The organism is Planctopirus hydrillae (genome assembly GCF_001707835.1).
In the GTDB taxonomy this organism is placed as follows: domain Bacteria; phylum Planctomycetota; class Planctomycetia; order Planctomycetales; family Planctomycetaceae; genus Planctopirus; species Planctopirus hydrillae.
On record NZ_LYDR01000072.1, the window covers coordinates 1 to 57671 of the forward strand.

Sequence of the window (57671 nt, forward strand, 5' to 3'; positions counted from 1 at the left end):
CTACCCGAGACTCGATCTTCTTGAGAACACGAAACTTACGTCACGTCATCAGACTTGTAAAATCGTGGACGGCGTTGCATGGCACTTTAGCGAAGAGCATTGCACATCAGGTGATCGTCATCCTGAGATCGTTAAGCGTTGCCGAGTGGTGCGCTTTTGACCAACGAAACAGCCCTGTGGAGATCGGGGGGATTTCCACAGGGCTGCCAGGTGCGACAGGAACGTTATCAAGCTTGTTCAACAGGGATCGGAGGCCAGGTCGAACAAAGCCAGGTGATATCCCGCCTTATGGGAAGATTTGAACTCCGTTGACACGGAGTGAGCCAGTCGATGTTCCCGAGAGGAACTGGAAGGCGGTCCCAGCACCGGTGGTTCCGGTGAAGTTGACCAGGTTATTGGTTGTGATATCGTCACCGCCCACAAAGTTGACAGTTCCGGTGACTGTTTCGAAGACAATCCCCTCTTCAAAGAAGAAGAGAAGGTTGTTGGTAAAGGTCAAGTCGTTGCGGGCAATGAAGAAGGTGCTGCCACTGCCCACAGATTCAAACAGGAAGCCTTGCGATCCATCATCGGCATCGAGGGTTACGTTGTCAGTGAGATCAACCACCGAGTTGTTACCAATGTTGAAACGCATCGCCCGGTTGAAATCGACAAAGACATCCGGCGTATTAAAGTTCACGTTATTACGGGCGATGATCGCGTTGAGAACACCGGCTTGAGAGAATTCAAAACCCGTGGAGTTCTCACGTGTCGAATTGATGGTGTTGTCGAGAACATTGATCACGTGTGGCTGAAGGGTGTTGGTGGTGGCAAACCGCATCCCGATGCGTTCCGCACCGTTATTGGCACCTGTGATCGTGATCAGGTTCCACTGAGCCGCAGCCGAGAGAGCGTTGTTCCACTGGACGTTGACACCAGCTGCACCCGGGGTGATGGAATTGAGTGTGATTGTATTGCCATCGCTCGTGGCTGCTCCGGGCAGGAAAGTCACCAGATCGGTATTGTTCGGGCCACCCACTGTCAGGAACAGAGTGCCGACGTTGGTGTTTTCCGACTGAATGCGGACTGCGTCAACACCGTTCTCGGTAATCACGTTGCGTTGAATCAGCCATTGGTAACCAGTGCTGGTCTGTCCGGTGGGAGTGGTTTGTGAGAGTGCATTCGCACGGAGCAGAATTTCCGGATTGTTCGTATTGACGGCACCATTGTTGGTGAAGGTCATGTCGGCAATCTGGACAACATCCACATTGAGAGTTTCGACGCCGGATAAGCCGTTTGCAAAAATGTCCCCCGCTGTGGTGCTGCCAAAGACATTGAGCTGTCGCAGATTGCTGGCGAACACACCACGGCCGAGGTTGTCGTTGATGGTCATCCCGGTGAGGCTGACTCCACCAGAGTTTGTAGCGAGGACACCATCGGAATCACCATTCTGAATGGTACCACCGTCGCGGGCGACATCGGTGCCGGTGATCACGAACTGAGCATTGCCAGTCCCGCTGATCCCTGTGTTGTTAACCAGCCGGATACCGGCCCCGGTGGGTGTATCAGCCGAAGCTCCATCGAGAGTGATGACGTAACCAGAGTCTTCAATATCGATGGCCGAACGACCTGTTGTGACGAAAGTCGAGTCAATAAAGCCGTCGGCAATCGTCAGGCTCTGTGAGTCGCGAACGAAGAGGCCGATACCGTCGATGGTGGTAACATCGAGAGAGTTGAAGGAGATGTTCGAAGCGTTACCAATGATGTTGACACCGGCACCCTGGCCAGCCGGCCCGGTTGCATCAGTGACGATCACACTGCCGAAGACGACATTCGCGTTGTCGTTATCCTGCAGATCGATAGCCGGGCTGGTGCTGCCACCAGGGTTACCAATGCTGGTTGTTCCCAGGAAATTGACATTCGCGTTGTTGTCAATGACGCTGATGCCTGCCAGCCCGCGACCATTGATCCCGGTCGTTGTGGCGGCATTACCGAACGTGACAACAGCACTGTCATCGGTAATGGCAATACCGTTTTGTGCGATGTTCCCAGTGATACTGGTGATCCCACTGACAGTGAAGGCTCCTGTGTTGTTACTTCCCAGTGCGGTTTCACCGATGCGGATACCGTCGCCCGCACTGTCTTGAATCGTAATGTTCTGGAACAATGCACTCCCGGAGTTATTCTGGAAGTCGATGGCGGCATCACCCACTCCACCGAGGCCGGCAATGCTCAGTGGGCTGAAGAAGTTGACGTTGCCCGCATTGTTGTTGATGTTCACACCCTGTCCGCCGCGACCGCTGATCGTGACGCCGGTTGTACCTGACAGATCAGAGAAGGAAACCGTTGAGCCTGCGGCTGTATTCTGAATAAGAATCGAGTCGTCGCCGGCATTCGAAATATTGAGCGGGCCACGGAACGTCACGTTCCGGGAGGTATTGTTAACTAGGACGGCATTGCCAGTGGCATTGGAAATTGTGGCCGAATCGACGGTCACAATACTGGCGTTATTCTGAATCTGGACACCCAGGCCAGCATCGTTCGAGATCTGTGAGCCAGTCAGGTTGACAGATCCGCCCGTCATGCCTTGAACGAGCAGAGCGGCGCCACCTGTACTGGTAATGTCGAAAGCGGTTGAGCTGGAGTTCCCGGTGAAGGTGATGGTCGAGTTTCCGCCGATCACTTCCAGGGCGTTGGCATTACCATCCGGATCGGAAATGGTTGAGTTCTGGATACTCAATGCACCTTGAGTATTGTTAAGAGAAATTCCGGCTGAACCACTGCTGGAAACCGAGGTGTTGCGGATAAAGGACTGGCCGAGGTCGCCTGTCCCTACGATGCCGAAAGCACTTGGGTTATCGACGACAAAGCCGCTGAATTCTGTATTCGCAGCCAGTACGACACCATCACCAACCGTGTTCTGGATGAGTGGGCGATTGGTACCGGCGGTGGCCCGTGGCAAAAGGATGTTCCCCAACCCCTGAACATTCACGAGGTGGTTAACGCCATTTCCTTCACCCAGAACGCGAACACCCGATTCGAGATTAATCGTCCCTGGGTTGTTAAACACACTGTCGGCATGGACGAAGATGATATCTTCACCCACAATTCCTTGAGCTTCCTGGATGGTGTTCCAGGGATTCTCGACAGTCCCGTCTTCGAGGCCTGTGGCGTAGCTCGCCACATGTTGTACGTTGTAAGGGTTACCAGTGGCGGGGTTGATCGCGACGACATCTTCATCGACTACGCGATTTTGCGCGACAACCACGTTGTAGCTGCGACGGACGGGTGTGGTCATGCGATTGATCTGAGTGATCCGTTCGCTTTCACCCTGGCGGAAGCCACCAAATGTCCATTGCACGTTAAATGCCACGTTGGTCTTGAAGACCTGGTCATGCGCGACTTCAAGGCCGACGTTAATGCTGGGGATGACATCGGCAGAGAGTCGTCCCTTCCAACCCCAGAGAGTGGGCAGATTTTCTGACTGATAATGGTAGAAACCGCCAAAAGCGCGGAGATCGTGCCGCTCGAAGAAGCTGTTGAAGAATAGCGGCATGCCGACTTCGGCATCGAAACCTTTGGGAGCGAGACCGACAATGCGCTCGCGGTCGAAGAGAATTCGAGTATCCTGGAATCGCTGACTGCCAGTGACGACGCTCTGGCTGAGGAGCTGTTCAGTCGGCCCTACGGGGAAGTAGGCATTGACTCGTGCATCCCAATAGCGGCCTAAAGTTTCAAAACCAAAGCCGACATCACGGAAGGGAGCACCACTGGTTTCGTCGTAATCAAAATAGGCGTTCGCACCGATGATTCGGTCGTAGTTTTCCAGGTAGTAGCGGGCACCGCCACCGACGTTGGCTCCATAGCGATCCGAATTCGAGCGGAAGCCACGAAGATCACCGAAGAGCATGAAGTTTTCGATAAAGCCGTAGGGCATCAATTCGACAGGAGTGATGGAATCTTCACGTCCGATCCACGGACCAGTGAAGTGCCCGACGCGGAAGGCTGTCCCTAAGGCCTGGCCCTGCTGCGTTGAGGTTCCGCCTTCATACAGTGACGATCCGACATTCATGGTCGAATCGGCCAGCCAGTCCTGCGCCTGCACTGTGTTTTCGTATTCCACAGGGAGTGAGGAAACGGCCGTCAGGCATAATCCAGCCGAAAGCCAGCGAGTACGATGCTGGATCGCATGGGCGAACAATCGGCGCGCAAAATGAGACATCGAGACACCTCAGATGGTGGCGAAGGGCAGGCGCGAACAGGTGAGATCGGAAAGACTCATCCAGTTGAAGAAGAGGAACTCGACTATCCACTGGAAGGGTCGTGATCAGGACGGGAGTGAAAACTGAAAGATCGGAAAAGCATTCGAAAGGCAGGAACCTGAAGGCCGGGTTCCATGGATCAGAGATCCAGGCGGGCAAGAGATGGCAGAAGGCAAGTTGTCGAGAGTCGCTGCCATCGGTTCATCGCTGGGGGCGAATCGCCATGGCAAGAACAATCAACATTTGCGTTTTAGCGAGATCGAAAAGAAACGGGCAACGGCAATCAGGCCGGATCAAGCCCAAAATTCAGGAATCTTTGAATCCGAAATTTCAGGACTGAATCGTTTTCGGCGTTTTCAGCCGATGACCTGCCCAGAGAAGTACTTAAGGGCTGTTTTGAGGCAGAAATGACCACTCGGGAAAAGACGGCAGCATGCGGTCAAAGAAGATCTTGCTCAAGTCAACCAAAGCCCGGCATAAACTCTGGTTGTTGTGCCGGGCTCTGTGTTGAAGCGATATAAAGATTTAATGCAATTGGATTTGCGTCTACTTCCAATCGCTTTCCAGGACAATCCGGTAGCGGGCCTGCCCCGATTTCAGATGATCAAACGCTTTGTTGATCTCGCTGAGAGGGAATGCTTCCGTGACGGGAGCGATCTGGTGCCGCTCGCAGAAACTCAACATTTTGGCCATGGAAACCGGGCTGCCAGTGGGGGAGCCTGAGAAGGATTTCTGGCCCATAATCATCGGAAATGCAATCAGGCCAACAGGTTCCGCTATTGCACCCACAGTGTGCAACCGGCCGCGAGGGGCGAGCAAATTGATATAGAGTGGCCAGTTCAAAGAAACGTTGACCGTCGAAATGATCAGATCAAATGTTCCGAAATGCGGAGCCAGAGCCGCATCGTCGCGAGAATTCAGTACGCGGTGAGCACCCAGTTCGATAGCCTCATCACGCTTGGAATCGCTGGAGGTGAACGCGACCACTTCGCAGCCCCAGGCACGGGCAAATTTGAGTGCCATGTGCCCCAGGCCACCAATTCCCACCACTCCCACGCGGGCTGTGGGTTGAATGCCAAACTGCATCAGAGGATTGAAAACGGTGATCCCCCCGCAAAAGAGCGGCCCGGAGGTCAGCGGATCCAGCGCGTCTGGCAGCGGAAGAGCCCATTGGGCCTGGCAGCGCATTCTTTCGGCAAATCCGCCGTGTCGGCCCACAATGGTCCCTTCGGCTGCGGCACACATATTGTGATCGCCACTCATGCAGGTGGAGCAGGTCATACAACTTTGAGATGTCCAGCCCACCCCGACACGCTGCCCGATTCTCGTGGTATCGACACCTTCACCGACAGAGACGATTTTTCCAATGGCTTCGTGGCCGCCGACAAACGGAAACTGTGTCATCCCCCAGTCATTGTGGAGCATTGAAAGATCCGAGTGGCAGATTCCACAAGACTCGACCTGAACTTCAACTTGTCCACGGGGTAATTCTCCCCATTGGAATTCCATGACTTCAAGAGGAGCATTCAGACTTTTGGCAGCATAGGCTCGTACAGATTTTGTCATGAGGATTCCCAGCAATCACAACCATTCGACCGGGGCAACTTACCCACGCTTATTGTTTTGCACTTGAATAATCATTCAAGTGAAAATCTGGTGAGTTGATTCCTGAATGTCTTTCAATATGGCGTCATGACAAGGCCATAAGCTTTCAAAGGAACCATGCCGTCGGGAGAGAATTGAACCTGTGATCTGCAAACCTTATTTCTTCGAGGCTGGCAGGTCTTTGGTGAGTTCGAAGGTGTCGAACAATCGTCCTTCGGTGTCGTAGGCTTTGAATTGAATGGTGTTCTCAAACGCCGTGACATAGCAGTAATGGTAAGCCCGTTTGAAGTGGAGGCTGAACCAGGCACGCTGTGCAGCCGCTTGTTCGAGGTGTCCACCACCGCCACCACTGGTGATGTAGCGAACCCCTTTTTTCTGATTGATGGTCATCTGGTAGATGGGCCAGGTGCGTTCGTAAACGTGAATGTGGCCATTCCACGCGATATCCACGCCATACTTCTCATAGAGCGGAATGAGTTTCTGGGCATTGCGGTCGCCGTAAGTGGGCTGCCTTTCGCCTGCACCAGTTGTCAGGTTTCCATAATCGTCTGAATCGCTGGTGAAGCAGGGGTGATGGTGGCAGGTGAACTTCCAGGTGGCTGTGGATTTCGCCAGTTCTTTTTCCAGCCAGAGATACTGTTCCGACCCAGGATCGAGAGGCTTGTTGGAATCGATCATGAAGAACTGGGCATTCCCGTAGGTGAAGGTGTAATAGTATTCGGGCTTGGGAAGGCTGAAGTAGTCGTAGTACCAGTGGGCATTCTGTTCGTGATTGCCAATCGTAGGGAAGACGACCGTGTGTGCCATCAGATTGTGGGCAGGTTCGAACAGATCTTTGATCCACTGGTTTTTGGCAAAGCCATTATCGACGACATCGCCGCAGTGAATGACGAAGTTGGGCCGGAGTGCATAGAGTCCGTCGGCACAGGCTGCTGTAATGACCGGGTTGCGCTGGGTATCACCCACAATCCCGAAGGCCCACGGGCGGTCAACTCCAAAGGCCGTTTGAAAACTGTAGATTTCACTTTTGATCGATTGACCATCGGGAGATTCGCACTGCACCTGATAGTAGTAGATCGACCCGGGTGATAGATCTTTGAGAGGGACTTCCTGAATCAGCGATAACGTTTCGCTGGCGGCCTTCAAAGTGAATGGCTGGCGTAAGGCAAAGTTGACCTTGGTGACGGCCGGCCGTGATGTTTCGCACATGACGACAATCGATGTCGAAGTCACATGCTGCAGGTAAGGCTTCACGAGGAATTCGAGCTTGGTGTTATTGGGAGGGTTCCAGTTGATCAGGTTCTCGTTCTTTTTGGCGACGGCTGCAAAGTCGCTGGCAGGTAGCACCCGGCTGTAGACTTTCACTTCCTGAAAAGCGCCCTCCCAGCCGTGAAACTCATTGGAATCTTTGTAAGCCCCGATCACATAAGGTGACTTGGGTTCATAAAGAATCTCGCCCGATTGTGCCCTGGATTCATTCGCCAGCTTGCCATTGACGTAGAGCTTCATGGTCTGGCCGTCGTAGGTGCCGGCAATGTGATACCAGCGGCCCAGTTCGATGGGTTCTTTGGCTGTCAGATAGGTCATCAGGCCATTGCCGTCATCACTCCCTTTGCTGGCAAGGGCGAAGGAGAATTTTCCATTTTCATAGCCCAGAAGCCAGCCTTTCTCGTAATTGCCGGTATCTTCGAGGCAGCCGGCAATGGCTCCCCACTGGCCTGTCGATTTGAGATTCACCCACGCCGAGACAGTCATTTCTTTTTTGGGGAGCAGTTGACCAGCCGCCGCCACATTCTCGGCGATCAGCAGGTACTCATCTTTTCCATTGAAGACTAACCCCTCGGCTGGCCCGATGGTGACCGGCTGGGGTTTACCGACAAGCGTGGCTTTGGCCGAATGAGTTTGGTCTTCGACGCGGCCATTTTCAATACGATGACCACCGACAACAAAATGTGTCAGCAGGCCATCTTCTTCGAGATCCGGATGGGCCAGTAAAGAGTTGCCCATCACGACAACCGATAGACAAAGTGTGAAGCTCAGCAGTGTGGCCAGTTGCCGTTGGAACCAGGAAAATTGTGTGGAAGCCATCATCATTCTCTCGGGCATGGGTTCGTGCAAATAATCATTTTGCATGATCTTTAACGAAGATGTTCATTTCTGATGCTGCTGTCAATTGGTGGATCCAGCCATCGCGAAAATTTCACAGAAATGGCAAATGGCAGTTCTGCTCTGGCGATCAGCTTTCTGAATGGCTAAGACGGAAGGGAATGACGTTTGCCATGGTGCAAGGGATTGAAGTGCAGGGGATCGAGGTGCAGAGGATCGATTCGAAGAGGAGTCAGCAGACGAGATGACGATATTCAAAAAGATTATTGATAAAGAGATCCCGGCTGACATTGTTTATGAAGATGATCAATGCCTCGCCTTTCGGGATATCAATCCCCAGGCTCCCGTGCATGTGCTGATTATCCCGAAGCGGGAAATCCGTTCGCTCGCTGATATTGTGGAAACGGATCGGGAACTTTTGGGGCATTTACTGGTCGTTGCCAGCCGGATTGCCGCGAAGCTGCATCTGCATGATGGATATCGCACGGTGATCAATTGTGGTGCCCACGGGGGACAGACAGTGCATCATCTGCACATTCACCTGCTGGGGGGCAGAAATCTCGACTGGCCGCCGGGCTGATGAGCACTCTGTTGGAACAGGCCAGATGATTGCTGCAGGTTCAGAAGATCGTCTCGATGATCGCGACCCGGCCGGAGCGGAAGTGATCTCGCAGGTATTCATCTATCGAAAGGCACTCAGGAATACTCTCTGGATCGGCCCCATTGCAGGAGTGATTCACCTGTTACCATCGTTATATATACTGACGTTTGTCGCTTTGCATTTGATCAATTGGGGCGTGGCAAGATTCTCAATGACTCTCCTCAGGAGACCCGAAGACGGAATTCTCCTCGGGTATGTCTCCATCATGTTTACCTGTGGTGCTGCTCTCGTCGTTTGCCGACTCAGCTTTAAAGGCCAACCGTGGAACTCACTGCAGGTCAGTTACTGGAGTATGGCTATTCTGCTGAGCATTATGGTTCTATCGCCCTGTTGTATCATGGCTCCATTCTTTCTGTTTATGTTTCTGGAAGTGCGTGAATGCTACCTGGCTGGACGATTTTTAGTTAACAAAGGTTTTGATCTGAGGAATCTACCTGATTACTAAAGGGCCTGATCAGCAACGTAGAAGGACTGCAGGAGTGGGTCAGGACGATGTCGAAAAATTTCTTGATTATCAAGACCCCGAGGATGCGCAGATCGTTTCGGAGTTGTATGTTTACCGTAAAGCACTCTGGGGAAAACAGGCGATTTGTGTTTTCGTGGGGTTATCTCACATCGGATTGTTTTCGCTCCTTTTTCTGTGTGTGCTGAGTTTGAGTGGCCTCAGCATATCCTCTCTGCTGATGAACGTCTGGTTTCATACCGAAACGGTGGGGATATTGGCCTGTCTATTCGGGCAGATTATGCTGGGGGTAGGGCTGCTGATCAGTCGAATGGGTTTTGAAGTCAACCCTTGGGCTTCCATACAAGGCGGGTATTGGATCATGCTGCTGGTGTTGATTTCTTTGTTTCTCTCACCTTGCTGCCTCGTTGCACCGGTATATCTGTTTATGTTTCTGGAAGTGCGTGAATGCTACGTTGCTGCACGATTCCTGAAGAATAAAGGCTTCGATCTGATAAATCTGCCTGATTACTGACCGGGTCTCTCTTTACGAGGTCTTTATCTCTCTTGAATTTCGTCATGAAGTGCTGCGTCGGGTTTCGCAAAACATGGCTGCCCAGAACTGCTGGTTGAATGGCACACAGCAGAAGCGGAAGAGATGTTTAAGATATTGTTCTATCAGGAAGCACTCAGGAATACACTCTGGATCGGCCCTGTCGTCGGTACGATTCACCTATTGCCATCCTCTGGGTTTCTGCTGTTCACCGCGTGGCAGGTGAAAGATATGGGGGCGTCACAGTTTTTAACGTTTCTTCGCACGAGTCCGAGCTTTGGGCTTACTCTAGGATATATGTCCCTGGTATTTGCCTGTGCCGCCGCTCTTGTGATCTGTCGATTTTGTTTCAAAAATCATCCGTGGAGCTCATTGCTGGTTACTTACTGGAGTATGGCGATTCTGATGGTTTTGATGATCCAGGCACCGTGTTGTATTATTTTTCCATTGGATGTGTTTTTGTTTCTTCGAGTGCGGGAGTGCTATCTGGCAGCCCGGGAGTTAATTGACCTGGGTTTTGATTTGAGGAATCTGCCTGATTACTAACCAGTGTGATGATGCAAGGTCAAAGCCTATTCGGCTTTGATGCGATCCAGATCGACTCGATACATGAGCTGGTTGTATTCGTAGAGTGGTACGCTTTGGGTCAATCCGGAAAATGATCTGGTAAATGTCCCTTCAAAATAGATCATGCGGCCTTCCTGCTCGGAAAACTCCGGGTGTTGCAAGGGGTTATAGAAGGAATAATGGCCGTGAGTGGCCAGAAGGGTGGCTTTGCTCCAGGGGCCGGTGAGTGAAGGGGCTGCGGTCAACCAGACATTCCCCAGCATGGAGGCGGTTCGATCTTTTGATTTCTCACCATGAAGCTGTGAAAAAATTGTGATGTACTGTTTGCAATAGGGGTTCCAAGTGGTGGAGCCGTAATGAACTTCGATGGGCTTGCCAGTGGAGCGATCTGTCAGTGCGATGAGGCTTTCCTGTTCTTTGAGCAAACCCAGTTTGATCCATTGTTGAAGTCGAGCCGATGTGAGTGGTTTGAAACCGCGTTTCCACTCGTACTTCAAATGCCCCTTGGCATCGCGATCCAGAGCGGGCGCTTCTTCTGTCGAGTGGGCCGCTTCGCAGCTATAGCTTTCGTAGCGATCAATGGCTTGAATGGCTTCCCAGCTTTTCAGAACCCTTACCAGTGGGAAGGGTTGGCAGAAGTAAAGATAGCGATCGTTTCCGGGTTCGGTCGTCGTTTGCAGCACATGATTCTGTGAGATCGGGTAGAACGATTTTCCTGCGGGGAATTCGCAGAGTGGTTCAAACTGATTCTGCGTATCGTTCCAGACGGCTAACCCCCAGCGGTACGATTCGAGGCCGTTTTTAATCTTGGAGTAGCCGGCCACCATGCGCTCCTGGCTGGTCGTATCGCGGATGGTCAATAAGCCTCCCATCCAGGTGGGGCCATCTCCGGGCATGGGCATCATGGGTTTGACGGCACCATCCGGTTTGACGAAGTAGTGATAAAATGGCGGCTGTTGATCGAGAGGCGGGATTTCCGCAGGTAAAGGTGTGGTGGCACCTGTCATATGAAAGTTGCCGAGCGGATATTCGAGAGAAGGGGTATCTCCCCAGAACCAGTGAAGCTGATTCCGATATCTGGTAACGAGCACACTGTCGCAACCGGCAATGCTGGCTGCTGCGGCTGGTTCTTGAGGAAGATCAGGGATTTCCAGCCTGCGAGCGGCTCGAAAAATGCCGTGGCCCGTGGTGCGATAGAGTCTTTCGGCCAATTGCTGGCGCTCGAGTGATATCGTCACTTGTTTGCCAGATTCAACTTTGACTCGCTGGCCCGTGATGCCAAATCCATCTTTGGGAGCGAGATAACCAGGTGACTCGATGGTGAGATGAAGTTCCCGCCCCATGAGATCGGGTTGATCGATCACCACCCAGCCAGCACTGTCGGTGAACCACTTCTCGTGAGTGGTGGAAGTCAGTTCCACCAGAGGAATTCCGCGACCTGTCGCACGGTCGGTCATGCGAATACCGAAGGGTGCGTGGGCCGCTTGACAAGGATCGGCGAGGGACATGCCTGCCATCAGACAGAAGATCAGGCTCCAGGCGAAGTGTGCCAGTGGCCGCTCCATAATCAGAACCTTTGAAGTGCCGTGAAACCCGTTCGATAGTGAGTGGCTCACGGGCATGTTAAATTCAATGTGTGGTTGCGAAGTTTCTCAGGGTCGTCAGTTTCCGTTTGAGTTGTTGGTTGGCATGTCAGTTTACACGAATATTTCGACTTATCGTTTTGCCCCGCTGGCGGATTTGAAGCCCATGCGGGAAAAGCTGCTTTCGTTTTGCCATGCCCGGGAGCTGAAAGGGACAATTCTCCTCAGTACTGAGGGGATCAATATGTTCATTGCCGGCTTCCCGGAAAAGGTGGAAGAACTCCTTGAAGAGGTGAGGAAGATCCCGGGGTTGGAAGGTTTGCCAGCCAAGTACAGCCCGAGTGATCATCAGCCCTTCACGCGGATGCTCGTGCGGATCAAGCGGGAGATTATCGCCTTTGGGCTTCCGGAAATTGACCCCAGTCGGCAACCCGCACCAAAGCTTTCACCCAAAGAACTTAAGGCCTGGCTGGATGAAGGCCGCCCGGTCACGTTGCTCGATACTCGCAATGATTACGAAGTGAAACTCGGGACCTTCGAAAACGCGATTGATCTCAATCTGGCGACGTTCCGCGATTTTCCTGAGGTATCGCGCCAGAAGCTGCCACCGGAACTGAAGAAGCAGCCAGTCGTCATGTTCTGCACGGGAGGGATTCGCTGCGAAAAGGCTGGCCCGTTCTTTGTCAAAGAAGGTTACGAGCAGGTCTATCAGCTCGATGGCGGCATTCTGAAATACTTTGAAGAGTGTGGCAGTGCTCACTATCAGGGGGAGTGTTTTGTTTTTGATCAGCGGGTGGGAGTGGATCCCAATCTGGAGGAATCATCGACGACACAGTGTCTCAGGTGTCAGACGCCACTGGTGCCGGAGGAACAGGCCGATCCACGTTATGTGATCGGTCAGTCGTGCCCCTACTGTTTCAAAACGTCAGCCGAGGAAATGGAAGACCGGCTGCGGGAACGTGAACGAAAGCTGCAGGGATTGATCCATCCGTTGCCCGGGTGTGTGCCTTATGTGAATGATCGACCTTTGCAGGTGTCTCTCAAGCATGCCGGGCTGACTGTGCGGGAATTCCTGCAGCAGGTGTTGCCTCATCTGGAAGCGGGCGTGTGGGAAAGTGCCGAGTTGGAAGGTCGGCTGCTGAGCGAGACATTCGCGCCCATGCGGCTCGATGAGACAGTGCAACCTGGCCAGCGGATCATTCATCGTTTGCCGGGCACGCTAGAGCCTGCGGTGAATGCCGATATTCGCTGGCTGTATGAAGACGAGTCGATCGTGGTGATCCACAAGCCGGCACCACTCCCTGTGCATGCCAGTGGCCGGTTTCATCGCAACACGCTGCAATATCTGCTGGCACAGATCTACGATCCGCAAAGTCCCCGGGCAGCCCATCGGCTGGATGCAATGACGACGGGAGTGCTGGTGTTATCGCGAACGCGGCACATGGCGGGGCGATTGCAGCCACAGTTCTCTCGGCGGGAAGTCGAAAAGGTCTATCTGGCCCGAGTTCAGGGCGAGCCTGCCGAGGAGAGCTTCGAATGCCATGCACCCATGACAGATGTGGCCGGGGTGATGGGTTCACGCGAGATTGACGAATCGGGAGGAGTCGAAGCGAGTACTCTCTTCCGGCTGGTCCAGCGACTGGGGGATGGAACGAGCCTGTTGGAAGTGCGGCCCATTACTGGCCGGACCAATCAGATCCGAGTCCATTTGTGGCATTTGGGACTGCCGATTCTGGGAGATCCTCTCTATCTGCCCGGCGGTGAACTGGCGACAGAACCTAAGGATTCTGAGCAGGTCATGTGTCTGCATGCCTCGCGAATTCGTTTCCAGCATCCGGTGGATCGATCAACACGGGAGTTTACGGCTCCACCGCCGGCATGGGCCGGTGAGGTTTTGTCAGTGTTGTGATTGACCTCTCTCCAGGTGAGTTCGCTGGGAGATATCGTACTCAGGTGGAGTACCATGCATCGCCATGAAGTGCCATGCTTCGCGGCTTTGAGCGAGCATGCCTTAATGGCTTTCAACACCTCTTGTAGGAATCGCAATCTGAAATCGCGTGTTGAGGTTCTCAATCACATGCTTGCCCCAAGCTGCAAGCATCGCACTATTTCCAATTGGAATCCCCGTTGCATGACATGACCGCTCGTCAATGACATCATGCTGATGTATGACGATTGATCGTTACTTGGCGGGCCATTCGTTGTCGCAGGCATCGCAGCGGAAGCCAATGAGTGTGGCTGTGCCGGGGATGGGCTGGCCATTGCGATTGACCATGGCGTCGTCGAGTTCCACGGGCTCGACAATGGGATGGGAGCAATCGGGGCAGCAACGGTTCAGGTAGAGCGTGCGGGCACGGTCGAGCACCGAGCTGTTGACGGCATCGTGCGTTGGGTACGAATCGCTCGCAGCGAGAAAATGAGGGGCGCGGATCGTGGTCTGAGGAAATCGACTGGAACGGGATGGCAACTGAGGACGCCGCATGGTTCGCTCGGGGGCGATATCCATCTGCAGCGGAGTGAAGGGGACAATCAACTCTTCTGCATCGCTGACAGCATCAGGCCAGTAAACACGCAATCGGCTCATGGTCGGGCATCCTTGCCAAAAGTGACTTTGAAAGCACCGGGATCATCTTGACCTTGGTACACGCCGCTAATGCGACGAGTCTTTCTTCACTTATGAAGGAAATATCGCCCAGCGAGCGTGCCCGCAAGAGCGTCAATGGCAGTTTTTTTGGTAAAAGTTGCAAAAATCGCCGAGTCATATTTATCCAGTTGCGCTAAATCACCTGGGTTTACAAAAAATGCGTTTTCTTGACTGCTGGTGGGGAGAGTTTGCTGCCGTATGGCGTGACGCTCATGGATCGTGAACCGACGACTTTGAGGAAGGCTCGCATTGGAGGAATGGCCGAAATCGTTCGATCATTTTTTCGCCCAGACCACGGACTCGAACAAGATCGTCGACGCTCTGGAAGGGGCCTCGTTCGTCGCGGTCGGCCACAATCCGGCGAGCCAGTGTTTCACCGATTCCATCTAACTGCAAAAACTCGATCCAGTTTGCCGAGTTAATGTCGATCTTCAGCGGGATTGGTTCTCCCTGAAGGGTTTCGACATGCACCAGTGGATTTCCCACGACGTAATGCCAGACAAAACGTCCGCCCGCGAGGCCAACCAGCAGGAGAGCCAATCCCAAAACCACCAGCGCATCGCCATGCGTCATACCGCAGAAGCGAACGGGAGTTTCGCTATCGCCTGGTTGCGGTGCCAGATTCGTGCTGTTTTGTTGATGGGGTGGAGTTTCAGAACCCATGACAGTTTTCCTGTTACAGGATTGCCAATGGGTTGCGACGTTCTTCGAGCGTGCCGCGAGTGACACCGACACGATTCATCGCGCTCAGCGATTGCCAGACTTCGCGGCCTTTTCTTTGACCATCGAGCAGTGCCTGATATTCACAGATCGTTCTGCGGATGGTCTGACGATCCTGATTGAGAAACTCCAGGCGGAAGTTTCTCACCCCATGCTCCAGCAAATCTGGAACGACCTCGGCAGCACTTTGAGGCTGGGCATTGAACAGCGTATTCCGGCAACCGACATCGGCTGTGAGGGGATGCTGCATACCCACACGGTCACGCAGCTCGACAAAGTGGTTGTCACAAGGGCGGCCGCAGTTTGTTTTATTGGTTCCCGGCGAAAGGACTGCACAGAAAACACAATGCTCCATATGGAACATGGGCATCTGCTGGTGAATGACGACTTCGAGTCGTTGCGGACGGGCGGCACGCACGAGATCGAGGAGTTGTTCACGGTTCAGATCGTAGGAAAGGGTCAGCCGTTCAGGACCAAAGCCTTCGAGGTACTCGGCTGTCAGTTCATTCGCGCAATTGAGCGAGAAATCGATCACGAAGGGGATGTTTTTACGAGTACAGAAATCAATCCCTGCGAGATTTCGTACCAGAAAACCAGCGGGGGCATGCTTGGCCATCGCGGTAAAAATGGGGTATTCGCCCGGCTTCTGAATGCGTGGCGTGGCCAGCCAGACTTTCACTCCCTGCGAGCGTCCCCAGTCGGCGGCGTGGCGGTATTCGCGAATATCAGCGAAGTCGACATACACGCCACCAAGTTGTGCCTGGCCGGGCAGCTCAAGCTCAGCGGGGACAAGATGCTCCAGTTGTGCAGGCTGCCGCACCATGACGAAAAGTTGCGGGAGAAGAGCCTGAACTGCTGCGGTCGAATTCTCTTCGGGAAGTAGGCTTTCGAGGCGCGATTGCTGCAGACGCCGGCGCCAGGTGTTGAGAATAGGCTGCGTGGCTGTGGGATGACTCTCCGGAATCGCCAGAGCTTCGAGAAGTTGGCGGATGAGTTCCTGCCTGACTTTGGAAAGGAGGCTCATGGGAACCATCGGGCCACCCACAATCTCGGCGGAGAGAGTGCGTATCGCAAAAGGGGTATGACCCAGACGCCCTAACTGCTCGAGCAGATAGGATTCAGTGACTGCATGTTTTGTGGCTACAGGAAGTGGTTCGGTCGAGGTGACGACGATCGTCGGCAGACTCGTGCCATCCTGACGATAGAGACAAGCAGAGACTTGCAGGACTTCACCCGCTCGAGCTACCACCTGCAGATCGAGTGGCATGCGGGCCATCGCTTCCGGCCCGGTGAATGTGCGGCGAAGCTTTTGAATCAGTTGCGGGTCATCGGTTTTCCAAAGTTTCTGCTCGGGCAGGATCTTTGAGAAATCAATGGCACCAGTGGCGAACTCCACTTCGACCAGTCCAGCTTCGGCAGTCCCTTCAAATCGTAATGACTGGCCATTCTGCCGAGGTGTCAAGAGTTCGTAGACGCGGCCACCTTGCTCTTCACCCGTGGTGCGGTCGCCATCGAAGACGACGCCATCGCCACGACTGAGCGGGCTTTCGAGTCTGAGCAGAATGCGCGGTGGGGTCACGCGCAACACTTTTCCCAGCAGCACACCTCGCTTACTCGAAGAAAGGCCCGGGACAAGTTCTTTGTGATCACACCCTTTCAACCAGCCTGTCGAAAAGCCTCGTGAGAAGCTCAATTCCATTTCGCGGCGAACTTCAGGTGTCCATTGAGGAAGCTCGCCCATCGTGCTGCGATCAATCGCATCACGATAATGCCTGGTGATGTTCGCCACATATTCAGGAGTTTTTAAGCGGCCTTCGATCTTGAAGGAGATCACTCCCGCTTCGATGAGTTCGGGAGTCAGTTCGTAAGCAGCCAGATCCTGCGGACTGAGCAGATAGCGGACACTGCCGAGATCAACATCCTGCCCATCGCAGATCAGTTCGTAGGGTAAGCGGCAAGCCTGAGCGCATTGGCCCCGATTGGCACTGCGGCCACCCAACGACTCGCTTGTCAGGCACTGTCCGGAATAGGCGACGCATAACGCTCCATGCACAAACGCTTCCAGTGGCATACTGGTCGCGGAATGCAGTTTGCGGATCTCATCGATAGAGAGTTCCCGGGGGAGTACAACCCGGCTGATCCCCAACTCCTTTGCAACTTCGATGCACTCTGCGCTGGTGAGCGTCATCTGGGTCGAAGCGTGGATGGGGAGAGCAGGGCAGATGGCCTGGCATAAGCGGGCTGCACCTAAATCCTGCAGAAGAACAGCGTCGACTCCTGATTCGGCACATAGCCTGACAATGGACTCAAACTCTTCAAGCTCTTCGGAAAAGATCAGCGTGTTGAGTGTGACATAGCCGCGAACACCGCGACTGTGCAGTTCCTGCATGACTTCGGGGAGATCGGTCGTGGCAATGTTGGTGGCTCTGGCCCGGGCGTTGAAGCCGCACTGCAGGCCGAAGTAGACAGCCGTAGCGCCATTTTCGATGGCGGCTCGAATGGCTTCGCGGCTGCCTGCCGGTGCGAGCAACTCGGGACGTAAGCCGAGACTTTTGCCAGTTTCATGTCCTGGGGCGGAGAGCAGAGTCACTATCGGAAAACTTTCTTGTCACAGAACGTCGAATTCGCACGGGAGGATAGTTGCGGCTGGAAAATCGATGTTTCCGTCAATTCCACATGGAAATGCCAGAGGATTGTCAAAGTCTCCGGCATCTGGCGAAAAGAGAACCCAGCCAGGAACCAGACTGCTCCGGCAATATGCATTGTAACGAATTCCCGACCATGCGGGTGGTGATTCTGACGTACTCCGGGAGTGTCAATTGTGGAATTCAATCGGTCGAGTCGTCAAACTCCCCACTTGTGGCCAGAGGGCCTGTCGTGGAATGGATTGTGGGAGAATTGGATTATGCATAAGTATGTCATCATGGGTGTTCAGGGTTGCGGGAAAGGTACGCAGGCCAAACTCCTCAAGGATGATCTCGATCTTGTGCATATCAGCGTGGGAGATATTTTTCGCTGGCATATTCAGACCCACACCAAGCTGGGTGCTCGAATCAAGCGGCAGATTGCGGAAGGCCAACTGGTTCCTGACGACACGGTCGAAGACATCATCCGGGCGCGACTGGGCGAACACGACTGGAACTACGGCTTTATTCTCGATGGTTTCCCGAGAAATCTCGTGCAGGCGAGGTTCTTTCTTGAGAGCTACGACATTGACGCCGTCATTCATATTGATGTGCCGGATCAGGTGGTGTTTGAGCGAGTGCTGGCCCGGAGGCTCTGCAGCAACTGCGGGCTGGACTACAATCTGATCTTCCATCGGCCCGCAGAGGACGATGTGTGCGATGTCTGCAATGGCAAGCTTGTTCAGCGGGATGATGACAATCACGATGCGATTCGATCGAGGCTGAACGACTATCGCACGAAAACTGAGCCGGCGCTGGAGCTCTTCCGCAAAAAGGAACTCGTCATTGATGTCGATGGGCGTCTGACACGCGATGAAATCCAGGCCAACATCCGCGCAGGCCTGGGAATTGCGCCAAAGAATGACTGAGGAAAAATGGCTGAGTCAGACAAGCGAGCGCGATAGGCCGCTGTCCCGTTCCCAAGAAACAATTGCGCGTTGTTAGTCGCGAAGACGGCTTGCCCAGAGCTGCAAGCATGGCACACAGATCGCTATTTCTTTACGGAAAGCGTATTAGTGCGAGGTGGCCTGCACGAGTTGAGAGAAGAGCAGACGCAATTCGGGTTGATGTCTGAGTGCGCCGATCAAGGTGTGCTGATCAATACGCGTCTGCCGGAGTTGGCGGGCCAGCGATTCATGATGAATCTTGCGGAAAAGCTTCCACTGGCGGTACTGGATCCACGAACTGATGGCGACACCAATCAGTAACGCGAAGCCCACATCCAAAAACCAACCCGAGACGCCGACATCCATCCCTTGATGGTGGGCGACACACAGCCAGAACCAGGCCAGGACACCAATGACAATGGGTCGCACGGAAAGACGTTGCAGACGCTCGTTGATCTGCACGAGTCGACCGTAGAGAGCCGGGTCGTCGAGAGGATCGGATTTCTGCGGATGCTTGACCGCTTCACAGACAAGTTCGCCATCGCGGCGGGAAACCACAATGGATTCTCCGTTTGAAGGGAGAAAATCCGCCAGATACTCAAGTTCTTCGAATGGTGATTGAGGCATGGCTGACATGTCCGGGGGAGGGACGAAGTCTCATGCAACTGGCTCTGCCATTTGCCTCTGCCAGTCCAACATATGAAGTCGCGTCCTCTGGCTGATCCTCACCAGAATCCTGGAAGCTAATTTCATCAAAAAGGCAGGTGACGAAAGTCTAATCGAGCCGGGCGAGGAGTTCCAGAATCTTCCCCAGATCATTCTCGACACCCTGTGGCATATTGCGGAAGGGTGTTTCGGTCACACCGCGGCGTGCCAGCTTCGATTCAAACATGTCGCGATTCCCGGAGTGATACGCGACGGTGGCATCGGGATCTTTGAGTTGATGGCCAGTGAGAATGCACACCACCCGGTCGGAAGGAGCGATCACACCCTGTGCCCGCAGGAGACGGGCACCGGCCACACTGGCAGCACTGGCCGGCTCGCAGCCAAAACCGCCGGCTCCCACCTGCGCCTTGGCGTCGAGAATTTCCTGATCATGAACATCGCGAACGACGCCGTCACAGGTTTCGAGAGCTCGCAGGCACTTCATCAGATTGACGGGGCGGTTGATCTCAATCGCACTGGCAATGGTATCCGCACGGCGAGAATTGAGATCCATTTCGGCATAAAACCGGTTGATGGTCTCCAAAGGAACATTCCCATTATTCCAGCGGACATGATGGTCATTGTAGAGCTGCTGCAGCGTATTCGCTCCATGGGCATTGATGACAGCCAGGCGTGGGATGCGATCGATCAGGCCCAGTTGTTTCAGTTCTGCCAAGGCCTTGCCAAACGAACTGCTGTTTCCGAGATTTCCGCCGGGAACCACAATCCAGTCAGGAACTTCCCAGCCGAGACCTTCGAGAACTCGATACATGATCGACTTCTGACCTTCAAGGCGGAACGGGTTGACACTGTTGCACAAGTAGATGCCCCGTTCAGAAGAAACTTCGCGAACGCGAGCCAGAGCGTCGTCGAAGTCACCCATGATCTGGACTGTGCAGGCATCGTAATCAAGAGCCTGTGAGAGCTTGCCGAAGGCAATCTTGCCACTCCCGATGAAGACGACCGTTCGAAAGGCTTTGGTCGAGCTGGCATAGATGGCCAATGATGCGCTCGTATTGCCTGTCGAGGCGCAGGCCGCCACATGGGCACCCACCATGCGGGCATGTGTGGCGGCGGCAGTCATACCGTTATCTTTGAAGCTGCCGGAGGGGTTGAGCCCTTCGTACTGCAAAAACAGATTTCCCTGCTGTACACCGACGTAACTCGCCACTGCCGCTGAGTTCTGGAGGATCGTCTGACCTTCTCCAATGGTGACAATCGACTCTTCGGGAGCAAAGGGGAACAACTCGCGAAAACGCCAGACGCCGCTGAAATCGAGAGGCTGATTGCGGCGGCTCCAGCGCTGTTCGAACCAGCGCATCGAGCCCGGCACACGAATTCGATTCCAGTCGTAGCCAATATCGAGCAGACTTCCGCACGCTGTGCATGAAGTCAGTGTCTGATCGACTGCATAGGTTGCCCGGCAAGTCGGTTCAATACAGACCTGGAAAGCCGCATCGGTCGGTGAAGAGCGGAAAAGTTTGGCGACGGGGGGAGTGATGGCGGCAGTGGGTGGGGTCATACAATCAACCTTTGCAGAGCGGGGATGATCAATGGCCTGCGGGACAATGATCTGCTCCGAATGTGGGCTTTCTTCGTGGAGACTCTTGGAAGGAAATCGTGACGTAATGGTTGTGAAGGCTGGGGAGTTCGTTTTCGTATTCAATCGAGCGATGAAGGAACCATTCCATTACTCTTTAGGAGCATGAAATCGGGGAAAATCTTTTCTGAAAATTTGTGTTCCCATCATCTGGCTCTACTGTTGTCAGGCACTGTGGTGATTAGTTACGGCGGTGATCAATTACTGCGGTCATCAACGGGGAGGAACTGCAAGTCGGTCGGCCCGATGTAGGCTCCCAGGGGTCTCAGCTTCCAGGTGGTGCGGATCTGTTCCATATAATGAGCCATCCAACCGGCGACGCGTCCGGTGGAAATCACGACGGGAGCAGCATCCACTGGTAATCCAAGATACTTCATCATTCTGACGACGGCCCAAAGAAGTGTGGGCCCTTGTTCGGCAACTTCCCAGGCGGCGGCTTCGATCCAGTCGGCATGTTCCTCCCAGACCTCAAAATCGGGCTGATCGGAGAGTTGATCGGCCCAATCGCTGAGAACACAGACACGGGCATCGCCTCCGCGGGGAATGCGGGGCCCGAAGCCGGGAAGAATGGCTCGTTCTTCCCAGAGCCTGTGAATCAGATCGCGGCTCATTTCCGGGCTATGAACTGCATCCAGCAGATCGGCAATCGCGCGGGCTTCATCGAGTGGGCATTCACCGGAGAAGATGCTCAAGGCGGCCACCATGGCTCCCAGAACATCGACGCGACTGCCAGCCGCCAGGCGTGCTGCCAGAGTGCTGGGTTCGTATTCGAAATCGGCGGAAGTGATCAGCAGTGCATCCATCGCCATGGAATGTTCATCGCGTGGCTCAATGCCTGAGGCGAGGCGAAGGAAATTTCCACCATACGAGAGTTCTGAGTGGTATTCGGCGTCGTCTGGTAACGTACCGCCAGCCACAGCGGCAGCCATAATCGGGTAGCGTGCGAGGAGCCGATAGGCTTTTTCGCGTTGAGCAGCCAGTGAATTATCCTGAGCCTGAGGGTCGAGCGTCGCCGTGAGGCTGACGGCTGTTCTTAAGGCATCAAGACCGGGAACATGCATGGGAAGATTGACCAGCCAGGTGGTGACTTCGTCATCCAGGCGGCCATCTTCCGAAAGTGCGGCTTCGAGATCGGCCAGTTCTTCAGGACTGGGTAATGAGCCTTCGATGAGCAGCCAGGCGACCTCAGGAAATTGAGCATCGCGCGACAGATCTTCGACACGGTAACCACGATATTGCAATGACGGTTGCTTCACCGTGATCGAGGTATCGCCCACGACGAATTCGCCTGGAGAAAGCTGTAGTGGTCGCGATGCCATGAATTCCCAATCCGAAACGGAAGAGCACAAATTTGAGCGGCGACCCGAATGGTCAGCCCTGACTTAACCGGCAGTATCTCCCAAACTCAGTTTCAGGCGTAGATAGAAATCGATGATTTCGCAGCCACCATTGATTTCTCGGAAAATCGATCTCTCTCGACAAAACAGTCTGTGGGCAGAGACTCTCTGTTACCACTGTCCGAAATTGATCATATCCACACGAAAGGGGGCTGACCAGACTTCCTGATCATGCACTTTTGCAAGTATCAAGAGGGTTGACTTTCTTTCCCCGTCGACTGGAGAGATTTACTCATTGGGTGCAGTGTCAAATTTTCAGGGGGTTGGTAGAGGCAGAAATGGAGATTTGGGCAATGGATTCCGGTCGATAAAGTCTTGAACGGCTTGGCGGGATTGGGGATCACCCCAGTTCTGGTCTTTGAGCATGGTCTGGGCGAACTGGATGATTTTCTGTTTTCCTGTCGTGTTCGAGAACGCGTTCTGCCCCCATTGAGCTTGAATCATGGGCCAGGCTCCCCAGTCTTTCCAGCGGGCCAGGTCGACGAGGGCAACTTCTCCTAATTCTCTGTGAGTTAATAATTTGCGTAGCTGGTTGCGGAGGATCTCGGGTGGCAGATGGAGGGGATTCTCTTCCCAGAGGAAACGGAGTAGATTCACGGTGGCGTAGAGTTCGGCAGGTGAAGTCTGAGGGTTGTCGAGTTTGGCGTGGCAGATCTTTTCGAGGCCCGTCTGACCTTCGAGCAGGACAAAGCCTGCCATCATGCCGTCAATTCCAAGGCGTGTTTCCTGAGGTTCGACAGGACGCAGGATTTCTTCAAGCATCCAGGTGGCGTCCTGGCGATTGCCAACAAGCCCCAACATCATGGCATAAAGACCTTTACGAACAGGTAGGACTTGTTCGGATTGCAGCCATTGCCGGAGTTTCTCGGGTTGATAAACGGTTTTGATGGAGGCGACATCGGCATAGGTGGCCCGACTGAATTCGGCAAAAGCATCGTTTCCGATTTCCGGATCGAGAGATTCAAGCCCCTGCCAATAAAACTCCAGCCGCCTGGCATTCTTCTCCTCGAGTGGGGGGGCTTTGCGAATGTATCCATAAAGCACTTCATTGACTTCTTGCACGAGAAGCCAATTCGTGATTTTTTCTTTCGGACTGGCATCGGCCTGTCCCATGAGGAGGAGGAGATCGCCTGGTTGTCCATCTCGCGCATAAGGGACGGAGACTTCCCCCCCCTTTTTCCACTCCTTCGGGTCCCCTTTGAGGAGATCGACAATCTCGAAAGTTGTCGTGGCTTCCTGTTCAGAATGCACCTTCTGGCCTTTCCATTGCACCAGTATGGCCACATCGCTATTGGCCAGATGTTCGGCATAGGTGGGTTGAGATGGGGGGCAAAACGGGCAATGGGCAGCCAATACGCTATGGGAATTCGTGCCGAGGATCAGAATGGCTACCCAGAAAACGATTCCGGCCAGCCATGTTTGAATCAACGTAAGCGGAGTCACAGAATCTCTTTGCGGTCTGGAGAGTGGGTGGAAGTTCATGGCAGAGATAATCCTGTTTCCGGTGGATGACAGCCATTAGAGTTCGTTGCGTTTTTGTGATGCACAGGCTGAACATCTGCTCGATCGGCCTGTATGTGATTAAAGTCTTATTCAGTAGTGAGTTACGGTGTTTCTCGTGAGCGCCTGGCTGCCAGGTCAATGAAGAAGGTGACTTCTGAGAGCGAAAAAGACTGCCCGGGGCGACATGCCACCTTTTCTGATTCAGGGAAATCCTCGTTTGAGATTTTGCGCAACGTCAGATGAGATTATGTCTTCAGTCGAGTTCACAGCCGCCAGATTCGCCCGAATTGACGATATAAAACTTCTTGGCTTTGGGAAACATGGCAATTGCCAGTCACAATCAGTTGTCACTGATTTTTCGACAGGCCACAATCCAACAATTCGACTGACGTTGATCTATCGACAGGGGAGTGTTCTGCATGCTGCATGATGACCATTGGGCTGCCAGTCATTCTCGCTGGTTTCGATCTCAGGTGAACTTCCTCGTACTTCTGGGCATGATGTTCAGCTGCACGATGGGTTGTGGAGGTGGTGCTACTCAAGTCCCCACAGTGAGAAGAATTGCGGAAGATGTCATTCCGCCACCCGCCGAGGTGGCTGCACCAGTGATCGCGACCACACCCCAGCCTGCCAATGCGGCATCTGCCAATGATCAATCGACTTCGACGAAAGCTGCTGATTCCTCAGAATGACTGACGTCGATTGAGTTTATGAAACGCAATCGATTGATCAAGAATATGCACCATTCATTCTCCTGAAATTGATTGCTGACAACGCCCACCTGCTCACCCCTTAAGTTTTACAGACTCCGCCATGCCTGACAGCCTGTTGAAATCGATGCCTTTCGCCTCTCTTGCGAAAACTGCTGACCAGCCAGTTGGCTGTGGCACACTGCAGGATTCGTGGCATCTGGCAGGTTTGCTGCGTTCCCTGGCTTGTGGTGCGATGTTATTGCTCGCAGCCGCAGGGTGTAGCCCGAATCCCGCTGTCGAATTTACCCCTCGGACCTCAACCACTCTCTTGGCGCCAAATGCCCGGCAAGCCGTCGAGCACACTCTGCTGACTCACTTTGGAACTCCTGACAATCTCGTCGTGTGGGATCGCCTGAATGTGATTGATTTCGGCGGGGCAAAAGCCACTGTCGAATCTCTGGATGCGAAGGCCAGTTCGTCTGCCAAGGCGGTCATGGTGGTGACCTTCGGTAATCAGTCTGACGTGGTCAAGAATCTGCGAGTGGGAGCCCCTGTTCGCTGGATCAGCGGTGCTCGTGAGGGTTTTCAGGGGGACCGAGTTACAGCGTTCGATGCAGCCACCCGGCAGGTTTCAATTGCTCTCGAGGGAAAAGCAGGATCAGCACCTGCTGAAGAATCACAGGAAGAATCGTCCTCTTCCAGCAAGCCTGCCGGCGAGATTGCCGCCGGTGACGCGCTGGTTATCGATGATGGTGGCCTGCTGGCTCAAGGCCGGGTTGTTTATCAAAGAAACTGTATGCACTGTCATGGATCGACAGGCGATGGAAAAGGGCCGACGGCTAAATATATGCAACCACCGCCGCGAGACTATCGCGACGGGATTTTCAAGTTCACTTCGACACAGGCTTCGGAGCGTGTCACGCGCGATGATCTGATGCGTATCCTTGACGATGGCATTCCAGGGACATACATGCCTTCGTTTTTATTGATGGATCCTACCGAGAAGAAGGCTGTCATCGAGTATGTTCGCTGGCTCTCAATTCGAGGAGAGATGGAAAAGCGAATTACAGACGACCTGGGTGATTTTTCCACCAAGGATTTAAAAGCCGAATATGCTCAAGGTGAAGCTGCCTATCAGGCAGCACTCAACAAGGGTGAGAAGGCTGAACCTCCAGCACCAATCACGCCTGCAGTGGATGCACTGCAAAAGGACTTTGCTGAGTTTTTCGAAACCGATTATCAGGGGGTTGTCGAAGATACGGCTGACTTTCTGGTCTCTGCCTGGGAACGGGCTGAAACCCCCGAGAGTGTGATTACCCCTGCCAAAGCGCGCGTTCCCGATGATGCGGCATCTCGTGAGCGAGGGCGTTTGCTCTATCTCTCTGATAAGACCAAGTGCTACACCTGCCATGGTGCACAGGGCCGAGGGGATGGTCCAGCCAACTTTGAGTATTGGAAAATGCCTTCTGGCGATGGAAATTATCCACGGCCAGGCCTGCATGATCTCTGGGGGAATCTCCTGCCAGCCCGTGATCTGACACGAGGGATTTATCGAGGAGGACGGCGTCCTGTCGATTTGTATCGCAGGCTGTATGCGGGGATTAAGGGCACACCTATGCCCGCCTTTGGTGGCGTGACTTTAACAGATGATGAGATCTGGGATCTGGTGAATTTTGTCCTGAGTGTCGAATTCACTGCGAATGGAACGAGTCTGTCTGATGCGGAATCCTCGATAAAGAAACTACCGGCAACAGACAAAGCGCAAGTTCAGGAAACGAAGATTGAGAAGACGAGCAGTGCCGACCCGGCAACTCCTGCCAGCTAGTTGAATTGAGAGTGGGAATAAGTCGAAGTGATTAGAAGTCGTTAAGTTTTCAATTTGAGTTGTAAAATAATAGTTCGATTTTTTGCCAATTAAAGGCTGATGTTCTGTGGCAAGATTCTGGTCAATCTACTTTATGAGCTGGGCAGCACTGGCAGTGGCGCTGTGCCTTGCTGCGCCGTCACTGGGCTGGTGGTTTCCGGATACTGGCGAAGCGATGTCGAGCATTGGCCGCCGGATTGACGGGCTGTTTTACATCATTTTGTGGATTACCAGTATTGTCTTCGTCGGGACTCAGATTGCACTGGGTTATGTACTCTGGAAGGGGGCTGTTAAACCTGCCCACGAGAAAGCGACGTACTCCCATGGTAATCACACCCTGGAAGTGATCTGGACGGTGATTCCCGGGATCGTGCTGCTGTTTATCGCCATCTATCAGATGGATGTCTGGGCGGCGTTCCGCATGCGTAACTATGCCCCGGGGGAAATTGAAGCGATTGCCGAAGTGACTGCCCGTCAATTCGAATGGCGTATTCGTTATCCCGCTCCCGGGAAGCCGCTGATGCCCATGCCTCAGCCCGATGATGTTTATACAGTCAACGACCTGAGGATCCCGGTGGGCAGGCCGGTTTCCATCAGTTTGAGGTCCGGCGATGTTCAGCATTCGTTCTTTGTCCCTGTGCTGCGCATCAAACAGGATGCCTTGCCGGGAACTGTGATTCCTGTCTGGTTCGATGCCCTTCAGCCGGGAAGTTATGACCTGGTTTGTGCTGAGTTGTGCGGTTGGGGCCACTACAAAATGAAGGCCCGAGTTTTAGCGACTTCAGAAGAGTTATTTCAAAAGTGGAAGCAGGAAGCGGTGCTGCTCCAGGCAGATGACGGACTCCAATCGGCCAGCCCAGCGGAAAGTACAGCCGCTGATCAAGCCCAGACTTCGACTCCTTAAGTTCTGCTGGACGATTTACCTCTGATATTGAGTGACTGAGATTGTTTTCAACGTTCCCGTAATGGCTGGCAAAAGTTCGTTTGTCAGTTGACATAGAAAAAGGACGTACCATTGAGTGCGACCATTACACCACCGGCTGTATCGATCCCTCCTGGAGATGAAATGCACGCTGTGCATCATCAGCCGGGCTGGATTCGTCGCTATATATTCTCAACCGATCATAAAGTGATCGGTATTCAGTTCTTATTCACCACTCTGCTGATGCTGATGGTTGGCGGAGCATTGGCTCTGGGTGTGCGCTGGCAACTGGCGTGGCCGTGGGAGCGGATGCCAATTCTGGGGGATATGCTCTTTCGCACAGATGGCGGGCAGATCACTCCCGAAGCCTACACCATGCTGTTTACGATGCATGCGACCGTCATGATCTTCCTGGTGGTCATCCCCATTCTGGCGGGCGCTTTTGGCAACTTTCTGATCCCACTGCAGATTGGTGCCGAAGATATGGCCTTTCCGACACTCAACATGCTGAGCTACTGGTTCATGTGGCCAGCCATTGGCTGTTTCATGCTGTCGTTTGCTTATGATGGCGGCCCGGCGGCCGGCTGGACGATTTATCCAGTGCTGGCGGTTCTTCCACAAGCGGCTCCAGGTTCAGGCTTTGCACAAACACTCTGGCTGTTCGGGCTGACATTTGTCGGTTTCAGCTCAATGTTCGGGTCGATCAACTATATGACGACCATTATCAATATGCGGGCCCCGGGCATGACATTATTCCGCATGCCGATGACGATCTGGGGGATGTTTATTACCGCAATTCTTCAGGCTTTTGCTCTGCCTGTCCTGACTGCAGCCGGTTTTATGATGCTGGCTGACCGCATGCTCGGAACCACGTTCTTTATCCCGGGCGGGCTGGTTGTCAATAACGCTCCTGCAACTGTGGGTGGTGGGCAACCACTGATGTGGCAGCATTTGTTCTGGTTCTACTCGCACCCGGCTGTTTACATCATGTTACTGCCAGCCATGGGGATGGTGAGTGATATGCTGGCATGTATGAGTCGCAAGCCGCTGTTTGGCTATAAGCCGATGATTTTTTCCATGGCGACAATTGCCGGCCTGGGATTCATTGTCTGGGGTCACCACATGTTTACCAGTGGAATGAACCCGATTGTCGGCATGACGTTCATGGTTTCGACGATCCTGATTGCGCTGCCATCAGCCATCAAGACGTTCAACTGGATTGGTACAATGTGGGGTGGAAAGCTCCAGTTTAATACAGTGCTGTTAAACTGCGCGGCTTTTGTTTCGATGTTCATTACGGGCGGACTTTCGGGCATTTTTATGGCCGCTGTTCCTGTCGATGTCTATATCCATGATACTTACTTTATTGTCGCTCACTTTCATTACATCCTCTTCGGATCGACATTGTTCGGGATTTTTGCGGCGATCCATTTCTGGTTTCCGAAAATGTTCGGTCGCATGATGAGTGATCGCGTGGGGCAGATTCACTTTTTTATTACCTTTGCGGCTTTCAACTGCACGTTCTTCCCCATGCATCTGTTAGGGATTGGTGGCATGCCCAGAAGGTATGCCGATCCTTATCACTTCCCTTATCTGGAGCATCTGCTGCCGCTGAATCAGTTCATGACGTATGCGGCAATTGTGATGGGGTTTGCCCAGTTCATTCTGCTGTTTAACTTCGGCTGGAGCATTTTCTTCGGCAAGAAGTGTGGAAGAAACCCGTGGAATTCGAACGGGTTGGAGTGGCAGGCACCTTCGCCACCGCCACACGGGAATTTTGATGTGCAGCCTGTGGTCTATCATGGACCTTACGAATACAGCTCGCCTGTCTCTGGCGAGAATGATTATTTACCACAGACAGAGTATATGCCTCGACGGCCCGATCAGTCTCAGGGACATTAACTCAATTGATTTCTGCGTTTGAAGAGATTTCTGCGTTTAAAGAATTATGCAAGCCTTTCAATAGAGATTTTTAGAGAGCATCATCCGTCGATACATTTATGTTCCATTTTAGGCGAGTGCCATTATGAAAAATCTACCCTCCATATTTGCGTGGCTGACGCTGATTTCGGCGTTACCTCTCATTTCGATGGGGGCTGTCGTGACGACTGTCGATGCTGGTATGGCATTTCCGGACTGGCCGACTTCGGATGGCTACAGCATGTTGGCTTACCCCTGGCTGCAATCGATTGGGGAGCCAGATAAGTTTCTGGAGCACGGGCATCGTCTGGCAGGAATGCTGACAGGTTTCTTCGCACTTCTACTATGCGGTTCAGCTTTTCTGACACCACAACGACCTGCTGTCCGCATTCTGGCAACTTTGGTTTTAGTACTGGTGATTGCCCAGGGGTTGCTGGGGGGGATGCGTGTCAGTCAGGTAAGTAAAGTTCTGGCCATGATCCATGGGAATTTTGCCTGCTGGGTCTTTACCGTGATGGCGATCGCTGTGGCAGTCATGAGTCCTCGCTGGGCGAATGTTGAGCGATTGCCGACAGGCACTCGAACCCGGGCGGCGTTTTCAGCCACCATTGTGCTTTGTCTGGTCTTCTTTCTGCAGTCGGTTCTGGGAGGGATGCTCCGACATCTGGGAGCAGCTCATGCCTGGCGAGATCATCCCTACTTTGCCTTTGTCGTTCTGGGCGTGGCTGCGATCACCTGGGTATTGATCCGCCGGCTTCATCATCCGTGGCTCAGCAGTTGGGCCAATCTGATGCTGCTCCTCGTTAATGGTCAATTTCTGATTGGATTAGGGACCTGGCTGTTTCGATATGGCTGGCCAGATGCCGGGATCGTTGCCATTCAACAGACGTCAGCATTGAGTGCTCTGAGATCGCTCCACACTTTGGGAGCTGTACTGGGTTTTATGGGATTGGGTGTGATGATCGCACGCTTGATTCGGACAGCCCCAGTCCACGCTCCAGTGACAGAAGCGACCGTGGAAACAAAAACTCGCAATAGCTCGCTGACAACCCCACTCGATGGTTCCAGCCGACTTGCTGGAGGTGCCGTTTAACGATGTCGCAGAACTCCCCGCTGTTACCGAACTCTTCGATTCCACAGCATTCATCACAGGGTATTGTGCTCGATGAAACCCGCATCGATGCTTTGGGAAGCCGGCTGACCGACTGGCTGTCAATCTCCAAGCCGCGAATTGCGGTGATGGTGCTGATTACGGTCACTGTCGGCTACACGCTGGCGCCTCGCGAGAATTGGGACTGGGCCGTTTTGCTCTGGACCTGGGCCGGTGTGGCCCTGGTTTCTACGGCCTCCTCGGCTTTGAACCAGTGGTTGGAGCAGGAAACCGATAGTCGCATGCGGCGGACGCGAAATCGTCCGTTGCCGGCAGGCCGAATGTCCCCGTGGGAAGCCTTGGGGGTTGGTCTGCTCATGGGATCTGCCGGCTGTACAATACTCGTGGCGATGGTCAACATCCAGACGGCCATTCTGACAGCCGCTACCTGGGCACTTTATGTCGGTGTTTATACACCATTAAAAAGAGTTTCGCCGATCTGTACAGCAGTCGGTGCGATTCCTGGAGCGTTACCTCCGGTGATTGGTTGGGCAGCGGCCGGTGCGAATCTGGATCTGGCTTCGTTCTCGCTCTTTGCCATTCTCTTTTTATGGCAATTCCCGCACTTTATGGCCATTGCGTGGAAGTACCGCGATGAATATCTGCTCGCTGGTCTGAAGATGCTTCCGATGGGATTGCCAAAGCCTCATGTGACAGGGTTGATTGCGACCGCGTATGCCACAATTCTGATTCCGATCAGCCTGTTACCCGTTGTGGCGGGAGTGGGTGGCATGACCTACTTTGTGCTGGCGATTGTGCTGGGGATGGGCTATCTCGTGGCTTCGATAGCGTTTGCCTGGCATGAACGACCAGCGACTGCCCGTCGCCTGATCCTGGTATCGATTGTCTATTTACCTCTGGTGCTATTGGCCTTGGTGGGAGATCACCTGGGCCTGCTTTCGATGTCGTTTTCTGCCATGAATTGATACAGAACTGATTTGGGTTCTCCTGTTTCCCGGCCACTGAAGAAAATTGCACTCTATGCACTCCTCAGCACCAGCGACTGTTTCCCAAGCCGGAACTCTTCCGCGTATGGGTCTTCCCATTCCGAATTCCAAATTGGGAATGTGGCTGTTTCTGGGGACCGAGATCATGTTTTTCTCGGCCTTTATCGGTAGCTATATCATCAGTCGAAATGGTTCTCCGGGCTGGCCGACAGATCCGCACATTACGCATATCAACGTCTGGCTGGGTGGACTGAACACCTTCGTACTGATTGTCTCCAGCTACTTTGTGGTCGTCGCTCATGAGAAAATGCTGGTATCGAATTTCAAAGAGGCTCGTAAGTTCATCGCCTTTACACTCCTGCTGGGACTGGTTTTTTTAGGGATTAAATCCGTCGAATACGCTGGTAAGTTCGAGCATGAGATCATTCCGGGCAAAATTCCGGAGACGCCGACGGAAGCCATGTTCGCCACAGCGAGTCGGCTGCAACGTGTCGTCGATCGTGAGCTCGCAGCGATCTTTCCAGGTACACCGGCTGCTGACCGCCGGACCGAAATGGGTAATCGTATTGCCAGTGCCGGAAGTGAAACCGCGACAACCGATCCTAAGGATGCTCCACCAGCAGGAAAAGCTGCGACTGTTACACAACTCAAGGCGCTTTCGCGCCTGAATGAAGCAGCGAGCAGTCTGGAAAATCATGTGCGATTTGGTCTGGCCATGTCGGTGACTCCCGAGCAACTGATTGAGTATCGGAGCTCACCGACTCCCGGGCAATTTCCTGCGATCACACTTGCTGACGTGAATTCGTTTGTGGAGTCGCTGAAGAAGGATGTCGAGTTATCGCCGCTGCTGGGAAACTTTCATCCCGCGGTGCCGATACTCTATGGGAACCTGTTTGCTTCGAACTATTTCCTGATGACCGGTTTTCACGCACTGCATGTGATCATTGGACTGATCATGTTTCTGGTCCTTCTGGCGATGGGTAGTAAACTGGCATTTCGGCATGCCGTAGTGGTCGAGAATGTAGGGTTGTACTGGCACTTTGTGGATCTGGTGTGGATCTTCCTGTTTCCATTAATCTACATTATCTAAATCATTGCTATTTGATCTTGATGCCTGGCTTTTTCAAGCGAGGTCATTCCAACTGGTGAAACATGGCTGATATGGCACATCTGCACGGAAATACTTACTTTCGTGTTTTTCTCGCTCTTTGCGGACTGACAGTACTCTCTGTTGTCGCTGATCTGCTTTCACTGGCAGACCGCCGGATCATTGTGGCGATTGTGCTGGCGGTCGCGACGGCTAAGGCGCTCTGTGTGATGCTCTACTTTATGCATCTGAAGTTTGAGAGCGGCTGGAAGTATATTTTGCTCGCACCGACGATTGTGCTGGCACTGGCATTGCCGCTGTCGTTACTGCCAGATGTCGGGATGCACTATTACCCGCAGGATACCCGGCAAAGCCGGGAGTATGCCCGCATGCAGGCAGATGGCCATACGGATCACCATTCCAGCGAGCCTACGAACGCACATTGACGCTCCTCTCCATTTCTTTCAGATGATATGTGAGCATGGCTGAAAGATTGGTGCATACGACTGCGCCAAGTGACGCACTACTCGAAAGAAGATGCGATTTGACCACGAAGGTCACGAAGACCACGAAGGATGGGGGAAGAGTCAGCCACCGAAGTTCTGGAGGCTGGTGGCGTATCAGTAAGGGAGGTCTGGTCAGTCGTTGTTTCCGACAACATGTTTGGTGATCAGAAAGAGTCCGGCGACGAAAAAAACATTCCTCGATCGGGTGAACTCTGAAAGAGGACTTTCAGCCGATCGAGGAATATTGAGTAATTCTCTTCGAGTGCAACAGAGCGTGTGGCAAATCGCGAGGTTGACTCGTTGAGAATGTCGATGGTTCAAGAGAAATCAGGCATCGCGTGGGCTGATGCGGATTTCATTTTGAGGCAAAGCGGTGCCCTGACCCATTTCCGGTGTCATTTCTTCGGGAGGAGCAGGTTCTTCAGCAGGGACAGGTTCTCCACGCTGGCTGCGAATCTGCTCTTCCAGGACATCGCGGTCAATCTCACCGTTGGCACAGATCGAGGCGACCGACTCTTCCACATGCGTTTGCCGATAGTATGAGCCTGCGGTCCAGGCTCCGCAGGACTGGTGACCCCGCACCACGTAACTCTGATCGAGACTGCGGAAAGCTTCGGCCAATTCGACCATCTCAGCGTTGATGGCATTTGTGGCGGCGTTTAAGCCAACGACTGTCCCCAGAACTCCGACTGTGCCCAGAAGCACGAGTTCGGCAGAGAGAACTGCTCCCTGACAATCATCCCAAAGTGCTTTGAAAATCTGCATTTGCGTCTCCTCGATGGGTTGCCACCCGGTTGATCCGACCACATCGGCGACGAGCCGGTGCGATAATGCGGTTTACGCCGCTTGTACGGATTGTAACGAATATAGACGCTTTGTAAAGATTGCGCAGTCTGGGGTGTTTAGAAAGATTGACAGTTTGTTTCAGGGGTGAGTCGGCCTGAAGAGTTATGACCATGGCGAGGCGGGGGTGATTTGTTAGGGCGGTTGATCTTGTGCGAAGAGTCGAGTCAGGGAAAACCGTCAGGAATCGGAGTTGCCCACTTGCGAACAGCAGAGCTCGCGCGGATGATCCTGGGAGACTTCATGGATTTCTAAGGAACTTCGCTCTATGGCTGCCATCACAACAGATTCTGCTCCTTCGACGACCGTGCCACCGCTTTCCATGTCTCTGAGAGCCAAGCTCTCGATCATGATGTTTCTGCAATTTGCGGTTTGGGGGAGTTGGTTCACAATTCTTGGGAATTATCTCAAGCATCTGGGGTTTACCGATCCGCAGGTCGGAGCCATGTATGCACTGATGCCCTTGGGAGCGATCTTCGCCACGCTGTTTGCAGGGCAGATAGCAGATCGTCTTCTGGCGAGCGAAAAAGTTATGGCGATCTGCCACCTGGCAGGTGCTGGTCTGCTTTTCTGGATGGCACAGGTCAAGAGCCCGGAGCAATACTGGCTGCTGTGGGGAATTTCGCTGGCCTATGCACTGCTTTACAACCCGACTCTGGCTCTTTCCAACACGATTGCCTTTACCCATGTCCCCAGCGGAGAGCGTGATTTCCCGAGCGTGCGTGTGTTTGGCACGATTGGCTGGATTGTCGCTGGTCTTCTTGTTGGAAATGTCCTCTCGACGGAAGCTGTACCAGCCTTTCAGACCAGTAAACCTTTCTATTTAGCCGCTGGTTTTTCAGCTGTTCTAGGGGTCATCAGTCTCGTCATGCCCCATACACCTCCTCAGGGGAAGGCTGGTGAAGGGATTCCATTTCTGAAGGCGCTGGCCCTGTTCAAGGATCCTTCGTTTGCGGTCTTCTTTCTAGTGTCATTTCTCATCACAATTGTCCTCGCCTTTTACTACTCGTTTACTGGCACATTTCTGGAACTTGGTGCAGGTGTGACCGACGTGGCCGGCACGATGACGATTGGTCAGTTTGCGGAATTGGCATTGCTCCCCTTTCTGCCATGGTTTCTGAAGACCATGAAGATGCGCTGGGTGTTGGCTCTGGGAATGTTTTGCTGGGGTCTGCGTTATCTACTCTTTGCTTTTGGTGGGCCTGGCCCGGAACTGATGGCTAATGCCACACTGGCTCAGAAGGTCAGCTATGCCTTCGCGGTGATTCCTTCTCCATTCATGCTGGTTCTGATTGGAGTGGCACTTCACGGGATTTGCTTTGACTTTTTCTTCGCAGCGGGATTTATCCATGTGGACAACACGGCCCCCAAGGAAATCCGTGGCAGCGGTCAGGCTCTCTTCAGTTTCTTGACATATGGCGTCGGGATGTGGATGGGAAGCATCCTTTCGGGCTATGTGGCAGAGTTCAGTAAAGTTCCCGGGCCTGACGGTAAAATGGTCATTAACTGGACCACCTTCTGGCTGATTCCCGCAAGTGGCGTCATTCTGGCTCTCATTGCGTTTTTGATTTTCTTCCGCCCAAAGGCTAAGGCTGAAGTTGCAGGTGTGATTCCCATGACTGAGGTTTAAGTTCATTTTCCGGGATCGTTGTGTTGTTGATTGAACAACTCAAAGAGTTGTCCCGAGTTTTTTGCCATTACCTATGGATGGTTCGAGGGTTACCCCCCTCGAGCCATCCATTCTCTTTTTGACAGGGACACTCAGAGTTTTGCCGAGGTTTTTCACTGCTGGAAATTGCCTGGGGAAGATCGATCGCTGGTCGAGGCAATCTCGCGAATTTTGTGGACAATTCCACAATCGTATGCTGCAATATGGATTGGTCCGCTGTTCGGATGATCTCGCTGATCGATCATCTCCCGCCTGCTGAAACATCAAGCTGACAGGTGCATTTACGGGATTTCACGACTTGAAGTCTGTTTTCCCCGAGTGCCTCATCCCTGAAAGAGCATCCCCTATGATTTTTGACCTGCGCGGCATCAGTCTTTCTGGCAGATTATTGGCGGCTGTGTGTCTGGCAACAGCTCTGGAAACAACCATTCCGCAGGTTGCCAGTGCCAGTGACAGTGAAAAGCTGCAGTTCAATCGGGATATTCGTCCGATCCTGTCGAACAGTTGTTTTCAATGTCATGGCCCGGACAGTGCGAAGCGGGAAGCCGGGCTGAGGCTGGATCAGCGGGAAGCGGCTGTCGCGCAAACTGCTTCTGGAGTGAAGCCGATTGTCCCGGGCGATCACGCTGCCAGCGAGATCATCTCGCGGATCCTCTCAGATGATCCTGATCTCAAGATGCCACCGCCTGAGAGTGGCAAAACCGTGACTCCCGAGCAACTGGCAACACTCAAGCGGTGGGTCAGTGAAGGTGCGGAATATGAGGCGCACTGGTCGTTCCTGCCGATTCAAAGGCCTGCTGTTCCCGCTGTCAAAAATGACAGTCGAGTTCGTACTCCGATTGATCAGTTTTTACAAGCCCGCCTCGAAAAAGAAGGTTTGAGCTTAGCCGATGACGCCGATCGGGTGACGCTGATCCGGCGGGTTACTTTTGACCTGACAGGGTTGCCACCGACACCGGCAGAGGTTGAGGCTTTTGTGACAGATCCAGCGCCGGATGCGTATAGCAAAGTGGTCGATCGGCTGCTGGCTTCGCCGCGTTTTGGAGAGCACATGGCCCGCTACTGGCTGGATGCGGCCCGCTATGGTGATACACATGGTCTGCACCTGGATAACGAACGCTCGCTCTGGCCTTACCGCGAGTGGGTCATCAACGCGTACAACAATAATCTTCCGTTTGACCAGTTTACGATTGATCAACTGGCGGGAGATCTGTTGCCCGCACCGACGCTCGATCAGCGGGTGGCGACTGGGTTCAATCGCTGCAATGTGACGACGAGTGAAGGGGGTGCCATCGATGCCGAATGGTATGTCCGCTACGCCATTGATCGGACAGATGCCGTCGGGACGGTCTGGATGGGTCTGACGCTGACATGTGCTTCGTGCCATGACCATAAATTCGACCCGATCTCCCAGAAGGAGTTTTACTCACTCTATGCCTTCTTCAACAGCTTGAGTGATCGAGCCATGGATGGAAATGCTTTGTTGCCACCACCTGTCCTCAAATTGCCGACGGCCGATCAAGAGGCTCGAATGGCGGAGCTCAACAAAGAAATCGCGACCTTAAAACAGCAACTGGTGCAGATGCGCAAGGAGACTCCCTATGTCGAGCCATCGCTCGATGCCCCGGCTGATGCATTAACTGTGACCCGCAGGGACTACATCTGGATCGATGATGTTCTCCCGCCAGGTGCCCAGCCCCAGTCGAACACGGGGTCATGGAAGTTTATTACGGCTGCTGAGGGCCCGGTTCTCGCTGGAAATCTGGCATCCACGCGTACCTCCGAGGGGCTGGATCAACATTTCTTTACCGGCGCGAGTTCCCCACTCGCGATTGGTGAAGGAGACGAGCTCTTCGCGTATGTCTATCTCGATCCTGCCAATCCGCCAAAGACGATCATGCTCCAGTTTAATGACGGTGCGTGGGAGCATCGCGTTTACTTTGGCGAAGATGCGATCCCTTATGGCAAGGCAGGGACCGTGGGGCATCGACACGGTGGACCGTTACCACCCGTCGGACAATGGACACGAGTTTCTGTCAATGCCCAGCATGTGGGGTTGGCTTCGGGCTCGAAGCTGAATGGCTGGGCCTTTACACAGTTCGGTGGAACTGTGTACTGGGATAAAGCCGGGATTCGCACGTTGACACTTCAGAACGGTGAATCGTTCACTTCTTTACTCGCATGGGAAAACTATCAGAAACAACAGAAGAAGCCGGCACTTCCGGACAATATCGCCAAGCTGATCAAGATCGAATCTGACAAGCGGAATGCTAACCAGCAGAAACAGATCGTCGAGTACTTTGTCGAGTATGTGCATCCGGAAACTCGCCAGCTCTTTGAACCGCTGAATGGGCAGATTGCCAAGCTGCAAAGCGAAATTGATAGTGTCGAAAAACAGATTCCAGCCACGCTCGTGAGTGAAGATATGGCACAGCCACGTGAGGCTTTTGTGCTGATTCGAGGGGCTTACGATAAGCCGGGTGAGAAGGTGACGCGGGCGACACCAGCGGCCTTACCACCCATGCCTGACGACTTGCCACGCAACCGGCTGGGCCTGGCCAGGTGGCTGGTTTCGCGAGAACACCCACTCACTTCTCGAGTGACGGTGAATCGGATCTGGCAGCAGGTTTTCGGTATTGGAATTGTGAAATCGAGCAACGATTTCGGATCACAGGCTGAATGGCCGACTCATCCGGAGCTGCTCGACTGGCTGGCCTCCGAGTTCATGGAATCTGGCTGGGATCAGAAGAAATTCTTGAAGCTGATCGTGATGTCTCAGGCTTATCGGCAGTCATCTAAAGTCACTCCGGCGCTCTATGCAAAAGATCCTGAGAATCTGTGGCTGGGCCGTGGTCCACGCTTCCGGCTGGATGCCGAAACCATCCGCGACAGCGTGCTCTTTACCTCGGGACTGCTCGTGGAACGAAAAGGTGGAAAAAGCGTGCGGCCTTATCAGCCCTCGGGAATCTGGGAGCCAGTGGCATTTCAAAGTAGTAATACGCGGACATATACCCCTGATCAAGGAGAGTCGCTCTTTCGTCGCAGCCTCTATACCTTCTGGAAGCGGACAGCTCCACCACCCTCGATGACGACATTTGATGCTCCATCCCGCGAGACGTGCACAGTCCGCAGGGCGAGGACGAATACACCGCTCCAGGCGTTGGCGCTGATGAATGATGACCAGTATGTCGAAGCCGCCCGGCATCTGGCAGGGCAGATGATCAGTCAAGGGGGAGAGACTGCCGCTGAAAGGCTGAATTTTGCCTGCCTTCGCGTCTTGAGCCGGAATGCGAAAGCGGATGAATTGGCAGTCCTGGAGCGAGTCCTCGAAAAACAACTGGAGATTTATCGTGCGGATAGTAAGGCCGCTGAAGAACTGCTGAATGTCGGCACGCTTCCCAAACCCGGACAGATGGAAGCCCCGGAGCTGGCGGCCTATACCATGGTGGCCAATCTGATGCTGAATCTCGATGCGGCGATTACGAAAGAGTAGTTAGTTTTTTGAACTAAAAAAGAGGCTTTGCTGGTGCGTTATGATGCATAAGGCATGTTGGTAAAGTTATCGTTCTGTGCAGGGTTAGTTGATTCAAAGAGTATGACATAAACAGGATAAGGTGATTTCCCTTAATGAATTGTGTTTGATGTTTCCCAGCCACAGGCGGCGGGAAACATAGGATGATCAATGCAACCAAGGCCATCTCCATGAATTTAGCACTTAAGCCGTTTAATTTTGGAGGTGTCATGGATGCGATTGATGGAATTCAGCGTCGGCTGGAGCGATTCACATCGGCCCTGGAAAATGCAGGTGTACCCTATGCAATCGTTGGGGGAAATGCAGTCGCTCACTTGGTTTCGCGTATTCAGCCAGCCGCAGTCCGGTTTACGAAAAATGTCGATGTCCTGTTAAGAAAAGAAGATCTGGTGGCGGCTGGCGAGGCGGTCAAGTCAGCCGGATTTATTTATCGGCATGCCGCGACCATTGATTTTTTCCTTGATGGGTCAGACTCAAGTTTTGAAGAAGCTGTTCATGTGGTTCGAGCCAATGAGAAGGTGCGAAAAGAATACCTTTTACCGGCTCCTGATGTGACGCTAAGTGTCTCGACGGGAGCCTACAAAGTGCTGGATCTGGATGGCTTGATTCAGATGAAACTGACTTCGTTTCGCAAGCGAGACCAGGTTCATGTTGAAGACATGATTCAGATTGGATTGATTGATACTTCGTGGATCGAACGAGTCGCTCCTGAATTGAAATCCCGACTTGCGCAGATCTTTGATGAATTGGAACCTGAGTTTCGCCCCTGATTTGGAAATACAAACTAATCGTCTGTGTCTATTCAGATCCCTGAGAAAATCTACCTTTGGATGACCAATATGTCGCTTCAGAATATGGTTTACGAACAGCTTCGGCAGCAGATGGTTCGCCGGTACTTTTTCCAGCGATCTGCCGCAGGGCTCGGTGGGGCGGCTTTGGCTTCGCTGCTGAATCCGCAGTTATTTTCCGGGATGCCGGCACTGGCAGCGAATCCTGAAGTCAGTAGTGCCGTTCCGCCAGATCTTTCATCGCTGGGGGCATTACCCGGCCTGCATCATGCGCCAAAGGCCAAGCGGGTGATCTGGCTCTTTATGGCGGATGGGCCTTCTCAACTCGATCTGTTCGACTATAAGCCGAAGATGGTCGACTGGTTTGATAAAGACCTGCCCGATTCGATTCGGAATGGCCAGCGAATTACGACAATGACCTCGGGACAATCGCGGTTTCCCATTGCGCCCTCGGTTTTCAAGTTCAATCAGCATGGGCAGAACGGAACCTATATCAGCGAGTTGCTACCACATCTGGCTGGCGTTGTTGACGATTTAACGATTGTCAAAACGATGTATACCGAGGCGATCAATCATGATCCTGCGATTACATTTATTCAGACCGGGAGCGAACTTCCCGGGCGACCGAGTCTGGGGGCCTGGCTTTCGTATGGTATTGGTAGTCCCAACCAGGATTTACCGGCATTCGTGGTTCTGCACTCGAAGATTGCTGCCGGTGCACAGACGCAGGCCCTCTTCTCGCGATTGTGGGGTTCCGGATTCTTGCCCACAAAACATCAGGGAGTCGCCTTGCGTTCCAATGGTGACCCGGTCCTCTATTTATCCAATCCGAAAGGTGTCAGTTCGCAGTCTCGACGGACCATGCTCGATGGACTGGCGGAACTCAATCAGCAGCATCTGCAGGAAATGGGTGATCCCGAAATTGCAGCCCGCATTGCCCAGTACGAGATGGCTTTCCGGATGCAGACCTCTGTGCCGGATCTTGTCGATTTGAAGGATGAGTCGAAAGAAACGCTTGAGATGTACGGGCCCGAGGTGCATGAACCCGGCACCTTTGCCTATAACTGCCTGCTCGCACGTCGGCTGGCCGAACGTGGTGTGCGATTTACACAGATCTTTCTGCGGGGCTGGGATCACCATGGGGGATTGCCGGGGCAGATCCGTCAATTGGTGAAATCGGCGGATCAACCTTGTGCAGCTCTCATTAAAGATCTGAAGCAGCGGGGGATGCTGGATGATACGCTGGTGGTCTGGGGTGGCGAGTTTGGCCGCACGATCTACAGCCAGGGGACGTTGACGAAAGAAAACTATGGTCGCGATCATCATCCGCGCTGCTTTACGATGTGGTTCGCCGGTGGCGGTATGAAGCCCGGCACCGTCTATGGCGAGACCGATGACTTCAGCTATAACATCGTGAGTGAGAATCAGAAGATGCATATCCATGATCTCAACGCCACGATTCTGCATCTTCTGGGTATCAACCACGAGCGACTCACCTACCGCTCACAGGGCCGCGACTTCCGGCTGACAGACGTGGAAGGGAATGTGATCCGCGAGATTCTGGCGTGATGGTGGTTGCGGACGAGACGCAAATGGAATTAATCAATCAGAAGAATGCTCGGAGTCATCAGGAAATCCCATGTTGCGGGATAACTTCAATGCGTATTTCCGAACGATCAACCCCGCAGATGCCAGTTGAGTTAATGGTAAGCGATCACAGGGACCACTGATCCAGATTGCTGCGATTACCTGCTTGCTGGAATCGAAAATGGGAGCCGCCACACAAGCATACGCCTCGCTTTGTTCACAACGGTCAACAGCAAATCCTTGTTGACGAACCGTTGCCAGTTCTGCCTTGTAAGCTTTGATAGTGGTCAGAGTGTTTGGTGTATAACGAGTCCATGTGATACTGGAGATCAAGGGGGCTTGTAACGATTCCGGAAGGAAAGCCAGAATCGCCTTCGCGGGAGCAGCGGAATGCAGTGGAAAGGCATGTCCGATTTCCACGACCACTTTCACCGGGTGGGATGAGGGGAACTGATCGAGTACGACCCCCTGGCGTCCTGAGACAGTCCCTAGGAGCGCCGTCTCGCCAGTGGCATCGCGCAGGGCACGCAGGATGGGTGAAGCCACCTCCAGCAACCGTTGCCCACCGATGGCTCCGTAGCTGATGGAAAGCAGCTTCCGGTTCAGCCGATAAACCTTGGCCTCCTCGTCTCGGTCGACGTAGCCGCGCAGAGTTAGCGTGGAGAGGATGCGGAATACGGAGTTCTTCGGCATTCCCAGAGACGCCGTCAAAGATGTGAGGGTCACCCCCTCGGGATGTTTCGACAAGGTCTCCAAAAGATCGAGTGCTCGATCCAGAATAGGAACTTTGTACCGGAATAAAGGGTTTGTGGAGTCGTTGTCGTTTTTCGACATTATGTTTGTCCCATAAAATCCTGTTTCATATTGCAAACAAATCGTGATCGGGTTTCAATAGAGAGTCAAGAAACTCCCTAGTGATATTGGTTGCGACCCATGAAAGTGAAATCTGTTATCGTCACCGGCGGCTCCAGAGGCTATGGCTCCGGCATTGCGGAGGCCTTTGTAAATGCAGGCCATCATGTCTGGATCACGGGTCGGGATTTGACCTCTCTGGAATCGGCCGCTCATCGAATCGGAGCAGAAGCGTTTGTGGCCGATGCCACCGACAGCGTGGGGTGGGATCGACTCATTGACAGCGTGCTGTCGACGACCGGTCGGCTGGATGTTCTTGTTAATAATGCCGGAGAGGGTGTGCGGATCGCTCCGGTCAGCGAACAGTCGGACGATGACATGCATCGGAGTGTTTCGAGCAACCTGATCGGTGCCATGCTCGGCAGTCGTCGGGCCGCAGCCATCATGCAAGAGCAGGGTGACGGACTGATTGTGAATATCGGGAGTGTCTGCTCGAAGCATGCGTGGGGCGGTTGGAGCGTCTATTCCGCAGCCAAAGCAGGGTTGTTGATGTTCACCCGCTGCCTGTTGACTGAAATGCGACCGCATGGCGTGCGTGTCACATCGATTCTGCCGTCATGGGGACAGACGGAATTCACCGATTCGGCGAACCTTCCTTCGCGTGGTGCCGACGTCGAAGCTCTTTGTATTTCGCCCGACGATCTGGGGCGGCTTGTGGTGCACATTTCGGAACTTCCTCCACATCTGGTTGCCGAAGAAATCACACTCTGGCCAATGGTACAGCCGATTTCACAACTCTAGTGAAGGTTCTCCCCCTATGATTCGCCTGCTGATGCTGTGCTTGTGTCTTTTCAATCCGCTCATGGCGGCGGAACTGCTGGTGCAACCCGGCGACCAACCTCAAAACATCGCAGATCGTGCGTCTCCAGGTGACCGAATCGTATTCCTTCCCGGGCTGCACCAGCATGGCTTAGCGAGGCATCGCGCGATGCTCTATATCGATAAACCCCTGGAAATCGAATTGCGGGAAGGTGCGATTCTCAAGTTGGCGGACGGCGAAACCCGTCTGGAAGCACGACCCGAGATCACTACCGACCAGGATGCGGGGAAAAAACTGGACGACCTCGAAGTGGGTGGGGAATTTGACCTCGTTCAACCCTGTATATTCACCATCGATATTGATGGCGAAGGTTCAGATGGTTCGGTGGATACCTTTGCCTGGGGTGTTTTCGACAGCGTCGACAACCCGGACGGTCATTTTGAGAAAGCCAAAACGACGACCGCGTTCCGGGAGACTCCCCATCAGCGAATCCCAATTACCGGCGATTGGCAGGAGCTTGCAAAAGGGGTCACGATCCGTTTTGGCAGCACCACAGGTCATAACAAAGGAAGCCGGTGGTTCATCACGTACGACGGACCGGAGGCCTATGGGATTCGGATCGGACACGGCCAACAGCAGGAGACTATCCAAAATGTTCGTCTCTTCGGCAAAGGGACAATCGACATGAATTCTTCACGAAATGTGCAGCCTGGTTTTCTCGTGAAGAACATCAACTCCTGCGTTCTGGTACACGGGCGAGTTCAACATGTTGTGGTGGAAGGGATTACGATGACAAATTCCAATCGTTCTGTGATGTGCTACGGCCACCATACGGGGGAGTTTCTTCCGGGAGGAAAGACCGGACCCGGCGAGTCATTCGACGCGGAGGACATCGAGATCGTTCGCACACGCACGATCAATCCCCGAGGTGCGGGCCATCTGCTTGGTCATCCATCCTTTCGCGGATCGTTGCGAAATGTGAGGTGCCACCAGAATCACATTGAAACAGCCGTGACAGCGATCGAACCAAACTTCAATCTCGATGGCTATGAGGTTATAGGAAATGTGATCAAGAGTGGAGGATTGGCGATCCACTGCTGGAGACATTCACGCGGCGGAACGATCGCCGATAATCTGCTGATCGACGACAATTCGGGAAAGCCGGTGGTTGTTGTCAATGCGCCGAGAGGCTGGCAGCCTCCTGAGCCGCCAATCCTGCGGAATAATCGCAATCATTTAAGTGAAGTCAAAGCCGCGAAGGCAGAATAGGAACCGTTAAGCCCACCGGCTTGTGCCAAGGAATGATGCAAGTTTTCGCTCCCAAGGCCGCGACTTCCGGCTGACAGACGTGGAAGGGAATGTGATCCGCGAGATTCTGGCGTGATGTGCAGAGAATGCTTTCTATTTGTCAAACATGCGTTTTACCATCCCGAAATAGAAGTATTATTCGATTGATTCTCACATGTGGTGAAGGTGAAACTCTTTCGTATATTGTCCTAACCACTTTTAATTGGGAAAACTGCGTATGAATCAGGCGACAGATAGGAGGTTGACTACCAGAGTTGCATGTCGCTTGATCTTCTTGTTCACGATTGGTTACTGGATCGCGGAATCGCAAGCGGCCGAACTTCCAGTTCCAGCAAAATCAGACATACTGAGATTTGACAGTGTCAGGCTGGTCTACTGTTCTGATAAACCTGAGTTCTTACCTTGGCACCCATCGGCAAAAGGGTCGCTTTTTACAGTCGATTTTTTATGCGTGGATACCAACTGCGATTTGAAGGGGGAACTTCCTGATGACATGGTCGGCCAAATTGATACCTTGCGCGGTTCGTCAAGTATACTGCTTTATAGGCATTCCAGATTAGTAACCAGCAAAGGAGTTCATTGCCACGAGAGTAGTGGGCATTTTGCGAGGGTGGACAATGAGGGGACGATCCATCGACGTCGACTCGACGAGGAGGAAGATAGTCACATCTGGCAATTTGTAGGCGAGACTTACAGGGTCAAGTTGACGGCGATGGAGATGGGAAAAGTTAGAGCGGATCTTCTTGTCAGTACATCCCATCTTCAAGGTGAGCCGTTTCGTCTACACCCTGAGGATGACCATAACGAACCGCTATGGAGTCTGCTTCTGGGTACAGATAAAACCACGGCAGAGCTAGTGCTTCCAGACGATAAGTATGTGCTGATTAGCCGCTCGACATCCAGCCAAAAGACAAACGATATCGAGACAGTCATATATCGGTATAAGTTTGTTAGAGTCTCGGCATTCGAGCAGGCAGCACCTTGAGTTGTCTCATAGCCGCCGTTTGAGAAGTGGGGTGGGAGATCAACATCGAGATACTAGCTAGTTTGCTTCAAATGAAACGAGACTGGAAATGCTCGGCGCGACCATACAACTGAATCGATTGTCCGTTCTTCGATTGGTGATCTATTTATTTTCTTTGCAAACTTCGCGCCTCGCGTGAGTGCTGTATGAAGTTCCTGTTCGGGAGAGGTTTTTCTTTCGCGAACGTGCGGAGTTGTCCAAGAGAAAGTAGCGGCGACTTCGTGAGCTCAGTTGGCCGATAGGCAGGAGCACTGCTGGCGAGCCAGCAGTGGCACACGATTTTACATTACAATTTTTAAAATGACTTATGCCTGGGTGGGGTCGAAGCCGTGGATGAGCTCTTCTTCCCATTCCTGGAGGAGTGGCCAGCCTGTGGCGCAGGTGCCGAAGTCGGCGAGGTTGAGGTAAGATTTCAGGCGGTCAATCGTCTTCTGAATGTGGGCTGGCTGCTTGCGGAAGACCGGGCCGTGGCTGGGGAGGAGCCATTCGATCTTCGAATCGCGAATGCGTTCGAGCGATTTGATGAATTCGACAAGGTCGGACCCATGGTGGGCATCGATATTGCCGACACCACCATCGCGATAGATATTGTCGCCTGAGAAGAGATAGGGGCCCATTTCAAAGGCGAGCTGGCCATTGGCGTGGCCCGGAGTGCTCCAGACTTTGAGTTTCAAGTTCCCCACCGTGAGGACATCCCCTTCATCGATCGATTCATCCACAGGGATGGGGCTCAAATCGATGGAAATTCCCTGAGCGCTGATTTCCGCGTAGGTTTCGATTCGATCGGCTTTTTCCATGAGTAGCCTGGCATGGGGATGAGCCACCAGTCGGGCTTGAGGCATGAGTTCTTTCGCCCGCTTCATTCCCTGGATGTGATCAACATCCGCATGGGTGCAGATCAGGTAGCGGCACTGAGACAGGGCAAAATCCATCTGTCGGATGGCATCGATGATTTCGTCGGTGCTGTCTTCGAAACCAATATCAATCAAGGCCCATTCGCCGGCATCGTGAACGACATAGACCGAGCAGCCCATTCGCTGTCGGAACTGGTAGTTCATTTCGAGGATATTCGGAAAAAGTTCTCGTCGAGCCAGCATGCCACACCTGTTTTCAGAATCGGAAAGCCCGTTCACTTTCAGAGCATCTGTCAGATTCTAGGCAGGCTGCTCACCAAGTCGAAGTGAGTGAAGGATGAAGTTTTGATTCCCCTCAAAAAATTTGCATATTTCTGAATGATTGTCAGAAAGTCTTCCACGTACTGCACAGAAGTCGTCTGGAGAGTCGCGGTCTGGAACTTTCGTGATGGTTTCATGAGCGACCAAAAGATTTGAGAGTAAGACTGCAGGATCGCACCACCTATCCCGGAAACTCTCTGCAGTTTGCCTGAAGGTGTGAAAAGAGCCCCGGTTCTTGCCTGTCGAGTCTGCGCGACCGGATCAGATTACCAATCGCAGGGATTGTGCGGCAAATTCTGCAGGTGGTCTCCGCGATTTGTCTGAGACGGGCATGGAGTCGGGTGCGATGGCGAACCGATTTTCTGAATGGCTGAGGAGTTGTCACTTTACACTGGCCGATTGATTGCCAGTGCCATCAGCCATTCCCGCCAACAGGACGTTGGAGTTATCTCGATGAATTCCATGCTCACCAGCCTGCTGGCCCAGCCCCAGGTTGAACCGATTCGGGTGTCTCGCATTCTCCTGAATTTTGGCACTCGTGAAGTTGCCATTGACGAGGATGAGTTCGTCATTGGCAGAGCCGAGTTCTGCGATCTGGTGATCCCTGATCCCGCAGTGGCTGATTTTGCTGCCAGGATTCGTCTGGATGGTGGAGCTGCCTGGATCGAAGCGACGGAGTTTTCTTCCGTCGTGATGATTGATGGTCGCCCCTATCGTCGACGAGCCTTGAGAGACGGCGATCGGTTGCAGTTCGGTGGCGAGGTCTGGTCCGTCACGTTGCAGACCAATCGCGAACCAGCGACGCAAGTTGAAAATGCGGCTGTTTCTCGAGATTTGCTTGAACAGGAAATCCGCGAGCTGTTTGAACTGATGAACTGGAAAACCAGCGGCGAGACTTCATCAAACGAGCGTCTGGAAGATTCTCCAGGATCCTTGCCTCCGCAAGGTGTGCAGGCCCTCTTGCGTGCGGCGCTTTCTTCACAGCGTGAGCCAGCGGCCAATGCGCTCGAAATGGCTGACGAGTTGCCAGTGGAGACTCATCGGGCAGCGGGGATCGATGAAGTTGGACATCCGGAATCTGACCTCCATGATCTTCGAGTTGACCTCGATGAGCGAACTCGCGCTGCCCAGCGAGAACTGGAAGCCAGGATTGAAAGTCTGCTCAATCATCTGGGGGAAAGTGCTGCAGCACTCAGGGCTTCGGCCTAGCAATCAGTTTGCGATCGAAGAGGTTTTGCAGCCGAGACCTGGAAAAAGGTCTCGGCTGTTTTCGTTATGTGCGGGCGCTGGCTGGCGAGTGCTCGCCGGACGCACAGAGCCTGGTTGCCTGTCTCAATTCGGCGCTTGCCTGAGCGTAGGCTTTGCAGTATGGTCGATTAGTTGTGAAAACAAGTGTTTATGATTCGCTGCAGTGTTGGGAACGCCGCCTCATTAAGATGAATTGTCGTGAACCGGCAAGCTCCGGCCGTCGGCCATGATGTTGCAGATCAATTGTTTCGACATGTTTTCCCAATTGTTTGGCTGTTTTCTTCGTAGACAGGGAGGTCAAGTTCCAGACTTGCCTGGGATTCGAGTCAGAGATGCTTAGGCTTGGCGCTGGTTTCGATGGGAAACAGGAATATGTTCGGGGACTCGACATGTTTCCCGATGGATGCTTTCCAAGTGATGCTTCTCCAGGGGAAAACAAGGCTCTGTTTTTGAAAATTGCCGTGACAGAGAGCACTGAAGACTCTCATGGTTGTGGGAGTCTTCGGGCCACATCATGATAGACAAACAAGTGTTAACCTGATGAGCAGCATTGATATGTATCGTGAAAGGTTGAGGCGACTGGTGGAGTATGTCATGCACGACCAGTGGCGAAATCAGCTCAATGAATCACCGTCAGAAGGGGCAACCGGATTGATCGCACGACACACCCACAAGCTCAATACAGCCGTCCATCGACCGCGATTCGCATGGTTGACCCACTCGACGTGGGCTTTGCTGTTTACGGTGGCGCCAGTTCTGGGGATGGCCCCGGCTGTCTCTTTCGGACAGGCGGATACACCGGCGGCGGCTCAGGAGAAATCCGAAAAGGAAGCAGCCCCTGTCAGTGAGCCGAAGGTCAATCCCAATCGGCAGGTTGCCATCAGCCCGTTGGGAGTGATTCATGCGGGGGACTGGCCTCATTGGCGCGGGCCGGAGATGAACGGGATTTCCCGGGCGAAGAATCTGCCAGCGACATGGTCTCCTGATGGGGAAAATGTGCTCTGGAAGAACGACGAACTGGCTGGACGATCAACTCCGATCGTGATGAACGGCAAGCTCTACTCGCTGGTCAGGCATCAGCCGGCCACTCCTGAGGAAGCGGAAAAAGTCATTTGTGTCGATGCAGCGACCGGTAAAAAAATCTGGGAAAACGTTTTCAACGTCTTTGAATCGGACGTTCCCGATACACGCGTGGGCTGGTCGAGTGTGGTGGGTGATCCACACACCGGGAAAGTCTTTGCGCTGGGTGTTTGCGGGCTGCTACAGGCCATTGATGCGGAGACCGGAAAGACTCACTGGCAGCGTTCGATGAGCGAAGAGTATGGCATGCTGACCACTTACGGTGGCCGTACTAATTTTCCCATTGTGTTTGAGCACCTGGTCATTATCGGTGGTGTGCTGATCAACTGGGGCGAAAACGCTCAACCCGCCCATCGTCTGATGGCGTTTGATCAACGCAATGGTGAACTGGTCTGGCTGGTTTCGACCAAGCTCCGTCCGGAAGACACGACTTACAGCACTCCCACATTTGCTGTGATTGATGGCGAAGTGCAACTCGTGCTGGGGGCTGGTGATGGAAGCATGTACGGCTTCCAGCCACGTACGGGGAAGCAACTCTGGAACTATGATGTTTCGCCACGAGGCATTAACACGTCGCCCATCGTGATTGGCAGCACCGTAATCTGCGGGCATAGTGACGAAAATCTCGACGACACAAAGATGGGTGCCTTGTTTGCCATCGATGCGACCAAGCGTGGCAATCTGACCAAAGCCGGAGAACTCTGGAGAAATAAAGAGCAGTATATTGGCAAGTGTGCTCCGGTCGTTGTCGGTGATCGGATCTACGCGATTGACGATGGCGGGATCTTCTTCGTGGTCGATCTGAAGAGTGGCAAACTGATTGGCAAACAGAAAATTGGCACGATGGCCCGGGCGAGTGCTGTCTATGGTGACGGCAAGATTTACGCAGTGGATGCCACCGGCCGCTGGTTCACATTTGAACCCGATGAAGCCAAGGGGCTGAAGAAAGTTCATTCGATGCGGCTGGATGCCGAAGTGAATGCGTCGCCCATCATTGCTGATGGCCGGTTGTATGTCACGACCGATACGACGATGTACTGCATTGGCAGTGCCAACCCTGAAGTGACTTACGACGCTATTCCGCCAGTGGCTCAGGAAGCACTGGTGGGTGCCGAGGATCAACCCGCTGCGGCGACGATCGTCCCAGCCGAAGCTGTGATGAAGCCCGGGCAGAAACTCGCGTTTCAAGTCTTGCTTTACAACAGCAAAGGTCAGTACCTGCGCCCCGCGACTGAGAAGGAGATTGCCTACACGATCACCGGGACTGGCAAGATTGATCCTGATGGTGAATTCAGCCTGGCGACTGATACCGCCAATACGGCATCGATGGTGACGGCCAAAATCGGGGAGATCTCGACCACGGCCCGGATCCGGGTGATTCCCGATCTTCCACTGGAGTTTGCTTTCTCCGATGGTGTGGTCCCCATCACCGGGATCGGGATGCGTTATCGGCATATCGGACTGGATTACGATCTCTGGAAAAAGCTCTACAGCGAGAATCTCCTGGCTGCTAAATGCTACGTGTATCTCACAACTCAGTTCAGCAATCTGGGGCGAGATCAGCTCAAGATTGATGACAGCACTCCCGTTCAGCCACGGACGACTTTCTTCCGTTATCTGGGTCTGCTGGAAGAGCTGACGACGCAGGAGTTGGCTCAGGCCAAGCTGAATCCCGCTCTGGAATTGCTGCAGAAGGAAGGGGTTCTTGCCAGCTTCAAGTGGGTCGGGACTCCCGAGACCGGGGCCACACTGGTGGTTGCCAAGGGCCCGAGGAAGGTCGAAGGGAATGGCGTGCTGTGCAAGATCACGACCATTCCTAAGGGAACACGCAGCCAGGGGTGGATTGGTCGGCCCGATATGGCCAACTACACGATTCAGGCCGATGTCGCTTCGGCTCCGCTCGAAGTTTCGGCAAATGCTGACCCGAATGCCCGCATGCCGGATATCGGGGTGATGAATCAGCGCTATCGCATCGAACTGATGGGAGCGAGTCAGCAGGTGAAGGCCTATTCGTGGTATCCGCACGATCAGAAGGTGCATACGGTTCCCTATGCATGGAAACCGGATACGTGGTACACGATGAAAATGGTGGTCGATACGATTGAACACAATGGTCAGCCCGCATCGAAAGTCCGTGGAAAGGTGTGGTTGAAAGATCAGCCTGAGCCTGAAGCGTGGACGATTGAATGGATTGATCAACCCGCCAATTTCCATGGCAGCCCCGGGCTGTTCGGGAATGCCAAAGATACGGAAATCTTCTTTGATAATGTGAAGGTCACGCCGCGGAGTTAAGTCGCGTTGACAGCCTGGCAGGTCTGGGCGGCGGGTGGTCGATCGGTCGTTTTGTTGAAATAAAATTGTGATGCCTGCGGGCTCGTTGATAGGAACGTCTCATGTCTCAATTTGCGTGGCTGAATCATCTTCTCGGGCAAAGGCTGCCAACGGCAGATCTGAAATCATCGAGCTTTTCCAGATCTGGCCTGCAGAATCTGGGCCGGGTGGCGCTGGCTGGATCCTTGATGATTTCTGCTGCGGTGGCATCGGAACCTTCGGGAACCAAGTTTGATCCTACGGCTGCGGCACTGAAGGAAATTGCCACTTTGAAGGTGCAGCCCAAAGACTGGCCTCAATGGGGTGGCAGTACGTATCGCAACAACACACCTGAAGGAAAGAATATTCCTACTCAGTGGGATCTGGAGTCGGGCGAAAATATTCTCTGGGCAGCTCCGCTGGGTTCACAGACATACGGCAACCCGGTGGTCGCCAACGGGAAAGTTTACGTCGGCACAAACAACGGATATGGCTACATCAAGCGATATCCCAAGAATGTCGATCTGGGAGCACTTGTCTGTTTTGATGAGAAGACCGGGAAGTTTCTGTGGCAGCACAGTAATCCCAAATTGCCCACTGGTCGCGTGCACGACTGGCCTCTGCAGGGAGTGTGTGCTGCGGTTTACGCTGAGGGAGACAAGCTGTGGTATGTCTCCAATCGTGGAGAGGTTGTCTGCCTCGATGCCGAAGGTTTCCACGATGGTGAAAACGATGGGCCTTATGTTTCTGAGCCCAACTCGAACAAAGACGAGGCGGACATCATCTGGCGCGTCGATATGATGGGCCAGTTGGGGGTGTCTCAGCACAATATGTGCAACTGCTCCATCACCGCTGTCGATGGTGTGATCTTTGTGAATACCTCGAATGGTGTGGATGAATCGCACATCAATCTGCCGGCTCCCAATGCACCGAGCTTTATTGCTTTGGATCAGGCGACTGGTAAAGTCCTGTGGACGGATGACAGTCCGGGGGCCAACATTCTGCATGGACAGTGGTCAAGCCCCTGTCACTTCGTACTGGATGGCCAGGCCCAGGTGGTCTTTGGCGGTGGTGATGGCTGGGTCTACAGCTTTGATCCTAAAGGTGATGGATCTGGCAAAGCCAAACTCCTCTGGAAGTTTGACGGCAACCCGAAAGATTCGCTCTATCTGCTGGGTGGACGGGCCACACGCAATCACATCATTGCAACTCCCGTCTACTACGACGGCTACGTGTATGTCGGCGTCGGGGAAGATCCTGAACATGGGGAAGGGCAGGGACACCTGTACTGTATTGACCCGAAGAAGCGGGGAGATGTCAGCCCAACTCTCGCTTTCGATAAAGACGGCAAGCCACTTGAAGCACGTCGACTCCAGAACCTCGATCCGAAGAAAGGTGAGGTGGAAAAGCCGAATCCCAATTCGGCAGTGGTCTGGCACTATGACCAGATCGACAAGAATGGCAACAAAAAATTCGACTTCGAAGAGACGATGCACCGCACTTGCGGCACTGTCGCAATCAAGGATGATCTGCTCTTTGTGGCCGACTTCAGCGGTCTGTTCCATTGCCTCGATGCCAAGAAGGTCGACGCCAATGGCAAGCCCGTGGTGTACTGGGTTCACGACATGTTTGCCGCTTCGTGGGGTTCGCCACTGATTGTGGAAGGCCGCGTCTACATTGGCGACGAAGATGGTGACATTTCGATTTTTGAACTTTCCAAAGAGATGAATCTCATTGGGGAAATCAATATGTCGAACGCGGTCTACTCGACCCCAGTGGTGGCCGGTGATGTACTGTACATTGCCAACAAGTCGACATTGTTTGCCATCAAGGAAGGTGCCAAGCTCGAGGGGGGCTTCAAAGACACCCCTCGTAACGACGAAGTCGCTGATTAACTTCTGGATTCATCGCTGGCTGGAGCAAATCGTGTCCGATTTGCGATTTCACTGCTTCAACCAGCGATGCTTTCGAGTAGTCTAGGTGTTGAACAAAACGTTTTGGTGCTGAACAAGGCTCTCGTTTCCCCATGAAGAGCCTGCAAGAAACTCCGGGGCCACAAAGTTGTTCTGCGCTTGAACTCCCAATGTCACCTGCGAGTGCCAACATTGCTCTTACAGCCAGATGATGGAACTGTTCCTGTATGACAACGCGCGCTCTCGGCAGCGAACTTCTTGAACCGTTTGACTGTAACCCACTGACTCGTGTGGTTTATGGGCCGGGTTCAATCCTGCAGCTCGGGAAGCTTGCCAGGGATTATGGTGCTTCGCGTGTGGTCCTGTTTACCGATTCGGGCATTCTCGCCACGGGTCACATTGACCGCTGTCTGCAAAGCCTGCAGGCAGCCGGTGTCGCTACGACACTTTTCAGCGGTGTGCATCCGAATCCCTCCTCGGACGATGTCGATCAGGGGGTGCAGGTGGCCCGTGAAGCTCAAGCCGATTTTCTGATTGCTGTGGGTGGTGGCAGCAGTATCGACTGTGCCAAAGGGGTCAACTTTGTACTGACTGGCGGGGGCACAATTCACGACTATTGGGGTGTGGGTAAAGCCAGAGGGCCGATGCTCCCTTTGATTGTGGCTCCTACAACCGCCGGGACAGGGAGTGAAGCTCAATCCTACGCACTGATTTCCGATGCAAAAACGCATGTCAAGATGGCATGTGGCGATCAGCGGGCCTCATGCAAAGTGGCCATTCTCGATCCTGAGTTGACTGTCAGCATGCCTCGCAGTGTGACGGCTGCCACTGGGATTGACGCTCTCAGTCATGCGATTGAATCGCATGTCACAACGCGCCGAAACAGTGTCTCGCAATCCTTCAGTCGTCGCGCCTTTCGACTGTTGTCACAGGCCTTACCGATCGTGCTGGATGAACCGGCTCACCTTCCTGCACGGGGGGCAGCACTTCTGGGGGCTCACTGGGCGGGAGCTGCGATTGAGAATTCAATGCTGGGTGCGACCCATGCACTTGCCAATCCTTTAACAGCGACTTATGGCATTACGCATGGAGTGGCGATCGGGATCATGTTGCCTCATGTGATTCGGTACAACGAGCCAGCAGTCTCTGGCCTGTATGCGGAACTCGCAGCCACATTGCCGTGTGATGCGAAATCTGATCGAGCACAGGGTCGTGAAAAACAGGGTGGTGAAAAATTGAAGGCTGGAGAAATTCTGGCAGGCTTTGTGGAGCAGGTTGTCCGACAGGCTGGCCAACCGACGAACCTGCTGGAATTGGGCGTTGAAGAGAGCCGATTGAATGAATTGGCTCAGGCGGCTGCAGTTCAATGGACGGGCACCTTCAACCCGCGACCGGTCGATGTCAACAGTCTTGAGGAGCTTTACCGATGCGCTCTCTCCCACTGATGCTGGCTTTTCTGGTGAGTTTGCCAGGAATCCTGGCGACAGGTACGGCAACTCTTTTTGCTCAAGAACTGTCGGCCACAGATCGGCCTACCGCAGAAAAGTCTGCCACAGATCAGGTCATCACAGATCGGCCTTTTGATTCGAATCCAGCCAGTCCTCAGGCCCATTGGCCAAGTTTCCGTCAAAATCTGCTGCAGACAGGTGTCGCTACCAGCAGCCTGCCCGAGAAACTGGAACTGGTCTGGGAGGTTTCACTGGGTGATCAGATTGAGGCCAGTTGTGCGATTTCCGGTGGCAAGGTCTATGCACCCTGTTTATCGGGTCATATTGTCTGTCTCGACCTGAAGACCGGTCAGAAAGAGTGGTCGTATCAGTCGATTGATGAGATTCCTGCGAACAGCTTTGCCCCCGGTTTTAAAGCCCCCGTCACGATTTCGAGGGGCGTGGTCTATGCGGGCGATGAAGACGGGGTGATGCATGCGATTGATGCCGCGACTGGCAAAAGAAAATGGATCTACAAGACGGAAGGTGAGATCTATAGCGGAGCTGTTGTTGTCGATGACCGCCTGCTGTTCGGTTCTTATGATAACGCTTTGCATTGTGTCAAAGTGGAGGATGGGACGGCTTTCTGGAAGTTTGCCACTGATGGTTATGTCCATTGCACGCCGGGTATTGTTGAAAACTCAGCCTTCATTGCCGGTTGCGACGAACACCTTCGCCGAATTGATCTGCAAACTGGTAAGGAACTCTCTGTCCTGCCCCTCTCGACATACCTGATTGCCTCGCCCGCCATTCGTGGTGATCTGCTTTACGTGGGGACTTATGCGAATGAAGTCGTCGCGGTCAACTGGCGGGAGATGAAGATTGCGTGGCGTTACCGCCCCAGTGACAAAGAGTTTCCTTTCCACTCGTCGGCTGCGCTGGGGGAAAAAGTTCTGGTGATTGGCAGCCGGGATAAGCAGATTCACGGGATTGAAATTGCGACAGGCAAAGGTTTGTGGACGACTCCGACGCGGGCGCGGGTTGACAGCAGTCCGGCAATTGTCGGCCAGCGGGTCTTTGTAGGATCCGATGATGGCAATCTCTATCAACTGGCTATCGAAAGTGGTGAAGTGCAGTGGAAGTTTAATCTCGGCAAGTCAATTCATGCCGGGCCGGTGGTTGGCGAAGGATACCTCGTGGTGGGCTCGACATCTTCGGATGGGCGACTCTGCTGCTTTGGCAAGAAGTAGTTCTTACAACGAAACCAGCCAAAAGAAGTGAGGATCTCAACTCGCTGCTGGTGAGAGAGTCTGTTAGAGATTAGACTGCAATGCATCAATAGGTTCTGATCTGCTCAGCAGACAGAATAGCCGCCATTTTCTGATTTAGGAGCAGTTTCACACCATGATTCGCATGACTAAAGCTCTGGGCACTCTGGCCATTCTGACAGTGATGACATTTGTCGGCACAGCGTTTTCCAATGCCGCCGAGACCGAAGAAGGCTTTAAGCAGCTTTTTGATGGCAAGTCTTTTGAAGGCTGGAAGATCAATGAGAATCCCGATAGCTGGAAGATCGAAGATGGTGCGTTTGTCTGCAAAGGCAATCGTAGCCACCTGTTTTATGTGGGTGATGATAAGCCCTTCAAGAACTTCGAATTGAAGGTCGATGTCTGGACAGAACCGAACAGCAATGGCGGGATCTACTTTCATACCAAGTATCAGGATACTGGCTGGCCTAAGCATGGCTTCGAATGCCAGGTCAACAACAGCTATAAAAGCGATCCACGCAAGACGGGCAGTCTCTATGCCGTCAAGGATGTGCTCGAAGCTCCCGCGAAAGATGGTGAATGGTTTACCGAGCATGTCACTGTGAAAGACAAGCATGTGGTGATCAAGGTCAATGACAAAGTCGTCGTCGATTACACAGAACCTGCTGATGCCAAGCCGGGCAAAGATTTCACACGCGTTGTCGATGAAGGAACATTCGCACTTCAGGCACATGATCCTGGCAGTGTGGTGCGATTTAAGAACATTCGCGTGAAGCGGCTCGACTGATCGACGACTTTTAAAGCTTCATCGCTTTTGAGAGCGAGCAGAAATTTCTCATAAGAGAAAGGTCTGCTCGCTGTTTTTTTGGTAGCGAAAATAGTCTCTATGTCCTTGTTGATCCCAAAGTCCCATGACCTGGGGGCAAACGAAGACGTTTGACCCCAGCCACCCCGTTTTAAGCCCCGTGTTTCCAGTCACACTTGAATGCAGAGATGTGTGTAATAGTCAGCCCAGAGCTGCAAGCATGGCACACAGCACAATGAGATACGGAAAAGACCCTCGCCCGGCCCTCTCCCACGATGACGCGGGCGAGGGTTCCAGAGGGGCATGTGCATGGCGCGGCTTCTTGTTGTCGTACCTTGTACGACAACCCGGGTATTGCGAGTTGGGCACGAGTTGGCCGGGCTACCCGTCGCTGATTTTTTTGGTCGAGAAAACAGCCTCTAAGTCCTGGAAGCTTGCCGCTTTTCGACTTCTGCAACAAGAGCTTTCAGCCCGGCTTCGTCACCCCGACGGGCAATCAGAGTGGCCTGAGGCGTATGGACAATGACGAGATCTTCCACACCACAAGTGGCAATCAGATGTTGATCCGTTGAATGGATGATACAGTTGGCCGTCTCTCGACCGACATGCTGACCACGGATGACGTTGGCATGCGTATCGTGAGGGAGATGCCGGGATGTGGCTTCCCACGAACCGAGATCGTCCCAGCCAAAACTGGCCCGGACAGCACCCAGCCTTGGGGCATGCTCCAGGACGGCGTAATCGACAGAGATCGCGCGGAATTTCAGGAAGACTTCGTTCCATGCGGCGGGTGATTGGAGTCTGTCAATTGCCATCAATTCATCGAGCACTGCCGAGAGATCCGGCGCACTCTTTGAAAGCACATCCAGAAAGGTTTTCGCCTTCCAGACAAAGATCCCGCAACTCCAGAGGAACGAACCGGTGCTCAAGTATTCCTTGGCTGTCGCGAGATCGGGCTTTTCGCGGAAAGAACGAACTTGATGAACGCTGGGAGAGGCCGTGGAATCATCGACTGCTGCGGAGTTCAGGTGAGGGC

The 57671-nt window shown here is 53.4% G+C and carries 43 protein-coding genes (1 of these 43 running past the window's edge); 28 read left to right on the forward strand and 15 right to left on the reverse strand.

Features of this window, described 5'->3' with window-relative positions; translation table 11 throughout:
- Positions 1 to 286: 286 nt before the first annotated feature.
- From A6X21_RS10285 to A6X21_RS10300, 3 genes are all read right to left on the reverse strand, one after another.
- Entirely contained in the window at positions 287 to 4201 is a 3915-nt protein-coding gene (locus tag A6X21_RS10285) for an inverse autotransporter beta domain-containing protein (protein WP_110766454.1), read from the reverse strand.
- 586 nt (positions 4202 to 4787) lie between these two features.
- A complete protein-coding gene (gene ahr, locus A6X21_RS10295) occupies positions 4788 to 5807 on the reverse strand; it encodes an NADPH-dependent aldehyde reductase Ahr (protein ID WP_068847745.1) in 1020 nt (339 codons plus the stop codon).
- Between the two features lie 195 nt (positions 5808 to 6002).
- The gene (locus A6X21_RS10300; RefSeq protein WP_165603754.1) at positions 6003 to 7934 is read right to left on the reverse strand and encodes a LamG-like jellyroll fold domain-containing protein; all 1932 of its coding nucleotides are present in this window, start codon (positions 7932 to 7934) and stop codon (positions 6003 to 6005) included.
- Between the two features lie 262 nt (positions 7935 to 8196).
- On the opposite strand from A6X21_RS10300, the gene A6X21_RS10310 reads away from it, so the two are divergent.
- From A6X21_RS10310 to A6X21_RS10325, 4 genes are all read left to right on the forward strand, one after another.
- The gene (locus A6X21_RS10310; RefSeq protein WP_068847693.1) at positions 8197 to 8532 is read left to right on the forward strand and encodes a histidine triad nucleotide-binding protein; all 336 of its coding nucleotides are present in this window, start codon (positions 8197 to 8199) and stop codon (positions 8530 to 8532) included.
- Between the two features lie 25 nt (positions 8533 to 8557).
- Positions 8558 to 9058, forward strand: coding sequence for a hypothetical protein (locus A6X21_RS10315; RefSeq protein WP_068847694.1), 501 nt, complete (start codon positions 8558 to 8560; stop codon positions 9056 to 9058).
- Positions 9059 to 9092: 34 nt separating this feature from the next.
- The gene (locus A6X21_RS10320) at positions 9093 to 9590 is read left to right on the forward strand and encodes a hypothetical protein (RefSeq protein WP_068847695.1); all 498 of its coding nucleotides are present in this window, start codon (positions 9093 to 9095) and stop codon (positions 9588 to 9590) included.
- A 123-nt stretch (positions 9591 to 9713) separates the two neighbouring features.
- Positions 9714 to 10154: a hypothetical protein gene (locus A6X21_RS10325; RefSeq protein WP_068847696.1), complete on the forward strand. Its 441-nt coding sequence runs from the start codon at positions 9714 to 9716 to the stop codon at positions 10152 to 10154.
- 26 nt (positions 10155 to 10180) lie between these two features.
- Here A6X21_RS10325 and A6X21_RS10330 read toward each other — a convergent pair whose 3' ends face one another.
- Positions 10181 to 11797 carry a glycoside hydrolase family 183 protein gene (locus A6X21_RS10330; protein ID WP_131818285.1) on the reverse strand — a complete coding sequence of 539 codons (1617 nt, stop codon included), beginning with the start codon at positions 11795 to 11797 and terminating at the stop codon, positions 10181 to 10183.
- Positions 11798 to 11864: 67 nt separating this feature from the next.
- On the opposite strand from A6X21_RS10330, the gene trhO reads away from it, so the two are divergent.
- Complete coding sequence (trhO, locus tag A6X21_RS10335; protein WP_068847746.1) at positions 11865 to 13667, forward strand: oxygen-dependent tRNA uridine(34) hydroxylase TrhO; 1803 nt, start codon at positions 11865 to 11867, stop codon at positions 13665 to 13667.
- 273 nt (positions 13668 to 13940) lie between these two features.
- Here trhO and A6X21_RS10340 read toward each other — a convergent pair whose 3' ends face one another.
- From A6X21_RS10340 to A6X21_RS10350, 3 genes are all read right to left on the reverse strand, one after another.
- Positions 13941 to 14342, reverse strand: a complete 402-nt coding sequence (locus tag A6X21_RS10340) for a hypothetical protein (RefSeq protein WP_068847698.1) — start codon at positions 14340 to 14342, stop codon at positions 13941 to 13943.
- Positions 14343 to 14612: 270 nt separating this feature from the next.
- Positions 14613 to 15065, reverse strand: coding sequence for a ComEA family DNA-binding protein (locus tag A6X21_RS10345; protein ID WP_083233529.1), 453 nt, complete (start codon positions 15063 to 15065; stop codon positions 14613 to 14615).
- A 13-nt stretch (positions 15066 to 15078) separates the two neighbouring features.
- Positions 15079 to 17712: a U32 family peptidase gene (locus tag A6X21_RS10350; protein WP_068847699.1), complete on the reverse strand. Its 2634-nt coding sequence runs from the start codon at positions 17710 to 17712 to the stop codon at positions 15079 to 15081.
- A 191-nt stretch (positions 17713 to 17903) separates the two neighbouring features.
- Between A6X21_RS10350 and A6X21_RS25335 the strand changes: the two genes are divergently transcribed.
- Positions 17904 to 18035 (forward strand): hypothetical protein, encoded by a 132-nt coding sequence (locus A6X21_RS25335; RefSeq protein ID WP_261340643.1) that lies wholly within the window; start codon positions 17904 to 17906, stop codon positions 18033 to 18035.
- Positions 18028 to 18675, forward strand: a complete 648-nt coding sequence (locus tag A6X21_RS10355; RefSeq protein ID WP_068847700.1) for an adenylate kinase family protein — start codon at positions 18028 to 18030, stop codon at positions 18673 to 18675. Before A6X21_RS25335 ends, A6X21_RS10355 begins: the two co-directional genes overlap by 8 nt.
- 144 nt (positions 18676 to 18819) lie before the next feature.
- Here A6X21_RS10355 and A6X21_RS10360 read toward each other — a convergent pair whose 3' ends face one another.
- From A6X21_RS10360 to A6X21_RS10375, 4 genes are all read right to left on the reverse strand, one after another.
- The gene (locus tag A6X21_RS10360) at positions 18820 to 19320 is read right to left on the reverse strand and encodes a hypothetical protein (protein ID WP_131818286.1); all 501 of its coding nucleotides are present in this window, start codon (positions 19318 to 19320) and stop codon (positions 18820 to 18822) included.
- Between the two features lie 148 nt (positions 19321 to 19468).
- Positions 19469 to 20920, reverse strand: a complete 1452-nt coding sequence (thrC, locus tag A6X21_RS10365) for a threonine synthase (RefSeq protein ID WP_068847748.1) — start codon at positions 20918 to 20920, stop codon at positions 19469 to 19471.
- A gap of 275 nt (positions 20921 to 21195) precedes the next feature.
- Positions 21196 to 22317: a citrate/2-methylcitrate synthase gene (locus tag A6X21_RS10370; protein ID WP_068847702.1), complete on the reverse strand. Its 1122-nt coding sequence runs from the start codon at positions 22315 to 22317 to the stop codon at positions 21196 to 21198.
- 333 nt (positions 22318 to 22650) lie between these two features.
- Positions 22651 to 23877, reverse strand: a complete 1227-nt coding sequence (locus A6X21_RS10375; protein ID WP_131818287.1) for a hypothetical protein — start codon at positions 23875 to 23877, stop codon at positions 22651 to 22653.
- Positions 23878 to 24317: 440 nt separating this feature from the next.
- On the opposite strand from A6X21_RS10375, the gene A6X21_RS10385 reads away from it, so the two are divergent.
- From A6X21_RS10385 to A6X21_RS10420, 8 genes are all read left to right on the forward strand, one after another.
- Positions 24318 to 24590 (forward strand): hypothetical protein, encoded by a 273-nt coding sequence (locus A6X21_RS10385; RefSeq protein ID WP_068847705.1) that lies wholly within the window; start codon positions 24318 to 24320, stop codon positions 24588 to 24590.
- Between the two features lie 121 nt (positions 24591 to 24711).
- Positions 24712 to 26415, forward strand: a complete 1704-nt coding sequence (locus A6X21_RS10390) for a c-type cytochrome (protein WP_083233530.1) — start codon at positions 24712 to 24714, stop codon at positions 26413 to 26415.
- A 106-nt stretch (positions 26416 to 26521) separates the two neighbouring features.
- Entirely contained in the window at positions 26522 to 27358 is an 837-nt protein-coding gene (gene coxB, locus A6X21_RS10395; RefSeq protein WP_240490230.1) for a cytochrome c oxidase subunit II, read from the forward strand.
- Positions 27359 to 27520: 162 nt separating this feature from the next.
- A complete protein-coding gene (locus A6X21_RS10400; protein WP_068847708.1) occupies positions 27521 to 29278 on the forward strand; it encodes a cytochrome c oxidase subunit I in 1758 nt (585 codons plus the stop codon).
- A 124-nt stretch (positions 29279 to 29402) separates the two neighbouring features.
- Positions 29403 to 30389 carry a COX15/CtaA family protein gene (locus tag A6X21_RS10405; protein WP_068847709.1) on the forward strand — a complete coding sequence of 329 codons (987 nt, stop codon included), beginning with the start codon at positions 29403 to 29405 and terminating at the stop codon, positions 30387 to 30389.
- A 2-nt stretch (positions 30390 to 30391) separates the two neighbouring features.
- Complete coding sequence (cyoE, locus tag A6X21_RS10410; protein ID WP_083233531.1) at positions 30392 to 31372, forward strand: heme o synthase; 981 nt, start codon at positions 30392 to 30394, stop codon at positions 31370 to 31372.
- A 55-nt stretch (positions 31373 to 31427) separates the two neighbouring features.
- Positions 31428 to 32483: a cytochrome c oxidase subunit 3 gene (locus A6X21_RS10415; RefSeq protein WP_240490232.1), complete on the forward strand. Its 1056-nt coding sequence runs from the start codon at positions 31428 to 31430 to the stop codon at positions 32481 to 32483.
- Between the two features lie 62 nt (positions 32484 to 32545).
- The gene (locus A6X21_RS10420) at positions 32546 to 32926 is read left to right on the forward strand and encodes a cytochrome C oxidase subunit IV family protein (RefSeq protein ID WP_068847711.1); all 381 of its coding nucleotides are present in this window, start codon (positions 32546 to 32548) and stop codon (positions 32924 to 32926) included.
- A gap of 387 nt (positions 32927 to 33313) precedes the next feature.
- On the opposite strand, the gene A6X21_RS10425 is transcribed toward A6X21_RS10420, so the two are convergent.
- Positions 33314 to 33751 carry a hypothetical protein gene (locus A6X21_RS10425; protein ID WP_068847712.1) on the reverse strand — a complete coding sequence of 146 codons (438 nt, stop codon included), beginning with the start codon at positions 33749 to 33751 and terminating at the stop codon, positions 33314 to 33316.
- A gap of 346 nt (positions 33752 to 34097) precedes the next feature.
- On the opposite strand from A6X21_RS10425, the gene A6X21_RS10430 reads away from it, so the two are divergent.
- The 4 genes from A6X21_RS10430 to A6X21_RS10445 all read left to right on the forward strand — a co-directional run bounded on the left by A6X21_RS10430 (position 34098) and on the right by A6X21_RS10445 (position 41387).
- On the forward strand, positions 34098 to 35459 hold the full coding sequence (locus tag A6X21_RS10430) for an MFS transporter (protein ID WP_083233532.1): 1362 nt from the start codon (positions 34098 to 34100) through the stop codon (positions 35457 to 35459).
- A 385-nt stretch (positions 35460 to 35844) separates the two neighbouring features.
- On the forward strand, positions 35845 to 38991 hold the full coding sequence (locus A6X21_RS10435) for a PSD1 and planctomycete cytochrome C domain-containing protein (protein ID WP_068847713.1): 3147 nt from the start codon (positions 35845 to 35847) through the stop codon (positions 38989 to 38991).
- A 182-nt stretch (positions 38992 to 39173) separates the two neighbouring features.
- Positions 39174 to 39800 carry a hypothetical protein gene (locus A6X21_RS10440; RefSeq protein ID WP_240490233.1) on the forward strand — a complete coding sequence of 209 codons (627 nt, stop codon included), beginning with the start codon at positions 39174 to 39176 and terminating at the stop codon, positions 39798 to 39800.
- A 69-nt stretch (positions 39801 to 39869) separates the two neighbouring features.
- On the forward strand, positions 39870 to 41387 hold the full coding sequence (locus tag A6X21_RS10445) for a DUF1501 domain-containing protein (protein ID WP_083233537.1): 1518 nt from the start codon (positions 39870 to 39872) through the stop codon (positions 41385 to 41387).
- A 33-nt stretch (positions 41388 to 41420) separates the two neighbouring features.
- Here A6X21_RS10445 and A6X21_RS10450 read toward each other — a convergent pair whose 3' ends face one another.
- Entirely contained in the window at positions 41421 to 42239 is an 819-nt protein-coding gene (locus A6X21_RS10450) for an IclR family transcriptional regulator (protein ID WP_068847715.1), read from the reverse strand.
- Positions 42240 to 42338: 99 nt separating this feature from the next.
- Here A6X21_RS10450 and A6X21_RS10455 point away from each other — a divergent pair, with 99 nt between their 5' ends.
- The 3 genes from A6X21_RS10455 (at position 42339) to A6X21_RS10465 (ending at position 45370) form a co-directional block, all read left to right on the forward strand.
- Positions 42339 to 43058, forward strand: coding sequence for an SDR family oxidoreductase (locus A6X21_RS10455; RefSeq protein WP_068847716.1), 720 nt, complete (start codon positions 42339 to 42341; stop codon positions 43056 to 43058).
- Between the two features lie 16 nt (positions 43059 to 43074).
- Positions 43075 to 44346 carry a hypothetical protein gene (locus A6X21_RS10460; protein ID WP_068847717.1) on the forward strand — a complete coding sequence of 424 codons (1272 nt, stop codon included), beginning with the start codon at positions 43075 to 43077 and terminating at the stop codon, positions 44344 to 44346.
- 256 nt (positions 44347 to 44602) lie between these two features.
- Complete coding sequence (locus tag A6X21_RS10465) at positions 44603 to 45370, forward strand: hypothetical protein (RefSeq protein ID WP_068847718.1); 768 nt, start codon at positions 44603 to 44605, stop codon at positions 45368 to 45370.
- 344 nt (positions 45371 to 45714) lie between these two features.
- Here A6X21_RS10465 and A6X21_RS10470 read toward each other — a convergent pair whose 3' ends face one another.
- Entirely contained in the window at positions 45715 to 46506 is a 792-nt protein-coding gene (locus A6X21_RS10470) for an MBL fold metallo-hydrolase (protein ID WP_068847719.1), read from the reverse strand.
- Positions 46507 to 47037: 531 nt separating this feature from the next.
- On the opposite strand from A6X21_RS10470, the gene A6X21_RS10475 reads away from it, so the two are divergent.
- The 6 genes from A6X21_RS10475 to A6X21_RS10500 all read left to right on the forward strand — a co-directional run bounded on the left by A6X21_RS10475 (position 47038) and on the right by A6X21_RS10500 (position 56617).
- Positions 47038 to 47793 (forward strand): FHA domain-containing protein, encoded by a 756-nt coding sequence (locus A6X21_RS10475; protein ID WP_165603755.1) that lies wholly within the window; start codon positions 47038 to 47040, stop codon positions 47791 to 47793.
- 579 nt (positions 47794 to 48372) lie between these two features.
- Positions 48373 to 51204, forward strand: a complete 2832-nt coding sequence (locus A6X21_RS10480) for an outer membrane protein assembly factor BamB family protein (protein ID WP_240490234.1) — start codon at positions 48373 to 48375, stop codon at positions 51202 to 51204.
- 101 nt (positions 51205 to 51305) lie between these two features.
- On the forward strand, positions 51306 to 53117 hold the full coding sequence (locus A6X21_RS10485; protein WP_068847721.1) for an outer membrane protein assembly factor BamB family protein: 1812 nt from the start codon (positions 51306 to 51308) through the stop codon (positions 53115 to 53117).
- 245 nt (positions 53118 to 53362) lie between these two features.
- A complete protein-coding gene (locus A6X21_RS10490) occupies positions 53363 to 54580 on the forward strand; it encodes an iron-containing alcohol dehydrogenase (protein ID WP_068847722.1) in 1218 nt (405 codons plus the stop codon).
- Positions 54562 to 55812: an outer membrane protein assembly factor BamB family protein gene (locus tag A6X21_RS10495; protein WP_068847723.1), complete on the forward strand. Its 1251-nt coding sequence runs from the start codon at positions 54562 to 54564 to the stop codon at positions 55810 to 55812. Before A6X21_RS10490 ends, A6X21_RS10495 begins: the two co-directional genes overlap by 19 nt.
- Before the next feature lie 154 nt (positions 55813 to 55966).
- Positions 55967 to 56617, forward strand: coding sequence for a 3-keto-disaccharide hydrolase (locus tag A6X21_RS10500; RefSeq protein WP_068847724.1), 651 nt, complete (start codon positions 55967 to 55969; stop codon positions 56615 to 56617).
- Between the two features lie 437 nt (positions 56618 to 57054).
- Here the strand turns inward: A6X21_RS10500 and A6X21_RS10505 are convergent, their stop codons facing one another.
- Positions 57055 to 57671: the 3' portion of a mannose-1-phosphate guanylyltransferase gene (locus A6X21_RS10505; RefSeq protein ID WP_068847725.1), read on the reverse strand. The gene runs 475 nt beyond the window's last position; only the last 617 of its 1092 coding nucleotides appear in the window; its start codon lies off the right edge, out of view — the gene reads right to left on this strand; the stop codon is at positions 57055 to 57057.

Coding starts and splice junctions, on each gene's coding strand:
- A6X21_RS10285 (WP_110766454.1), bottom strand. CDS start 4,201: ATGTCTCATTTTGCGCGCCGATTGTTCGCCCATGCGATCCAGCATCGT.
- ahr (WP_068847745.1), bottom strand. CDS start 5,807: ATGACAAAATCTGTACGAGCCTATGCTGCCAAAAGTCTGAATGCTCCT.
- A6X21_RS10300 (WP_165603754.1), bottom strand. CDS start 7,934: ATGGCTTCCACACAATTTTCCTGGTTCCAACGGCAACTGGCCACACTG.
- A6X21_RS10310 (WP_068847693.1), top strand. CDS start 8,197: ATGACGATATTCAAAAAGATTATTGATAAAGAGATCCCGGCTGACATT.
- A6X21_RS10315 (WP_068847694.1), top strand. CDS start 8,558: ATGATTGCTGCAGGTTCAGAAGATCGTCTCGATGATCGCGACCCGGCC.
- A6X21_RS10325 (WP_068847696.1), top strand. CDS start 9,714: ATGTTTAAGATATTGTTCTATCAGGAAGCACTCAGGAATACACTCTGG.
- A6X21_RS10330 (WP_131818285.1), bottom strand. CDS start 11,797: ATGCCCGTGAGCCACTCACTATCGAACGGGTTTCACGGCACTTCAAAG.
- trhO (WP_068847746.1), top strand. CDS start 11,865: ATGTCAGTTTACACGAATATTTCGACTTATCGTTTTGCCCCGCTGGCG.
- A6X21_RS10340 (WP_068847698.1), bottom strand. CDS start 14,342: ATGAGCCGATTGCGTGTTTACTGGCCTGATGCTGTCAGCGATGCAGAA.
- A6X21_RS10345 (WP_083233529.1), bottom strand. CDS start 15,065: ATGGGTTCTGAAACTCCACCCCATCAACAAAACAGCACGAATCTGGCA.
- A6X21_RS25335 (WP_261340643.1), top strand. CDS start 17,904: ATGCGGGTGGTGATTCTGACGTACTCCGGGAGTGTCAATTGTGGAATT.
- A6X21_RS10355 (WP_068847700.1), top strand. CDS start 18,028: ATGCATAAGTATGTCATCATGGGTGTTCAGGGTTGCGGGAAAGGTACG.
- A6X21_RS10360 (WP_131818286.1), bottom strand. CDS start 19,320: ATGCCTCAATCACCATTCGAAGAACTTGAGTATCTGGCGGATTTTCTC.
- thrC (WP_068847748.1), bottom strand. CDS start 20,920: ATGACCCCACCCACTGCCGCCATCACTCCCCCCGTCGCCAAACTTTTC.
- A6X21_RS10370 (WP_068847702.1), bottom strand. CDS start 22,317: ATGGCATCGCGACCACTACAGCTTTCTCCAGGCGAATTCGTCGTGGGC.
- A6X21_RS10375 (WP_131818287.1), bottom strand. CDS start 23,877: ATGAACTTCCACCCACTCTCCAGACCGCAAAGAGATTCTGTGACTCCG.
- A6X21_RS10385 (WP_068847705.1), top strand. CDS start 24,318: ATGCTGCATGATGACCATTGGGCTGCCAGTCATTCTCGCTGGTTTCGA.
- A6X21_RS10390 (WP_083233530.1), top strand. CDS start 24,712: ATGCCTGACAGCCTGTTGAAATCGATGCCTTTCGCCTCTCTTGCGAAA.
- A6X21_RS10400 (WP_068847708.1), top strand. CDS start 27,521: ATGCACGCTGTGCATCATCAGCCGGGCTGGATTCGTCGCTATATATTC.
- A6X21_RS10405 (WP_068847709.1), top strand. CDS start 29,403: ATGAAAAATCTACCCTCCATATTTGCGTGGCTGACGCTGATTTCGGCG.
- cyoE (WP_083233531.1), top strand. CDS start 30,392: ATGTCGCAGAACTCCCCGCTGTTACCGAACTCTTCGATTCCACAGCAT.
- A6X21_RS10415 (WP_240490232.1), top strand. CDS start 31,428: ATGCACTCCTCAGCACCAGCGACTGTTTCCCAAGCCGGAACTCTTCCG.
- A6X21_RS10420 (WP_068847711.1), top strand. CDS start 32,546: ATGGCTGATATGGCACATCTGCACGGAAATACTTACTTTCGTGTTTTT.
- A6X21_RS10425 (WP_068847712.1), bottom strand. CDS start 33,751: ATGCAGATTTTCAAAGCACTTTGGGATGATTGTCAGGGAGCAGTTCTC.
- A6X21_RS10430 (WP_083233532.1), top strand. CDS start 34,098: ATGGCTGCCATCACAACAGATTCTGCTCCTTCGACGACCGTGCCACCG.
- A6X21_RS10435 (WP_068847713.1), top strand. CDS start 35,845: ATGATTTTTGACCTGCGCGGCATCAGTCTTTCTGGCAGATTATTGGCG.
- A6X21_RS10440 (WP_240490233.1), top strand. CDS start 39,174: ATGATCAATGCAACCAAGGCCATCTCCATGAATTTAGCACTTAAGCCG.
- A6X21_RS10445 (WP_083233537.1), top strand. CDS start 39,870: ATGTCGCTTCAGAATATGGTTTACGAACAGCTTCGGCAGCAGATGGTT.
- A6X21_RS10450 (WP_068847715.1), bottom strand. CDS start 42,239: ATGTCGAAAAACGACAACGACTCCACAAACCCTTTATTCCGGTACAAA.
- A6X21_RS10455 (WP_068847716.1), top strand. CDS start 42,339: ATGAAAGTGAAATCTGTTATCGTCACCGGCGGCTCCAGAGGCTATGGC.
- A6X21_RS10460 (WP_068847717.1), top strand. CDS start 43,075: ATGATTCGCCTGCTGATGCTGTGCTTGTGTCTTTTCAATCCGCTCATG.
- A6X21_RS10465 (WP_068847718.1), top strand. CDS start 44,603: ATGAATCAGGCGACAGATAGGAGGTTGACTACCAGAGTTGCATGTCGC.
- A6X21_RS10470 (WP_068847719.1), bottom strand. CDS start 46,506: ATGCTGGCTCGACGAGAACTTTTTCCGAATATCCTCGAAATGAACTAC.
- A6X21_RS10475 (WP_165603755.1), top strand. CDS start 47,038: ATGAATTCCATGCTCACCAGCCTGCTGGCCCAGCCCCAGGTTGAACCG.
- A6X21_RS10480 (WP_240490234.1), top strand. CDS start 48,373: ATGAGCAGCATTGATATGTATCGTGAAAGGTTGAGGCGACTGGTGGAG.
- A6X21_RS10485 (WP_068847721.1), top strand. CDS start 51,306: ATGTCTCAATTTGCGTGGCTGAATCATCTTCTCGGGCAAAGGCTGCCA.
- A6X21_RS10490 (WP_068847722.1), top strand. CDS start 53,363: ATGACAACGCGCGCTCTCGGCAGCGAACTTCTTGAACCGTTTGACTGT.
- A6X21_RS10495 (WP_068847723.1), top strand. CDS start 54,562: ATGCGCTCTCTCCCACTGATGCTGGCTTTTCTGGTGAGTTTGCCAGGA.
- A6X21_RS10500 (WP_068847724.1), top strand. CDS start 55,967: ATGATTCGCATGACTAAAGCTCTGGGCACTCTGGCCATTCTGACAGTG.